The sequence below is a fragment of the Thioalkalivibrio sp. ALE12 genome, assembly GCF_000381105.1.
Taxonomy (GTDB): Bacteria; Pseudomonadota; Gammaproteobacteria; order Ectothiorhodospirales; family Ectothiorhodospiraceae; genus Thioalkalivibrio.
The window spans coordinates 1-50,061 of sequence record NZ_KB905915.1 but is presented as its reverse complement, the minus strand read 5'-3'; the positions used below and the strand labels follow the sequence as shown (position 1 = coordinate 50,061).

46 protein-coding genes, 1 tRNA gene, 1 other RNA gene and 1 pseudogene are annotated in these 50,061 nt (G+C 68.6%); 14 read left to right on the top strand and 35 right to left on the bottom strand.

Annotation, left to right across the window (positions count from 1 at the left end):
- Positions 1 to 326: 326 nt before the first annotated feature.
- The 7 genes from F614_RS14640 to F614_RS0112425 all read right to left on the bottom strand — a co-directional run bounded on the left by F614_RS14640 (position 327) and on the right by F614_RS0112425 (position 5,422).
- Positions 327 to 460, bottom strand: a non-coding RNA gene (locus F614_RS14640) — RtT sRNA.
- A 38-nt stretch (positions 461 to 498) separates the two neighbouring features.
- Positions 499 to 572, bottom strand: a tRNA-Gln gene (locus F614_RS0112450).
- A gap of 43 nt (positions 573 to 615) precedes the next feature.
- Positions 616 to 1,008 carry a 30S ribosomal protein S9 gene (gene rpsI / locus F614_RS0112445; RefSeq protein WP_018867174.1) on the bottom strand — a complete coding sequence of 131 codons (393 nt, stop codon included), beginning with the start codon at positions 1,006 to 1,008 and terminating at the stop codon, positions 616 to 618.
- Positions 1,009 to 1,039: 31 nt separating this feature from the next.
- Positions 1,040 to 1,468 (bottom strand): 50S ribosomal protein L13, encoded by a 429-nt coding sequence (rplM, locus tag F614_RS0112440; RefSeq protein WP_017940583.1) that lies wholly within the window; start codon positions 1,466 to 1,468, stop codon positions 1,040 to 1,042.
- A gap of 238 nt (positions 1,469 to 1,706) precedes the next feature.
- A complete protein-coding gene (locus tag F614_RS0112435) occupies positions 1,707 to 2,228 on the bottom strand; it encodes a DUF4168 domain-containing protein (protein ID WP_026329863.1) in 522 nt (173 codons plus the stop codon).
- 294 nt (positions 2,229 to 2,522) lie between these two features.
- Positions 2,523 to 3,950, bottom strand: a complete 1,428-nt coding sequence (locus tag F614_RS0112430; protein ID WP_018875842.1) for a sigma-54 dependent transcriptional regulator — start codon at positions 3,948 to 3,950, stop codon at positions 2,523 to 2,525.
- The gene (locus F614_RS0112425) at positions 3,947 to 5,422 is read right to left on the bottom strand and encodes an ATP-binding protein (RefSeq protein WP_019558990.1); all 1,476 of its coding nucleotides are present in this window, start codon (positions 5,420 to 5,422) and stop codon (positions 3,947 to 3,949) included. The genes F614_RS0112430 and F614_RS0112425 overlap by 4 nt, the downstream gene beginning before the upstream one ends.
- Before the next feature lie 382 nt (positions 5,423 to 5,804).
- On the opposite strand from F614_RS0112425, the gene F614_RS0112420 reads away from it, so the two are divergent.
- Positions 5,805 to 6,485, top strand: coding sequence for an MBL fold metallo-hydrolase (locus F614_RS0112420; protein WP_018875844.1), 681 nt, complete (start codon positions 5,805 to 5,807; stop codon positions 6,483 to 6,485).
- Positions 6,486 to 6,564: 79 nt separating this feature from the next.
- Here F614_RS0112420 and htpX read toward each other — a convergent pair whose 3' ends face one another.
- A complete protein-coding gene (gene htpX / locus F614_RS0112415) occupies positions 6,565 to 7,452 on the bottom strand; it encodes a protease HtpX (RefSeq protein ID WP_018867169.1) in 888 nt (295 codons plus the stop codon).
- Positions 7,453 to 7,563: 111 nt separating this feature from the next.
- Positions 7,564 to 9,825: a DNA topoisomerase IV subunit A gene (parC, locus tag F614_RS0112410; protein ID WP_019558989.1), complete on the bottom strand. Its 2,262-nt coding sequence runs from the start codon at positions 9,823 to 9,825 to the stop codon at positions 7,564 to 7,566.
- 143 nt (positions 9,826 to 9,968) lie between these two features.
- Between parC and cls the strand changes: the two genes are divergently transcribed.
- Both cls and F614_RS0112400 read left to right on the top strand, forming a co-directional pair.
- A complete protein-coding gene (gene cls, locus F614_RS0112405; RefSeq protein WP_019558988.1) occupies positions 9,969 to 11,390 on the top strand; it encodes a cardiolipin synthase in 1,422 nt (473 codons plus the stop codon).
- Positions 11,391 to 11,586: 196 nt separating this feature from the next.
- Entirely contained in the window at positions 11,587 to 14,463 is a 2,877-nt protein-coding gene (locus F614_RS0112400; RefSeq protein ID WP_019558987.1) for an EAL domain-containing protein, read from the top strand.
- A 7-nt stretch (positions 14,464 to 14,470) separates the two neighbouring features.
- On the opposite strand, the gene F614_RS0112395 is transcribed toward F614_RS0112400, so the two are convergent.
- On the bottom strand, positions 14,471 to 16,201 hold the full coding sequence (locus F614_RS0112395) for a diguanylate cyclase domain-containing protein (protein ID WP_018882742.1): 1,731 nt from the start codon (positions 16,199 to 16,201) through the stop codon (positions 14,471 to 14,473).
- Positions 16,202 to 16,359: 158 nt separating this feature from the next.
- Between F614_RS0112395 and F614_RS14025 the strand changes: the two genes are divergently transcribed.
- Entirely contained in the window at positions 16,360 to 16,887 is a 528-nt protein-coding gene (locus tag F614_RS14025) for a DUF3293 domain-containing protein (RefSeq protein WP_038032887.1), read from the top strand.
- Here F614_RS14025 and F614_RS0112385 read toward each other — a convergent pair.
- Positions 16,884 to 17,351, bottom strand: coding sequence for a CopD family protein (locus F614_RS0112385; protein WP_018875849.1), 468 nt, complete (start codon positions 17,349 to 17,351; stop codon positions 16,884 to 16,886). The two genes, F614_RS14025 and F614_RS0112385, sit on opposite strands and share 4 nt — an antisense overlap.
- A gap of 150 nt (positions 17,352 to 17,501) precedes the next feature.
- Here F614_RS0112385 and F614_RS0112380 point away from each other — a divergent pair, with 150 nt between their 5' ends.
- The gene (locus F614_RS0112380; protein WP_018878288.1) at positions 17,502 to 17,891 is read left to right on the top strand and encodes a RidA family protein; all 390 of its coding nucleotides are present in this window, start codon (positions 17,502 to 17,504) and stop codon (positions 17,889 to 17,891) included.
- Positions 17,863 to 19,977: an ATP-dependent DNA helicase RecG gene (recG, locus tag F614_RS0112375; protein WP_255349508.1), complete on the top strand. Its 2,115-nt coding sequence runs from the start codon at positions 17,863 to 17,865 to the stop codon at positions 19,975 to 19,977. The genes F614_RS0112380 and recG overlap by 29 nt, the downstream gene beginning before the upstream one ends.
- Before the next feature lie 189 nt (positions 19,978 to 20,166).
- On the opposite strand, the gene F614_RS0112370 is transcribed toward recG, so the two are convergent.
- The 3 genes from F614_RS0112370 to F614_RS0112360 form a co-directional block, all read right to left on the bottom strand.
- Positions 20,167 to 20,709 carry a DJ-1 family glyoxalase III gene (locus F614_RS0112370; protein ID WP_019558985.1) on the bottom strand — a complete coding sequence of 181 codons (543 nt, stop codon included), beginning with the start codon at positions 20,707 to 20,709 and terminating at the stop codon, positions 20,167 to 20,169.
- 31 nt (positions 20,710 to 20,740) lie between these two features.
- A complete protein-coding gene (locus tag F614_RS0112365) occupies positions 20,741 to 22,018 on the bottom strand; it encodes a S41 family peptidase (RefSeq protein ID WP_018867159.1) in 1,278 nt (425 codons plus the stop codon).
- Between the two features lie 120 nt (positions 22,019 to 22,138).
- Entirely contained in the window at positions 22,139 to 23,320 is a 1,182-nt protein-coding gene (locus tag F614_RS0112360; protein ID WP_019558984.1) for a murein hydrolase activator EnvC, read from the bottom strand.
- Positions 23,321 to 23,393: 73 nt separating this feature from the next.
- Between F614_RS0112360 and F614_RS0112355 the strand changes: the two genes are divergently transcribed.
- The 6 genes from F614_RS0112355 to F614_RS0112330 all read left to right on the top strand — a co-directional run bounded on the left by F614_RS0112355 (position 23,394) and on the right by F614_RS0112330 (position 26,844).
- Positions 23,394 to 23,729 carry a helix-turn-helix transcriptional regulator gene (locus F614_RS0112355; protein WP_018867157.1) on the top strand — a complete coding sequence of 112 codons (336 nt, stop codon included), beginning with the start codon at positions 23,394 to 23,396 and terminating at the stop codon, positions 23,727 to 23,729.
- A gap of 28 nt (positions 23,730 to 23,757) precedes the next feature.
- On the top strand, positions 23,758 to 24,186 hold the full coding sequence (locus F614_RS0112350) for a rhodanese-like domain-containing protein (RefSeq protein ID WP_018867156.1): 429 nt from the start codon (positions 23,758 to 23,760) through the stop codon (positions 24,184 to 24,186).
- Positions 24,186 to 24,476 (top strand): glutaredoxin 3, encoded by a 291-nt coding sequence (gene grxC, locus F614_RS0112345; protein ID WP_018881631.1) that lies wholly within the window; start codon positions 24,186 to 24,188, stop codon positions 24,474 to 24,476. Before F614_RS0112350 ends, grxC begins: the two co-directional genes overlap by 1 nt.
- Positions 24,477 to 24,582: 106 nt before the next feature.
- Positions 24,583 to 25,107 (top strand): protein-export chaperone SecB, encoded by a 525-nt coding sequence (gene secB / locus F614_RS0112340; protein WP_018867154.1) that lies wholly within the window; start codon positions 24,583 to 24,585, stop codon positions 25,105 to 25,107.
- A 66-nt stretch (positions 25,108 to 25,173) separates the two neighbouring features.
- On the top strand, positions 25,174 to 26,166 hold the full coding sequence (locus F614_RS0112335) for an NAD(P)H-dependent glycerol-3-phosphate dehydrogenase (RefSeq protein ID WP_019558983.1): 993 nt from the start codon (positions 25,174 to 25,176) through the stop codon (positions 26,164 to 26,166).
- Between the two features lie 99 nt (positions 26,167 to 26,265).
- Entirely contained in the window at positions 26,266 to 26,844 is a 579-nt protein-coding gene (locus F614_RS0112330; RefSeq protein ID WP_018867152.1) for a hypothetical protein, read from the top strand.
- A gap of 23 nt (positions 26,845 to 26,867) precedes the next feature.
- Here the strand turns inward: F614_RS0112330 and F614_RS0112325 are convergent, their stop codons facing one another.
- The 8 genes from F614_RS0112325 to rluD all read right to left on the bottom strand — a co-directional run bounded on the left by F614_RS0112325 (position 26,868) and on the right by rluD (position 36,813).
- Positions 26,868 to 27,152 carry a hypothetical protein gene (locus F614_RS0112325; protein ID WP_018867151.1) on the bottom strand — a complete coding sequence of 95 codons (285 nt, stop codon included), beginning with the start codon at positions 27,150 to 27,152 and terminating at the stop codon, positions 26,868 to 26,870.
- Between the two features lie 306 nt (positions 27,153 to 27,458).
- Complete coding sequence (locus F614_RS0112320; protein WP_019558982.1) at positions 27,459 to 29,114, bottom strand: BCCT family transporter; 1,656 nt, start codon at positions 29,112 to 29,114, stop codon at positions 27,459 to 27,461.
- A gap of 57 nt (positions 29,115 to 29,171) precedes the next feature.
- Positions 29,172 to 30,323: a putative zinc-binding metallopeptidase gene (locus F614_RS0112315; RefSeq protein WP_018880143.1), complete on the bottom strand. Its 1,152-nt coding sequence runs from the start codon at positions 30,321 to 30,323 to the stop codon at positions 29,172 to 29,174.
- Between the two features lie 106 nt (positions 30,324 to 30,429).
- Positions 30,430 to 31,740 carry a triacylglycerol lipase gene (locus F614_RS0112310; RefSeq protein WP_018882748.1) on the bottom strand — a complete coding sequence of 437 codons (1,311 nt, stop codon included), beginning with the start codon at positions 31,738 to 31,740 and terminating at the stop codon, positions 30,430 to 30,432.
- Positions 31,741 to 31,809: 69 nt separating this feature from the next.
- Positions 31,810 to 32,175 (bottom strand): 5-carboxymethyl-2-hydroxymuconate Delta-isomerase, encoded by a 366-nt coding sequence (locus F614_RS0112305; protein WP_017940398.1) that lies wholly within the window; start codon positions 32,173 to 32,175, stop codon positions 31,810 to 31,812.
- A 130-nt stretch (positions 32,176 to 32,305) separates the two neighbouring features.
- A complete protein-coding gene (clpB, locus tag F614_RS0112300) occupies positions 32,306 to 34,888 on the bottom strand; it encodes an ATP-dependent chaperone ClpB (protein ID WP_018875859.1) in 2,583 nt (860 codons plus the stop codon).
- A gap of 190 nt (positions 34,889 to 35,078) precedes the next feature.
- Positions 35,079 to 35,861: a peptidoglycan editing factor PgeF gene (pgeF, locus tag F614_RS0112295; protein WP_019558981.1), complete on the bottom strand. Its 783-nt coding sequence runs from the start codon at positions 35,859 to 35,861 to the stop codon at positions 35,079 to 35,081.
- Positions 35,854 to 36,813 (bottom strand): 23S rRNA pseudouridine(1911/1915/1917) synthase RluD, encoded by a 960-nt coding sequence (rluD, locus tag F614_RS0112290; protein WP_019558980.1) that lies wholly within the window; start codon positions 36,811 to 36,813, stop codon positions 35,854 to 35,856. The genes pgeF and rluD overlap by 8 nt, the downstream gene beginning before the upstream one ends.
- 79 nt (positions 36,814 to 36,892) lie before the next feature.
- Here rluD and F614_RS0112285 point away from each other — a divergent pair, with 79 nt between their 5' ends.
- Positions 36,893 to 37,735 carry an outer membrane protein assembly factor BamD gene (locus F614_RS0112285; RefSeq protein WP_019558979.1) on the top strand — a complete coding sequence of 281 codons (843 nt, stop codon included), beginning with the start codon at positions 36,893 to 36,895 and terminating at the stop codon, positions 37,733 to 37,735.
- A gap of 251 nt (positions 37,736 to 37,986) precedes the next feature.
- On the opposite strand, the gene F614_RS0112280 is transcribed toward F614_RS0112285, so the two are convergent.
- The 12 genes from F614_RS0112280 to F614_RS0112225 all read right to left on the bottom strand — a co-directional run bounded on the left by F614_RS0112280 (position 37,987) and on the right by F614_RS0112225 (position 48,486).
- A complete protein-coding gene (locus F614_RS0112280) occupies positions 37,987 to 38,325 on the bottom strand; it encodes a P-II family nitrogen regulator (protein ID WP_017940393.1) in 339 nt (112 codons plus the stop codon).
- 420 nt (positions 38,326 to 38,745) lie between these two features.
- Positions 38,746 to 40,440 (bottom strand): NAD+ synthase, encoded by a 1,695-nt coding sequence (locus tag F614_RS0112275; protein ID WP_019558978.1) that lies wholly within the window; start codon positions 40,438 to 40,440, stop codon positions 38,746 to 38,748.
- 7 nt (positions 40,441 to 40,447) lie between these two features.
- Entirely contained in the window at positions 40,448 to 41,317 is an 870-nt protein-coding gene (sucD, locus tag F614_RS0112270) for a succinate--CoA ligase subunit alpha (protein WP_019558977.1), read from the bottom strand.
- Entirely contained in the window at positions 41,314 to 42,474 is a 1,161-nt protein-coding gene (gene sucC / locus F614_RS0112265) for an ADP-forming succinate--CoA ligase subunit beta (protein WP_019558976.1), read from the bottom strand. Before sucC ends, sucD begins: the two co-directional genes overlap by 4 nt.
- A 70-nt stretch (positions 42,475 to 42,544) precedes the next feature.
- Complete coding sequence (panD, locus tag F614_RS0112260) at positions 42,545 to 42,925, bottom strand: aspartate 1-decarboxylase (RefSeq protein WP_026279269.1); 381 nt, start codon at positions 42,923 to 42,925, stop codon at positions 42,545 to 42,547.
- Between the two features lie 266 nt (positions 42,926 to 43,191).
- Positions 43,192 to 44,070: a pantoate--beta-alanine ligase gene (gene panC / locus F614_RS0112255; RefSeq protein ID WP_018867138.1), complete on the bottom strand. Its 879-nt coding sequence runs from the start codon at positions 44,068 to 44,070 to the stop codon at positions 43,192 to 43,194.
- A gap of 15 nt (positions 44,071 to 44,085) precedes the next feature.
- Positions 44,086 to 44,880 carry a 3-methyl-2-oxobutanoate hydroxymethyltransferase gene (gene panB, locus F614_RS0112250; protein WP_018881638.1) on the bottom strand — a complete coding sequence of 265 codons (795 nt, stop codon included), beginning with the start codon at positions 44,878 to 44,880 and terminating at the stop codon, positions 44,086 to 44,088.
- Positions 44,881 to 44,915: 35 nt separating this feature from the next.
- Entirely contained in the window at positions 44,916 to 45,566 is a 651-nt protein-coding gene (locus tag F614_RS0112245) for a deoxynucleoside kinase (protein ID WP_018867136.1), read from the bottom strand.
- On the bottom strand, positions 45,563 to 46,105 hold the full coding sequence (folK, locus tag F614_RS0112240; protein WP_018867135.1) for a 2-amino-4-hydroxy-6-hydroxymethyldihydropteridine diphosphokinase: 543 nt from the start codon (positions 46,103 to 46,105) through the stop codon (positions 45,563 to 45,565). The genes F614_RS0112245 and folK overlap by 4 nt, the downstream gene beginning before the upstream one ends.
- Positions 46,102 to 47,529 (bottom strand): polynucleotide adenylyltransferase PcnB, encoded by a 1,428-nt coding sequence (gene pcnB, locus F614_RS0112235; RefSeq protein WP_018867134.1) that lies wholly within the window; start codon positions 47,527 to 47,529, stop codon positions 46,102 to 46,104. The genes folK and pcnB overlap by 4 nt, the downstream gene beginning before the upstream one ends.
- 52 nt (positions 47,530 to 47,581) lie before the next feature.
- Positions 47,582 to 48,049, bottom strand: coding sequence for an NUDIX hydrolase (locus F614_RS0112230; RefSeq protein WP_017940404.1), 468 nt, complete (start codon positions 48,047 to 48,049; stop codon positions 47,582 to 47,584).
- Positions 48,046 to 48,486, bottom strand: a complete 441-nt coding sequence (locus tag F614_RS0112225) for an RNA-binding S4 domain-containing protein (RefSeq protein ID WP_017940403.1) — start codon at positions 48,484 to 48,486, stop codon at positions 48,046 to 48,048. Before F614_RS0112225 ends, F614_RS0112230 begins: the two co-directional genes overlap by 4 nt.
- A gap of 115 nt (positions 48,487 to 48,601) precedes the next feature.
- Between F614_RS0112225 and F614_RS0112220 the strand changes: the two genes are divergently transcribed.
- Entirely contained in the window at positions 48,602 to 49,291 is a 690-nt protein-coding gene (locus tag F614_RS0112220; protein WP_018867133.1) for a glutathione S-transferase family protein, read from the top strand.
- 291 nt (positions 49,292 to 49,582) lie between these two features.
- On the opposite strand, the pseudogene F614_RS15100 reads toward F614_RS0112220, so the two are convergent.
- Positions 49,583 to 49,787, bottom strand: a pseudogene (locus F614_RS15100) (hypothetical protein).
- Between the last annotated feature and the right edge of the window lie 274 nt (positions 49,788 to 50,061).

The following is a 50,061-nucleotide window of genomic DNA, read 5'->3' as shown; positions in this document are numbered from 1 at the left end:
TGCAGTGCTCCGCTGCGCTTCGCCGAACCTTCCAGGTTCGAACCCTGGACTCGCTCAAATATCCATAGAAAAGGGCCCCACGAAGGGGCTTCACCTGAAGGAGTGACCATTCTGAAGCAAATGACGGTGAGCCCCATCGAGGGGCACACCGCCATGGCTGGGGGACCAGGATGATTCGGCGGCTACGCCGCCTCACCCCTTCGGGGCTGCACGCGCGGCGCGCGTGCAGTGCTCCGCTGCGCTTCGCCGAACCTTCCAGGTTCGAACCCTGGGCTCGCTCATATATCCATAGAAAAAGGCCCCACGAGGGGGCCCTTTTCTATGGATGGCTGGGGGACCAGGATTACTCGGCGCTACGCGCCTCGCCCTTCGGGCCAGCGCCGCAAGCGGCGCTGTTCGGCTCGGCTGCGCCTCGCCGTCGAACCTTGCAGGTTCTCATCCTGGAAACTTCCATCTATCCATGAAAAAAGGCCCCACAAGGGGGCCTTCTTCCATGGATGGCTGGGGGACCAGGATTCGAACCTGGGTTGACGGAGTCAGAGTCCGTAGTCCTACCGCTAGACGATCCCCCAGTAAACCGGATCGCGTGCGTCCCGCAGAAACTCGAGGCGAATTTTAACGCTTCGAGTACTGGGTTGCACGACGGGCCTTGCGCAGGCCGATCTTCTTCCGCTCCACCTCGCGGGCATCGCGGGTCAGGTGACCACCACGACGCAGCGGCGAGCGCAGCTCTTCGTTGTACTGCACCAGGGCGCGGGCAATGCCCAGGCGGATCGCACCGGCCTGGCCGTTACCACCACCGCCCTCGACGGTTGCGATCACGTCGAAGTTTTCGGTGGACTCGGTCGCCTCCAGCGGCTGGCGCACGACCATGCGCGAGGTCTGGCGGCCGAAGAACTCGTCCAGCGGCTTCTGGTTAACCGTGATGTTGCCCGTACCCGGGCGCAGGAAGACGCGCGCAGCGGCGGTCTTGCGGCGGCCGGTGCCGTAATACTGATTGGTAGCCATTCGGATCGATTCCCTTGCTGATTCTGGCGGCTCAGACTTCGAGCGGCTGCGGCTGCTGGGCCGTATGCCGGTGTTCGGTGCCGGCGTAGACCTTGAGCTTCTTGAACATGGCCCGGCCAAGCGGGTTGCGCGGCAGCATGCCCTTCACGGCAAGCTCCAGCACCTTCTCCGGATGACGCTCGATCATCTGGGTGAAGTTGGCTTCCTTGATGCCACCCGGATAACCGGTGTGGTGGAAGTACTTCTTGTCCATGGCCTTGTTGCCGGAGACGCGAATCTTCTCCGCGTTGATCACGACGATGTAGTCGCCGGTATCGACATGCGGCGTGTACACGGGCTTGTGCTTCCCGCGCAGACGGCGTGCGATCTCCGTGGCGAGTCGGCCGAGGGTCTTGCCGTCGGCGTCGACGAGAAACCAGTCGCGTTCGACTTCGGCCGGCTTGGCGCTGATGGTACTCATGATGTTCGATGCTCCGAGGTCGGGGCGATTCAGAAAGCGCGCAAGAATAACGCTTCCCTTCACCCGATTCAAGCAAAAGGGACAATTCGCGAGACGTGCCGTGCTCGACGTCCACCGGAGGCGACGTGGCGGGCCGGGGCCTGCGCGAACGCCCTCCGCACATAATAAAGGGGCCGCCCCGAAGGCCGGCCCCCCTTGCAGGCCCCGGGCGCAAGGCCCGGGGCGGCACACAACCCGTTTACAGCTGGGCTTCGGCGCGCTCCTGCACTTCCTGCATCAGCTCGGGGTCGTTCTGCAGGGCCATGGCGACTTCGTTGTATTCCTCGACGCTCATGCCCGTGTCTTCCACAGCGCTGACCATTTCGTCCTGCGCTTCCTGCTGCATGGACTGCGCCTCGGTCTCGTCCTCGGCGTTCTGCAGGCGGTCAGCGAAGTCCTCGCGCACTTCCTGCACCGCGACGAAGGCGGTCACGAAGGTGTCGATGTCCTCTTCGCTCAGGTCCACCTCGGGGGCTTCCTGCATCGGGGCTCCGCCCTGGGCCGCGCCACCCTGGGCGCCACCCTGCGGCGGCTGGCCGCCCTGGGCACCGCCGCCGGCGCCGGCACCGCCTTCCTGGGCCGGGGGCTGGCCACCCTGGGCGCCGCCCATGTCGCCACCGCCGGCGCCGCCTTCGGCACCACCATACTGCGCGGAGGCCGCGCCACCGACGGCAAACAGGGAAGTCAGGGCCATCGCGAGGATCGTCTTGCGCATATTCATCATGTTGCTCCTTTTCCTTTGGTTCGATCGGATCTCGCGGCCGACCGGGACCCGCTCGAGGCGCCCCCGGTCCAGCCGCGCCGCAACCGTGTGAGGAGGAATGAGCCCGTGCGGGCTGCGCTTCTCCGATTGCTGACTGAGGAGGAGCAGGCATCGTGCCAACAATGGCAACCGGGGAGACATTCTATAGGAATCAGATGGTTAGGACTGAATCAGCTGACAGGGCGTCCGCCGACGGCGGGATTGTGAATGGGTCATAATGACACATGGGTCAGCTCGACCCGGGTCAGGATGTCACGACGGGTCGGATTCACCGAGCTTGCGGTAGAGCGTCTTGCGTCCGATGCCGAGGATACGCGCGGCCCGCTGCTTGTTGCCGTCCACGTGCTCCAGGACCCGCTGAATGTAGTCGCGCTCGCGCTCTTCCAGCGTCGGCCATTGGGTGTCGTCGCCGACTCCCGCTACGGGTAACACCTCTGCGCCGGCACCACCGGCGGCCACACCCGCATCTTCGCCGCCGATCGCGAACACGCGTTCCGGCAGGTCCCGGGTCTCGATCACCTCGCCCGTGGCCAGGGTGGCGGCGCGCTCGATGAGGCTGGCCAGTTCGCGTACGTTCCCGGGGAAGGGGTAGCGCACCAGCGCGCGCAGGGCCTCCGGGCTCAGACGCCGCTCGGGCAGGCCTCGGGCCAGGGCTTGCTGGCGCAGGAACTGCAGGGCCAGGTACTCGACATCGTCACCGCGTTCTCGCAGCGGCGGGATCTCGATGCGGAAGGTCTCCAGGCGATAGTAGAGATCCTCGCGGAAACGGCCGTCGGCCATGTGCGCCTGCAGGTCCTGGTGGGTGGCCGCGACGATACGCACATCCGTCTCGATCTCCTCGTTGGCGCCCACCGGGCGCACCCGTCCGTCCTGCAGCAGGCGCAGCAGCTTGCTTTGCATCGCCACCGGCATCTCGGCGATCTCGTCCAGGAACAGGGTTCCCCCATGTGCCTCGGTGAACAGTCCTCGACGGGCACCCTTCGCCCCACTGAAGGCACCCGCTACATGCCCCAGCAGCTCCGACTCCAGCAGGGCCTCGGGGATGCCGGCGCAGTTGAGCGCGACGAACGGCCCGTGCGCCCGGTCACTTTCCGCGTGCAGCGCCCGCGCCACGAGTTCCTTGCCGGTCCCGGACTCGCCGGTAATCAGGACGCTGCCGTCGGCGGCCGCGATCCGCCGGATCAGGTCGAACATCTGCAGCATGGCCGGACTGTGTCCCTGCATGCCATGAAACCCGTCGGCCCGGGCGAGCACCTCGCGATAGCGCCGCACCTCGTCCTTCAGGCGACGCGCCTCGGTTACCCGGTCCGCAGCCAGGCGCAGATGATCGAGGTCCACCGGCTTGGTCAGAAAGTCGTCCGCCCCCGCCTTCAGTGCGGCCACGGCCTGGTCGATGGTCCCGAAGCCCGTCAGCATGATGAACCCCGGCGCCGGCACCCGGGCGCGCGCGTCCTCGAGCACCTGAAACCCGTCGGCGCCCGGCAGACGCAGGTCACTGACCACCAGACTGAAGGCCTGCTGTGCCAGTGCCCGCGCGGCGTCCTCGGCGCTGCCTACCGCGGTGACCGCGTAGCCGGCCTCGGCCAGCTCCTCGTGCAGCAATTCGCGATGTCCGCGGTCGTCTTCGACGACAAGGACCGATTCCGGGGGCGCGGCGGGTGTTTGTGGCGCGGCGCTCATAGGCGCGTCTCCTGCGGTTCGTCAGTGGCCAGCGGCAGATGCACGACAAAGCGGGTCTCCCCGGGCACGCTGCGATCCAGCGCGACCGTGCCGCGATGATCTTCCAGTGCCACCTGGACAACAGCCAGCCCCAGTCCGGTTCCCTCGCCCGTGGGTTTGGTGGTGAAGAAGGGCTCGAACAGGCGCGCCGCCTGTTCGTCGTCGATCCCGCGCCCGGCGGTCGGACCGTCATCGGCCACCACCAAGGTTACCCGGTCGGCCTCCGCCCGCCAGTGGACCCGCACCTCACCGGCGGCCGCCTGGGCCGCGTTCTCCAGCAGGTTCTCCAGCGCCTGTCCGAGGCGCAGACGATCGGCCGCGACGACCAGCGCCTCCCCGTCCACCTGGAACCGGATCGCGTCGGGCGCGTGCCGCGCGCGCACCCGCTCGACCAGGTCGCCGACCAGTTGCGCGAGGTCCAGGGGGCGTTCCTGCAGGGGATTGCGACGGGCAAAGTCCAGCAACTGCCGCACGATGGTCTCCACCCGCTCGAGTTCGGCCTGCAACGCCTCCATCTCCTTGCGCGCAGGATCCGCCTCCGGCAGGCGGCGAATGGCCCGCTGCACCCGCCCGGCGATAATCCCGAGCGGTGTCCCCAGCTCATGCGCCACACCGGCCGCGAGCTGGCCGATCGCCGCCAGCTTCTCCGAGTGCCGCAGCTTTTCCTCGAGCCGCACCTGCTCGTGGCGCTGCGCCTCCAGTTCCGCCTCCGAGGCCTCGCGGCGCTCCATCATGCGGTTCATCGAGACCGCCAGCCCGCGCAGTTCGGCCGGCCCGTCCTCCGGCGCCCGCAGGCCGCGCTGGCCATCGCCGATCGCGCGCATCGCGGCCATCAGGCGCGACACATGCCGGCCGACGGCCCGGTGGTAGCCGAACAGTACGACCAGCAGGAACAGCGCACTGACCGCCAGCATCAGCAACCCGCCCTGCCACTGCAGCTGCGTGACGAAGGCCCGGAACGGGGTCACATCGCGGGTCACCTGCAGCAGGCCCACGATCCGCCCGGCCGGATCCGACAACGGCAGGAAGAAGGAGAAGGTCTCGCGCCCCTGGTGCTCGCCGAAGGCCCCGAGACTGCCGGTCTCGCTGATGACCCGGGCCTCACCGCGGCGTTGCAGGGTCGGGCTGGGCGGCCCACTGGCCGCGACCATGCGGCCCTCGGCGTCGTAGACGTAGACCCCGAACACCTCCTCGATCTGGAACAGCGAATCCAGCGACTGCTGCACCCCGGGCACGTCGTCCTGCAGCATAGCGCTCGACACCGGGAGCCGGATCGAACGCGCTACCAGTTCGATATCCTCCTGCATGCGGTTTTCCATCTGGACCTGGAATTCGCGCAGGCCGAGCGCCACCACCGCGGCCATCAGCAGCAGCAGCGGCAGCAGCACGAAGGACAACACCGCGGTGCGCAGGCTGTTCAGGCTTCGGATCATGGGCGTTGGGTCATCATCGACGGGCCATCCGCGGCACGGGCCGGACTCAATGGTAGACACGCCCGGCAACAGGAGGCGAATAACAGGCAAAAAAAAGCGCGGGTCAAAGCCCGCGCCAAGAAAACCACCAAAGGAGGATGGAGGAGTCCACTAACCACTGACAGGGGGGACAGCGATTAGCGTATGCAAATCTTCTAATATGGCGATGTTCTTGTCAACCGGTGAAATACGCAGGGGGTCGTCCTTCACCGTTTCGTCATATCACGTACCCTTGAAGACCTGCATACCCCGTAAGACGCACGTCCGCCCGATCTATTCCCGGGCATGAAAACCACCCGCCGGGGATGCACCAAAAATCGACTTCGTTCACGGATCCCGCATCATGCTTCGTCACCTGAGCCACCCCGTCACCTCGCTTGCCCAGAACGCCACGCTGATCTGGTGCGATGCCACCGGGGCCGCGGCCTGGGTCGACCCCGGCGCGGATGCCGCGACCCTCGAACAGATCGCCCGCGAGCACGGCGTGCACCTGGAGAAGATCCTCCTGACCCACGGCCACCTGGACCATGTCGGGGCCACCGCCGAACTGGCCGCCCGTGCCAATGTGCCGGTGATCGGGCCGCATCGCGACGACGCCTTCTGGCTGGACCAGCTCCCGGCGCAGGCGCAGATCTTCGGCTTCCCCGAGACCGCGCCACTGGTGCCCGACCAGTGGCTGGAGGATGGCGACACCATCGCGCTGGGCCAGACCACACTCCGGGTGCTCCACTGCCCCGGCCATACCCCGGGGCACGTGGTCTTCCACGACTCCGAGAGCGGCCTGGCCCTGGTCGGCGACGTGCTGTTCCACGGGGCAATCGGCCGCAGCGACTTCCCGCGCGGCAACGGGCGCGAGCTGATCGCCTCGATCACCGACAAGCTCTGGCCGCTGGGCGACGAGACCCGGTTCGTGCCCGGCCACGGCCCCGAGTCCACCTTTGGCGAGGAACGCCGCAGCAACCCCTTCGTCGGCGACGCGGCCCTTGCCGCCGGCGGACAGCCCGGCCGCGGCCGCTACTACTGAGCCCCGCGAAGCAGCATCTCTCAAATGAAACGGGCCGCCCCTAGGGGCGGCCCGTGTACGCACGGCGCCAGGCGTCTTCTCAGCCGTTGGCGCGCAGCGCGGCGATGCGCTGTTCGATCGGCGGGTGGCTCATGAACAGCTTCTTCAGGCCCTGGGCCATGCCGCCACGGATCCCGAAGGCCGCCATCTGGTCCGGCATGTCCACCGGCCGGCCGGAGGCCCGGGCCAGCGACTCCAGCGCGCCGATCATCTTCTCGCGCCCGGCAAAGCGGGCCCCCGCCTCGTCGGCGCGGAACTCGCGCTGACGCGAGAACCAGAACACGATGATGGAGGCCAGGATCGCGAGGATGATCTCGGTCACGATGGCGGTAATCCAGAAGGCCGGTCCGTGACCCGACTCGTTCTTGAAGATCACCCGATCGACGAAGTGGCCGATCACGCGCGACAGGAAGATCACAAAGGTGTTCACCACGCCCTGGATCAGTGCCAGGGTCACCATGTCGCCGTTCGCCACGTGGCCGACCTCGTGCCCCAGCACGGCCTCGACCTCACCCTGCCCCATGTTCTGCATCAGTCCGGTGCTTACGGCCACCAGGGCGTTGTTCTTGCTCATCCCGGTGGCAAAGGCGTTCGGGTCGGGCGAGTCGTAGATGCCCACCTCGGGCATGCCGATACCGGCCTGTTTGGCCTGGCGCTGCACCGTCTCCAGCAACCACTGCTCGGTGGCGTTGCGCGGCTTGTCGATCACGTGGACCTTCATCGTCTTCTTCGCCATCCACTTGGAGATGGCCAGCGAGATGAAGGACCCGCCGAATCCGAACACGGCGGCGAAGATCAGCAAAGCGGTCAGGTCGAGATCGACCCCCTGTTCATCGAGGATGCTCTCCACACCCAGGATACGCAGGGTGATGCTGAGCACGATCAGGATGGCGAAGTTGGTCGCCAGAAACAGCAGAACACGTTTCATGAAGTTTTCCTGTACTCCATCAATCCATTTACGGGGATGTCGCAATCATCGGGGCGCGCCGCGCGAATTCAAGCGCCACCCCGATCAGTGACCACCGGAGCGCGCCGGGGTTCAGGCCGGGCGCACTTCCAGGCGGTCCGCGTTCTGGTAGCCACGCGGCAGCTGGCGACCGCGCCGGGCGCGCTCGCCCACGTACTCCGCCCACTCGCCCGGGGCCAGTGCCTTGAAGCGCTTGCCGGCGTGCACGACCAGGGTGTCCTGCGGCCCCAGTACGGCCACGTCAAGTACCCGTTCGGAACCGTCCTTGAGGGCCGCGGCGGGGATGCCGATCAGCTTGTTGCCCTTGCCGCGCGCCAGCTCCGGCAGCTCGGTGGCCGGGAACAGCAGCAGATAGCCGCGGGTGGTGACCACCGCGATGTGATCCTCGTGCGGGTTGCGTACCGAGGCCGGCTGCAGCACGGTAGCCCCGTCGGGCACCGTGAGCACGTTCTTGCCGGCCTTCTGCCGGCCCAGCAGATCGCCCAGCTTCGCGACGAAGCCGTACCCGTGATCCGAGCCCAGCAGCCAGCGGTCTTCCTCCGCGCCCGTTGCCAGGCCGACAAAGCGCGCGCCCTCCGGCGGGTTCACGCGGCCGGACAGCGGCTCGCCCTGCCCGCGCGCGGACGGCAGGGTGTGCGCGGGGATGGTATAGGTGCGGCCGGTGGAGTCGATGAACGCGACCGGCTGGTTGCTGCGCCCGGTGACCGCGGCCTGGAAGGCATCCCCGGCCTTGTAGCTCAGCCCCTGGGCATCCACGTCGTGGCCCTTGGCCGCGCGTGCCCAGCCCTTCTCCGACAGCACAATGGTCAGCGGCTCGGTGGGCACCAGCGCGGACTCGTCCAGTGCCTGCGCGGCGGCGCGCTGAACCAGCGGCGAGCGACGTTCGTCGCCATAGTCCACGGCGTCCTTCTCGATCTCGCGGCGGACCTGGGTGCGCAGGCGACGCTCGGACCCCAGGGTCTTCTCCAGCTGGTCGCGCTCCTTGGCCAGTTCGTCCTGCTCGCCGCGGATCTTCATCTCCTCGAGCTTGGCCAGATGACGCAGCTTCAGCTCCAGGATCGCCTCGGCCTGGATATCGGACAGGCCAAAGCGGCTCATCAGTTCCGGCTTGGGCTGGTCGTACTCGCGGATGATCGCGATCACCTCGTCGATATTGAGATAGGCGATCAGCAGGCCTTCCAGCACATGCAGCCGCGCCTGCACCTTCTCCAGGCGCCACTGCAGACGCCGGCGCACGGTCTCGATGCGGAAGCTCAGCCATTCACTCAGCAGCCCGGCCAGATCGCGCACCTGCGGACGACCGTCCAGGCCGATCACGTTCATGTTCACGCGGTAGGTCTTTTCCAGATCCGTGGTCGCGAACAGGTGGGCCATCAGCGCCTCGACATCCACTCGGTTCGAGCGCGGGGTGATCACCAGACGGGTCGGGTGCTCGTGGTCGGACTCGTCGCGCAGGTCCTCGACCATCGGCAGCTTCTTCGCGCGGATCTGGCTGGCGATCTGTTCCAGCAGCTTGGCCCCGGAGACCTGGTGCGGCAGCGCGGTGACCACGATGTCGTCGCCTTCGCGTTCATAGCGTGCCCGCGCGCGGATCGAGCCCTGGCCGGTCTCGTAGACCTTTCGCAGCTCCGCGGGCGGGGAAATGATCTCGGCCTCGGTGGGAAAGTCCGGCGCCGGCAGGTGCTCGCACAGCTCCGCGACAGTCGCCTTCGGGTGCTCCAGCAGGTGCACGCAGGCCGCAGCCACCTCGCGCAGGTTGTGCGGCGGGATGTCGGTAGCCATGCCCACGGCGATCCCGGAGCCGCCGTTCAGCAGCACGTTCGGCAGCCGGGCCGGCAGCACCTTCGGCTCGTCCAGCGCGCCGTCGAAGTTCGGCACCCAGTCCACCGTGCCCTGCCCCAGCTCCGAGAGCAGCAGCTGCGCATAGCGCGACAGCCGCGACTCGGTGTAGCGCATCGCGGCGAAGGACTTGGGATCGTCCGGCGAGCCCCAGTTGCCCTGCCCGTCGACGAACGGGTAGCGGTAGGAGAAGGGCTGCGCCATCAGCACCATCGCCTCGTAGCACGCCGAGTCGCCATGCGGATGGAATTTGCCGAGCACATCACCCACGGTGCGCGCGGACTTCTTGTACTTGGCCGTGGCCGAGAGCCCCAGCTCGCTCATGGCGTAGATGATGCGGCGCTGCACGGGCTTGAGCCCGTCGCCGATGTGCGGCAGCGCACGGTCCAGGATCACGTACATGGAGTAGTCCAGGTACGCCTTCTCGGTGAAGTCCTTCAGCGGCAGCTGCTCGCCGCTGTTGGCGAACAGGCTGGGGGTCTCGATATCGCTCATCGGCGCTCTCGCGAATGATGGGTGGCGCGGGCTTTTACCCCGGACCGGGCCCGCGTACTGTAGCGGGCACGCGCCCGCCATTCCACGGGGTCACGGGAAAACCGCCGAACCGGGGAGCGGAGAAGCCCCGGAGGAGTCCGTTCGTGCTGGATACAGGCTGGATCGCCAGTATCGCTGCCATCGCCGTGTTTGCCCTCGCGGCGATCAGCGTGGTGCACGCCCTGCTGCAGCGCCGCGACACCGGGACCATCATCGCCTGGGTCGGGCTGATCGTGCTGCTGCCGCTGGGCGGCTCGGTCCTGTACTGGCTGTTCGGGGTCAACCGCATCCGCCGGCGCGCCCACGCCCTGCGCGAGGGCTATCTGATCGCCGACCCGAGCGCCGGGGGCGCCACCCTGAGCGAGCCGCCGGAACGCTGGCAACGCCTGCTGCACTCCGGCGACCGACTGAGCCCTTTCCGCCTGGTCGGCGGCAACGCGATCGAACCGCTGTTCGACGGCGACCGCACCTATGCCCGCATGCTGGACGCCATCGACAGCGCCCGTCACAGCATCACCCTGGCCACCTACATCTTCGACTACGACCGGGTCGGGGAACGCTTCGTGGACCGCCTGCAGCAGGCCCAGGACCGGGGCGTGCAGGTGCGCGTGCTGATCGACGCCATCGGCGCCCGCTACAGCCGCCGCAACACCCTGCGCCGGCTGCGCCGAGCGGGGATCCCGGCCACCACCTTCATGCCGGTGCACCTGCCACGCAGTCTGGCCGCCTTCAACCTGCGCAACCACCGCAAGATGCTGGTGATCGACGGCCGCCGGGCCTTCACCGGGGGCATGAACATCCGCCGCGGCCACAGCCACGCCGATCCGGGCCCCCACCCGATACACGACCTCCACTTCGAGTTGCGCGGCCCCGCCTGCACGCAACTACAGCGGGTGTTCACGGAGGACTGGCAATTCGCCACCGGGGAACGTCTGGACGGCCCGCGCTGGTTCCCGGATACCGTTGCCCCGGCCGGGGCCCGTGCCTGTCGCGGCCTGCCGGACGGCCCGGACGAGGACTTCGAGGTCCTGAACTTCACGCTGCAATCGGCCCTGGCCGAGGCCCGCGAGCAGGTCACCATCATCACCCCGTATTTCCTGCCGGACGTGGCGCTGACCGGCGCGCTCAAGGCCGCCGCCCTGCGGGGCGTCCGGGTCGACATCCTGATCCCGGCCCGGAGCAACCTGCGGCTGGTGGAATGGGCCAGCCGCCCGCAACAGGGCGAGCTGCTGGAGCGCGGCTGCCGCCTGTGGCTCACCCCGCCGCCCTTCAACCACGCCAAGCTGATGCTGGTGGATCGCGAGTGGGCCCTGGTCGGCTCCGCCAACTGGGATCCGCGCAGCCTGCGCCTGAATTTCGAGTTCAATCTGGAATGCCTGGATGCCGGCCTGGGCGGCGAACTGGCCACCTGGGCCGACGCCCTGCGCGCGCAGTCGCACCCCCTGACCCTCGACGAGGTCCGCGCCCGTCCGCTCCCCGCGCAGCTACGCGACGGGGCCGCCCGCCTCCTCACTCCCTACCTGTAACGCGGGGCGACACTCCCCGGCCGGCGTGCAGACAGCGTTAGCCGGCCCCCATGCGCCGCCCCCCCGAACCGGGGCGGCGGCCTGCGGTCTTTTGTACTGTAGGCGATGTCACGCGAATACCCGACGGGGCCCGATTCGCTTCGCCGCAGGGGAGTAAAGGGATGTTACGACGCGCGGAAACCGCAAAGGGACATCGATGAACGGGGTCCTGGTGCCGTCGCTCTATCTGGCCGCCGGCCTGGCCGCCTACGCCAGCCTGAGCCACCTGCTGCACAGCCGCCAGAGCGCGCGGCGCACCGAGCACCGCCTGTTCGCCACGATGTGCGCCCTGATGGTGGTGGTCGCCATCGGCTCGGCCCAGACCTACCAGGCCGACAGCATCGCGGCCTACATCCGCGCCCTTACCCTCAACATCTACCTGCTTGCCCCGTTCTACGTCCTGTTCGCCGCCTTCGTCGCGGCCCATACGCGGACGCCCGCACGCGGCCTGATGACCGGACTGCTGGTACTGCTGGGCATCACCTGGGTGGTCAACACGCTGCAGCCCTACAGCATGCAGTACCGCCACATCGAGGAGCTGCGCATCCTCGAGCTGCCCTGGGGCGAGAACGTGGCCCTGGCCGTGGGCACGATCAGTCCCTGGTTCGGCTTCGGCGTCCTCGCGGTCTTTCTGGTGTTCGGCTTCGCGCTGGTCACGTTGATCCGGCATTACCGCCGCCACCGTCAGGCCACCACCCTGCTCCTGCTGGGCGGGATCGGGGTCTTCGTGCTGTTCACCATCCAGGGCGTGCTCGCCCGTGCCGGCGCGCTGGAGATGCCGCAGCTCGCACCGTTCGGCTACGTGGTGATGGTGGTGATGATGAGTCTGGTACTGAACCGCGAGACCGGCGAACGCCTGCGCGACTCCGAGAGTCGCTTCCGCGCGCTGGTCGAGCAGTCCCCCATCGGCATCCAGGTGCTCACGCCGGAAGGCGAGATCCGCCAGACCAATGCCGCCTGGGAACGCATGCATGGCAGTGACGCCTCCCGCCCGGGCGGGAACGTCCTCGAGCGCCCGGATGCGATCGACCAGAAGCTCCTGGAGCCGCTCGCGGATGCCGTGCGCGGGCACTACCGCGAGATCGGCCCGCTGGCCTACACCCCGCCGACGCCTGCCAACACCGGGAGCGAGGCAGGCCCTTCCGGCCCGCCCGGGGAACGCTGGCTCCGGGGCTGTATCTACCCGTTGCAGGATGCGCAGGGCGAGGTACAGGACGTCATCGTGATGCAGGAGGACGTGACCGCCGCGCACCGCAGCGAGGATGCCCTGCGCCTGATCGCCGAGGGCCTGCAGGCACGCTCGCGCGAGGAGTTCTTCCAGCAGCTGGTGCTCAAGCTGAGCAACCTGTTCGATGCCGACTATGCCCTGATTGGCACGGAAGCCCCGGACCAGTCCGGTGTGGTCGAGACCGTCGCCCTGTGCGCCCACGGGCGTATCGTCGAGAACTTTCGCTATGACCTGGCCGAGACCCCCTGCGAACGCGTGCTGGAGATCGGCACCTGTATCTATCCCTGCGATGTTCAACAACGCTTCCCGCGCGACGAGATGCTGGTGGAGATGGATGCCGAGAGCTACCTCGGCGCCCCGCTGCTGGACAGCCAGGGGACGCTGCTCGGGCACATCGCGATGGTTAACCGCCATCCGGTCGAGGATGTCGACAAGGCGATGGAGATCCTCGGGATCATGGCCGACCGCGCGGGCGCCGAGCTGGAACGCCTGCATACCGAGGAGCACATCCACGCGCTGGCCTACCACGACGCCCTGACCGGGCTGGCCAACCGGACCCGCCTGCATGACGACCTGACCCGGCATATCGAGGAGGCCGTCGCCGGCGACCTGCACGGCGGGCTGATCCTGATCGACCTGGATCACTTCAAGACCATCAACGATGCCCTCGGTCACGCGGTGGGCGACACCGTACTGGGGGCGGTTGCCGACCGACTGCGCAGCCATGCCCCGGAGGATGCGCTGATCGTCCGCCTGGGGGGCGACGAGTTCGCCGTGGTGCTGCCCCCCCGCGAAGGGGCCCGCGAGGCGCTCGAGTCCGACCTGCACGCCATCGCCGAGCGCATCCTCGAGGCCCTGCAGCGACCCATCGTGATCGGCGAGCGCACCTTCGGGGTCGGGGCCAGCCTCGGCTGCGTGTGCTACCCGGATGCCGGCGAGAGCTCGGCCGATGCCCTGCGCCACGCCGATATCGCCCTGTACCAGGCCAAGCGCGCCGGACGCGGCGGCGTACAGTTCTACCGCCACGCCCTGCAGGACGAGGCCCATACCCGCCTGCAGGTCGAGGACGGCCTGCGCCAGGCAGTGGCGCGCGGCCAGCTGGACCTGCACTACCAGCCCCAGCTCGATGCCGCCGAACGCCTGATCGGCGCCGAGGCCCTGCTGCGCTGGCGGCACCCGGAGCTGGGCGCGGTTGCGCCGGACCTGTTCATCCCGGTTGCGGAGGAGACCGGCCTGATCCATGGCATCGGCAACTGGGTCCTGGACCATGCCCTGGAACGCCTGTCGCAGTGGCAGCAGGCGGGGCTGCGCCCGCCGCGCCTGGCCCTGAACCTGTCGCCCTGGCAACTCTCGCGCCCCGATTTCGTCGACCAGTTCCAGGCCCGCCTGCGCCACCACGGGGTCGACGCCAGCGCCGTGACCCTGGAGGTCACGGAATCCGGACTGCTGCGCGACCTGCCGGATGCGATCGCCAAGCTGGGCGCGCTGCAGACCCTCGGCGTGCGCATCGCGCTGGACGATTTCGGCACCGGGTACTCGTCGCTGGCCTATCTGCGCGATCTGCCGGTGGACGAACTGAAGATCGACAAGTCCTTCGTGCAGGGGCTGCTGGCCGGTGGCGACCGGACCCTGATCGAGAACATCGTGGACATCGCCCGCAACATGGAGCTGGACGTGATCGCCGAGGGCGTGGAACACGCCGAGCAGCGGGACCAGCTACTGGCGCTGGGCTGCACGCGCTTTCAGGGGTTCCTGTTCAGCGAGCCCCTCGCCGAGGAGGCCTTCGCCGCCCGGCTGCGGCAATAGCACCGGTTCAGTCGCGAGCGGACGGGTCCTCCAGCCCGCACCCCAGGGCGCCCCGCCGGCGCAGCGCCAGATCGGTTGCGCGCACCGCCGCCTCGGGACACTCGTGGTAGAGCACGATACGGCTGCCACCCTCTTCCTTGGCCAGATACATGGCGCGGTCGGCACGCTGCAGCAGGGTCTCCGCGTCGTCGCCGTCCCCGGGATAGAGCGCCGCCCCCATGCTGAGGCCCACGTACACCGCTTCGCGGTTCACCTCCACCGGTTCCTCGAAGCGCTCGATCAGCTTGAGGCCGACACCGGTGACGGCATCGGGATCACGGATATTCTCCAGCAGCAACACGAACTCGTCGCCACCCACGCGGGCGACCACATCACTCTCCCGCACCCCCTCGCGCAGGCGCCGCGCCACGGTCACCAGCATCACGTCCCCGGCGTCATGCCCCAGGCGGTCATTGATCGGCTTGAAGCCGTCGAGATCGCAGACCACCAGGGCCAGCCCGGTGCCGGTCCGCTGGGCCCGGCGCAGGGCCTGCTGCAGATGCTCCTGCAACAGGCTGCGGTTGGGCAGGCCGGTCAGAGAGTCGTGGTGGGCCTGATGCCACAGGCGCTCCTCCGAGGCCTTGTCGCGGGTGATGTCGCGCACCATGCCCAGCACCTGCACGGCCCGCCCCTCGGCATCACGGTCGATCTCGCCCTCCACCCGGACATGGCGGACCCCGCCGTCCCGGCGCACGACCCGGTGATCCACCCGGTAGAAATTCTCGCGGTCCAGGGCCTCGTTGGTCGCGCGCCGCACGCGGGTGCGATCATCCGGGTGGATGGCGCGCATGTACGCCTCGAAGCCGGCACTCTCGGTGCGCGGATCGAGACCGAACAGTTCGAAGACATGCGACGACCAGTTCATGCGCTGACCCCGGATATCCCAGTCCCAGTAGCCGGCCCCGGCGATCCGCTGCGCCTCTTCCAGGCGCTCGGTGGTCTCCTGCAACGCCGCGGTGCGCCGGGCCACGGCGGCCTCCAGCCCGGCCTGCGTCTCGCGCAGACGGGCCTCGACCTGCTGGCGGCTCTCCAGCTCCTGGCGCAGCGCGGCATGATCGCGCCAGATCCGCCGGCGCACGCGCACCCACATCAGCAGCATGATCAGGACCGTGATGCCGGTGGCGATCAGCGTGATCTGCTGCGCCTGCTCGTGACGCCGGGCCATGGCGGCCACCGCCTCCTCGTTGTCATGCTCGAAGGCCTGCAGGATGGCTTCCATCTGTTCCAGGACTTCCTCCTGCACCGGCATCGCCTCGGCATACAGGAGGGCCAGCGCCTCGTTGCGCCCACCCGCGAGGGCGACGTCCACGAGTTCGGACAGGATCGGAGCCCCGGTCGCGGTCAGCTCGCGCAGCTCCGCCAGCAACGCGGCATCGCGCGGGGTCCGGGCCAGCAGCTCGGCACCCGCTCGGGCCTCCAGAAAACGTTCGGCCAGTTCGCGAAACTCCCGCTGGTAGCGGTCCTGCAGGGCCGGATCCTCGGCGCTGATGACCAGCGAGGCGCGCAGCATGCGCTCGCGTACCAGGCTGCGCATGCGGTGCACGCGATCCACCTTCTGCACGTATTCCTCGGTCAGGGCCTGGACGTCGTACTGCAGTTGCTGCACGCGCAGCCAGCTGGCCATGGCGACTACCGCGACCAGCAACAGCACCACGACAAAGGCACTGGTCAGACCGGGGACGACAGGACGCGAGGGCATGGCTGCTCAAGCCACCAAGGATACGGGCCACGCCCCATACGCACGCAGGCCGGTTGCCGGCGAAACCCCGCAAACCGCTGTCGCATCCTTGACGCGCATCCCGTTCCCCCTGTTTGATCGATCGCATCTGCACGATCCAGCCGCGAGGGTGCCGCGAGATGTCCACCAATACAAGCGCTGACGCTGCCGACCCCGCCCCGGGGCGCGCGGAATGCGCCCCAACCAGATCGCGACGGGCTGAACTGGAACAGGCCTACCGCAAGGCGCGGTACTGCGTGGAGACCGCGGACGGTTCATGGGTGCTGCGCATCGACCGGGCGGCCGATGAGGTGGCGGCCTGGATGGCGGGGCATGGCACCCACCGCCTCGTCGTGCTGACCGCCTGCAACCCGGGCAGCCAGCCGCTCACCGAGGAAGAAAACCAGCAACGCCAGCAGCGGTTGGAGCGAGCCGTGACGGAACAGGGCCTGCGCGCCTGGCCGGCCTGCAACCGCGATCCCCTGGGCCACTGGCCGGACGAGCCGGGCCTGGCGATCGCGGACCTGCCCGAACACCTGCTCGCGCGCTGGCTGGAGACATTCGGCCAGAACGCCGCCGTGCTGCTGGAGCCGCCCGAACCGCCACGACTGGTCTGGAGGGCCGGACGGACCGGCCGTCCTGTGCCCCCGCCAGGGGATGCAGATTAGAGCGGCAGGCGCCCGCCCGAGGCGACCACGATCGTCGCCAGGCCGATCAGGGTATTGATCCCGACCAGGATGCGGATCTGCCCCAGGCGGCGCAGGCCTTCCTGGGCGTCATCCGCGGCAATGGCCTGGCGCATGCGGCGAAACGGCGCGAAGAACACATGGGCGAAGATCGCCATCATGATCAGACCCAGCAGCAGCATGGTATGCACGCTGGGGTGGACGTCGCCCATGCCGCCGAACACGCCGAAGATCATGTAGAAGCCGGTCGCCAGGATCACCAGCACCGAGGCCCAGACCCACGGGAAGAAACGGGCGAACACGCCCTCCCAGAGCTTCAGCCGGGGCATGCCCTCGAGCTGCTGCCCCGCCACCGGGCGCAGGAACATGTAGGCGAAGAACATGCCGCCCACCCAGATCACCACCGCCAGTACATGCAGCACATTCGCCAGTGCGTATCCCGTCATTGCCTGCTTCCTCTGTGTCGTTGTCCGTGTGCCGCGCAGTGTATCCGTCCGCGCCCCGGTCTGCCGAGTCCGCGGACACCCCACACGAGCGTCCGGATCAGTAGAATGGCGCCATCCGCGACAATCTATCCGGCCGAACAAGGAGCCCGCATGTCCCGCGAGATCATCCAGACCGATAACGCCCCGGCCGCCATTGGCCCCTATTCCCAGGCCGTGCGCGCCGGCGACACCCTGTACCTGTCGGGCCAGATCCCGCTGGATCCGGCCACCATGGAACTGGTGAGCGGCGGCATCGAGGACCAGATCCGCCAGGTATTCGCCAATCTCCAGGCCGTCCTGGAGGCCGCGGGCGCGAGCACCGCGGACATCGCCAAGCTGAACATCTTCCTGACCGACCTGACCCACTTCCCGCTGGTCAACGAAATCATGGGCGAGGTCTTCGGCGAGCCCTACCCGGCACGCGCCGCGATCGGCGTGGCCGCCCTGCCCAAGGGCGCCCAGGTGGAGATGGATGCCATCGCCTGGTGCCCGCGCGGCTGAGCACCCGACGCGAGCCCCTGCGGTGGACCTGCAGGCCCCGCTGACCACCCTGAAGGGTGTCGGCCCGGCGGTGGCCGAGCGCCTGGAACGCCTGGGCCTGACACAGGCCGGGGACCTGCTGTTCCACCTGCCCCTGCGCTTCGAGGACCGCACCCGGCTGACCCCAATTGCCGCGCTGCGCCCGGGCCTGGCCGCGCTGTTCGAGGGCCGCGTCACCCATGCCGAGGTGGTGCACCGCCGCCGGCGCATGCTGGTGGTCACCCTGGCCGACGACCAGGCACAGATCCTGCTGCGCTTCTTCCACTTCGGCGCCAACCAGCAACGGCGCCTGGCCCCCGGCACGCGCATCCGCGCCTTCGGCGAGCCGCGCGGCCTGCCCGGGGCGCTGGAATGCGTGCATCCGGAGCTCCAGACCGTGGGGGATACCCCGCCCGCGCTGGAATCGCACCTGACCCCGATCTACCCGACCACCGAGGGCATCTCGCAGAAGCTGCTGCGCCAGCTGGTGACGCACGCCCTGCCGGGCATGCAGGCCCTGCCCGATCTGCTGCCGGAGCTGTCCCGCCAGGGCCTGCCCGGGCTGCACGCCGCGCTGGAACAGCTGCACCATCCCCCGGCGCGAGCCGATGCCCTGGGCGAACTGGATACCGCGGAGAACCGCAGCCCGGCGCGCACCCGCCTGGCGCTGGAGGAGCTGTGCGCCCACCAGCTCGCACGCATGCAGCAAAGCCGGACCCCACAGGACGCGCGCGGCGCCCCGGTCATCCAGCCGCCCGGGGCGCTGTGGCAGCAACTGCGCGAACAGCTTCCGTTCGCGCCGACCGGCGCGCAGGAACGCGTGACCGCCGAGATCTTCGCCGACCTGGCGCGACCGCAACCGATGAACCGGCTGGTGCAGGGGGATGTGGGCTCGGGCAAGACCCTGGTGGCAGTCGCGGCCGCACTGGCCGCGGTGGAGGCCGGCTTCCAGGTCGCCTTCATGGCCCCCACGGAGCTGCTGGCGCGCCAGCACGGGCGCAACCTCGCCCAGTGGCTGGAACCGCTGGGGATTGCGATCGCCTGGCTGGGCGGACGCCAGACCGCGAGCGAACGCGGCCAGCTGCTCGCCGAGCTGGCCGCGGGCCAGCGGCAGGTCGCCATCGGGACCCACGCCCTGTTCCAGGAGGAGGTCCGCTTTCACCACCTGGGGCTTGCGATCATCGACGAGCAGCACCGCTTCGGCGTCCACCAGCGCATGGCCCTGGGCGACAAGGGCAACGGGTACATGCCGCACCAGCTGATCATGACCGCCACGCCCATCCCGCGCACCCTGGCCATGGCCCTGTATGCGGAACTCGCCAGTTCGGTGATCGACGAGCGCCCGCCCGGGCGCACGCCGGTACGCACCGCGCTGATCAGCCACGAGCGCCGCGACGAGGTCATCGAGCGCATCCGCGCCGCCTGCGGCTCCGGCACCCAGGCCTACTGGGTCTGCCCGCTGGTGGAGGAGTCGGAACAACTGGAGGCGGAATCCGCCGAGACCACCGCCGAACGCCTGCGCGAGGCGCTGCCGGAACTGACCATCGGCCTGGCCCACGGACGCATGAAGGGCCCCGAGCGCGACGCGGTGATGGAGCGCTTTCGCGCGGGGGCAATCGACCTGCTGGTCGCCACCACGGTCATCGAGGTCGGCGTGGACGTACCCAACGCGAGCCTGATGATCATCGAGAACGCCGAGCGCATGGGGCTCTCGCAGCTGCACCAGCTGCGCGGCCGGGTCGGGCGCGGCAATACCGCCTCCGCCTGCGTACTGCTCTACCGCCCGCCACTGGGCGAGACCGCGCGCGAGCGCCTGGAGGCGATGCGCCGCACCGACGACGGCTTCGAGATCGCCGAGGTGGACCTGAAACTGCGGGGGCCGGGAGAACTGCTGGGCACGCGCCAGACCGGCGATCGCAGCTTCCGCGTCGCCGACTGGACCCGCGACCAGGACCTGCTGGACGAGGCCACCACACTGGCCGCACGAATCGAGAACGACCCAGCCCGCGCCGGCGCCCTGATCGAACGCTGGCTGGGCAGCGCCACCCGCTACGCCACTGTGGGGTAACCGAAAGGCGATCGCACTACGCAGGCACCAAGGGAAAAAGCGTCAACAGGAAGACGGGAAGGTTTGAAGGGGTTCAGGGCATTGCGATTACCACCGCATCATTCAACAAGAATTTCTTCCTGTCTTCCCACCTTCCTGTAAATCGCTCTTGACCTTTCTTGTGCCTTGGCGCGCCTCGGGGTAGAGGATTCAGGGGCGCAGCAACGGGCCCTCGACGTCGTCGCGGGCGTCGCGGCCGGCGAGCTGCTCGATCAGGGTCAGGGCGAAGTCCATCGCGGCGCCCGGGCCGCGGCCGGTGATCAGGCGGCCATCCACTTCCACCGGGGCGCCGGTGGACGGGATGCCGGCATCGTCCAGCGCGCCGGTGAAGGCCGTCACGCGCCGGCCTTCCAGCAGGCCGGCCTCGGCCAGCGCCTTGGGTCCGGCGCAAACCGCCGCCAGGTAGCCGTCGCGCTCGGCCTGCGCCCGCAGGAGCCCCTGCACCCGGGCATCGTCGCGAAGGTGATTGGCCCCCGGCAGGCCACCCGGCAGGACGATCAGGTCAAAGGCCGCATCCAGCACCTGGTCCAGGGTGGTATCCGGCTGGATGACCGTCCCCCGCGAGCAGGTCACCGGCCCGGGCTCCAGCCCGGCCACGGTGACCTCGAATTGCGCGCGGCGCAGCAGGTCGATGATGGTGACTGCCTCCAGTTCCTCGGCCCCGGCAGCCAGGGGCACCAGTACGTTCGGCATCGGTTCTCCGTCGATCGCGACCCCGCCGCGCTCAGCGGCGGTTGTAGAAGTTCAGGCCCTTCAGCAGGTTCAGCGCCTCGCTCAGGCCGTAGTCGCGCTCGGCCAGGGCCTCGCCATTGTCCTCGTCATCCGCGTCCACCGACTCCGGCAGACCGTCCCGGCCCATGCGGGCGCCGCCGTTCTCGCTGTCACTGCGCTGCACCACCAGTTGCTGCAGGCGGATGTCCGGCTCGATGCCGTCCTCGTTAATCGCGCGACCCTCGGGCGTGAAGTAGCGCGCGGTGGTCAGCTTGATCCCGGTGTTCTGGGTCAGCGGCAGGATGGTCTGTACCGAGCCCTTGCCGAAGGTGTTCTGGCCCATGACGACGGCCCGCTTGTGGTCCTGAAGCGCGCCCGCCACGATCTCCGAAGCCGAGGCCGAACCGCGATTGACAAGCACCACCATCGGCGCGCCCTTGAGCACGTCGCCCGGCGAGGCCTGGTAACGGAACTGCGAGTCCTCCAGACGGCCCTCGGTGTAGACGATGAGGCCGTCCTCGAGGAACGCGTCCGAGACTCCCACGGCCCCGTTCAGGATGCCGCCCGGGTTGTTGCGCAGGTCCAGCACCAGACCCTTCAGCTCGCCCTGCTCCTGCAGGTCCTCGACCGCCCGCACGAGATCGCGCGCGGTGCGCTGCTGGAAGTTGCTGATGCGCACATAGCCAAATCCGTCCTCCAGGATCTCGGAGCGCACGCTCTGCACCTGGATCACATCCCGGGTGATGGTGATCTCCATCGGCCGGTCCTCGCCATCGCGCAGCACGGTCAGGGTGATATCCGACCCTTTCTCGCCGCGCATCTTGGCGACCGCGTCGGACAGCGACATGCCCTTCACCGACTCGCCGTCCAGGCGAATGATCAGATCACCGGCCTCGATCCCGGCACGGCTGGCGGGGGTGTCGTCGATCGGCGCGATGACCTTGACGAACCCGTCTTCCATGCCCACCTCGATCCCCAGGCCACCGAACTCACCGGAGGTGCCGACCTGCATGTCCTCGAAGTCCTGTTCGTCCAGGTAGGCCGAGTGCTGGTCCAGACCGGACAGCATCCCCTGGATCGCGTTGTCCAGCAGGTCCTTGTCGTCGACCTCGGTGACGTAATTGCGCTTGATGCGCATGTACACGTCGGTGAAGCGCTGCAGATCCTCCACCGGCAGGGCGGATTGCGCGCCATTGTCGCGGTCGGCGTAGACGGCCACCGAGACACTCAGCATGACCCCGACGACCAGTCCGACGATCAGGGCGTATCCGGTGCGACAAGACTTGCTCATTACCTTTCCTCGTTACGTGAGGTGATCAGTGTGAGGATGGTAGCACCGGCAATGTGATGGGCGCCTGAATGCAGGCGCTCCATCCGCCTTTTGCCGGACCCCGGTCTCACTTCTCTCTGTCTACTGAGAGGGCCACCAGCCCTCGGGGTTCAATGGTCCGCCGTTATGCCGGATCTCGAAGTAGAGTCCGGGCGCGATCGCCTCGCTACCCGCGCCGGCCACGGCCAGCTGCTCGCCAGCGCCCACCGTTGCGCCTTCTGCCACCAGGATCTCCTCCACATTGGAGTACAGCGTCAGGTAGCGCTCGCCGTGATCCACGATCACCAGGAACCCGTAGCCCTGCATCCAGTCGGCGTAGACCACCTGCCCGTAGTGCACCGCACGCACCGCCGCGCCGTTCTCGACCTCCAGCACCGTGCCGCGCCAGCGCGAGCGCAGGCGACTGCCACGGGAATCATTGAAGCTGCGGATTACCCGGCCGTCGGCCGGCCGCGGGAGTTCGCCCTGCAGCTCGGCGAAGGCCACGTCGGGTTGCGCGGGGGCGGAGTCCCCGGGGGCCTCGGCGCGCGCCGCGCTGCGCGCCTCGACCTCCTCGATCACCGCCTCCAGGGTCTCCGCGTTGCGCTGCAGGCGTTCCAGCTCCAGTGCCTCGTCCTCGATGGCCGCCTCCAGTTCCGCCATGGCCTGGCGCTGGCGCGCCTCCTCGCGTTCCAGATCCGCGACCGCGGCGCGCGCCTGTTCCTCCTGTTCCGCCAGGACCGCACGTTCCCGCGCCAGGGCCTCGCGCTCCGCCTCCAGCCCCTCGATCCGGTCACGCAACGACTCCAGCGCCTGCTCCCGGGCCTCGCGGATACGCACGGCGAACGCCACATGGTGGCGATCGCCCCCTCCCTGCCCGTTCAGGCGCCCGACGTGGCGTTCGCGCTGCCACTGGTCGCGCACCAGCCGGGCCGCCGCGCGGCGTTCCGTCTCCAGGTGCTCCCGGGCCTCTTCCACCCGCGCCTCCTGGTCGGCGACGACCGCCTCCTGGCGCGAACGCTCCTGCGCCAGCTCGCGCAACTCGCGGCGCGAGTCCTCGGTCCCGCGCGCGGCATCCGCCAGCAGGGCCTCCAGTTCCTGCAAGGCCGCGTAGCGCTCCTCCTGGGTGCGTTCCAGGTCCTGGATCGCCTCGCGGGTCTCGCGCAGTTCGGCCTCGGGTTCCAGCGCCAGGGCCCCCGGGGCCAGCAGCAGACCGGCCAGTACCGCGCACCAGAACGGGGCACGGAGGCCATATGGATGACTCAGGATTGCGCAGATTCGCATATCGGGGTACGTTTAGGTTCTTATATTCTGACCCGGTTGCGAGGATTTCCCTCGCTCGCAAGAGAGGTATGCCGTGAGCCACGAAACGGTTGAAGACGATCTGTCCGTCGAAGACGGCCTGATGTCCCAGGACGAGGATATCGAACGGGCCTCGCGCTCGCTCAAGGCCATGTCCCACCCGCTGCGCCTGAAGATCCTCTGCATTCTCGGCGATCGCGAAATCAGCGTACAGGAAATCGTCGACCAGGTCGGGACCTCGCAGAGCAACATTTCGCAGCACCTGGGCATCCTGCGCGACAAGGGCATCCTCGCCACGCGCAAGGATGCCAACCGGGTCTACTACCGCGTGGGGGACTCCCGGACCCTGCGCCTGATCGGTATGATGCAGGACGTTTTCTGCAGTTCCTGACAATCACCCCTCCGATCCGGTCTCCCGAATGCTTGAACGCCTGCCCGAATTTCTCGCCAATCACCCGATCCTGACCGGCGCCCTGCTGGCGGTGATCGGGATGATCCTGTTCGTCGAACTCCGACGCCTGAACCGCAAGTACCGCTCCCTGTCGCCGGCCGAGGCGGTGCGCGTGATCAACCAGGACGACGCCCTGGTGCTGGACGTACGCGAGGACAGCGAGGTCGCGGCCGGCCGCATCGGAGGCGCCAAGCACATCCCGCTGGGCAGCCTGAAAAAGCGCATGGGCGACATCGAGAAGTACAAGGACAAGCCCGTGGTGGTCTACTGCCGCAGCGGCAACCGTTCCGCCAGCGCCGCGCAGCAGCTAACAGCGGCCGGGTTCGAGGACGTGGTCAACCTGCAGGGCGGCATCCAGGCCTGGCAATCGGCCAACATGCCCATCAAGAAGAAGTAATGCAGTTCGAGGTCTACTCCAGCGGGCGCTGCCCGTTCTGCCTGCTGGCCCGGCGCCTGCTCAACCAGCGTGGCTATCCGTTCGCGGAATACGCCGTCGACCGCGAACCGGGCCTGCGTGCCGAGATGGAGCAACGCGCCGACGGCCGCACCTCGGTCCCGCAGATCTTCCTCGGCGAGACCCACATCGGCGGCTTCGACGAACTGCAGGCGATGGACAGCAGTGGCGAGCTGGCGCGCCTGGCCGCCGCGGCAGGGGTCGAGCCGACAGCCGCCGGCAGTCCCGGATAACCGGCAGCGCCCGCACCACCGGGCAGCGCTTCCGGCCACCGCACCCGCAAGGCGCGCGCACCCCCTTACAATGCCCCGATTCAAGACGACTGCGAGATAGAACACCATGGCTGAAGAGAACTCCCCCAACAGCGGCAACGGCGCGGCCCAGGGCGAACAGAACGACCGCCCCGATTTCTCCATTCAGAAGGTCTTCATCAAGGACCTCTCGTTCGAGGCGCCGGACTCCCCCGAGGTGTTCATGCGCGAGTGGAAGGGCGAGACCAACATCCAGCTGAACACCAACGCACGCCCGATCGACGAGGCCGCCGGGGCCTTCGAAGTGGAACTGGGCCTGACCGTGACCACCGAGTCCGACGGCAAGACCGCCTACCTGGTGGAGATCAAGCAGGCGGGCGTCTTCATCGTGCGCAACTTCCCCGAGGACCAGCGCAATCACCTGCTGGGCGCCTACTGCCCCAACGTGCTGTTCCCGTTCGCCCGCGAAACCGTCGCCGACCTGGTCCTGAAGGGCGGCTTCCCGCAGCTGCTGCTGCAGCCGGTGAATTTCGAGTCGCTGTACGCCCAGCACCTCCAGGAGCAGAAGCAGCAGGCCGGCGGCGAGCAGACCGCGCCCAGCCAGCAGGCCTGACGCCAGGCCCCCGAAGGACCTGGCGTACCGACGCGAGCGCGTACATGAAGCATGGGGTTTCCTAGGATGCGCATCGCGGTCCTCGGCGGCGGCTGCTGGGGCACGGCGCTGGCCCTGCATGCGGCGCGGCTGCATGCCGACGTGGCCCTGTGGGTACGCGGCGATGACACCGCCGCGCGCCTGCAGGCCGAGCGCGAGAATGCCCGCTACCTCCCCGGCCACCGCTTCCCGGACAACCTCCGCGTCAGCGCCGACCCCGCGATCGTCGACGGCCGCGATCTGGTCCTGATCGCCGTCCCCTCCGGCGCCTTCCGCGCGACCCTGCGCTGGCTGGCCCCGCGGGTGGCGCGCGGACAGGTGGTGGCCTGGGCCACCAAGGGCCTGGAGACCGCCACCGGCGCCTGGCTGCACGAGATCGCCGAGCAGGAACTGGGTCCGGAACACCCGCCCGCCCTGATCTCGGGCCCCTCCTTCGCCGCCGAGGTCGCGCAGGAGCAACCGACCGCGCTGTCCGTGGCCTCCACCGACGAAGGCCATATGGATCGCCTGGTGGAGGCGCTGCACGGGCGTTCCCTGCGTCTGTACCGCAACACCGACGTCATCGGCGTGGAGCTCGGCGGGGCCCTGAAGAACGTGCTGGCGGTGGCCACGGGCATCGCCGATGGCGCCGGGTTCGGCGCCAATGCCCGCGCCGCCCTGATGACCCGGGGGCTGGCCGAGATCCAGCGCTTCGGCGCCGCGGTGGGCGCCCGCCCTGCCACCCTTACCGGCCTCTCCGGGCTGGGTGACATGATCCTCACCTGCACCGACAACCAGTCGCGCAACCGCCGCCTGGGGCGGATGCTGGGCGAGGGGGTGGACCTCGAGACCGCCCGCGCACGGGTCGGCCAGTCGGTGGAGGGCGTGGAGACGGCCCGGGTCGCCGTGGTGCGGGCCGAGGCACTGGAGGTGGAGATGCCGATCTGCGCCGAGGTACACGCCGTGCTCTACCAGGGCCGCCCGGTGCGCGACACCGTGCGCCGCCTGCTGGAACGCGACCCCACGCGCGAAGAGGGCTGACGCAGCGCCGGTAAAACCCTCGCGCGGCACCCGCACAATCGCCCCGCGCCCCGGGTTGCGGCTACCGTGGCGCTACACGTGAACGCAACGGAGGCAGGGATGAGCAAGGCCTGGAAGGAACTGGACCTGGAGGGCGGCGGCCTGCAGTCCATCAATGCCAAGCTCGCCAGCGAGATGCGCACCCGGCCCGCGGCCTACGCCGCGTGGGTCCTGTTCCCGCTGGGCCTGCACCGCTTCTACCTGCGCGAACCGCTGGGCGGCGCCGGCTTCCTGGCGCTCACCGCGATCACCCTGGCCCTGGCCTTTTTCGTACCCGCCCTCTGGTGGCTGCTACCCTTGGGCGCCGGTGTGCTGTGGGCGCTGGTGGACCTGTGGTGGATCGACCGCCGGGTCACCGACTACAACAAGGAACTGCGCAAGCAGGTCTTCCTGCGCAAGGGACACAAGCCGCCGCAGGACTACCGCGGCCGCTACACCAGCGACGAGGATGCCCGCCGCGAACTGCAGGAGTATCAGCGCATCAAGGACGCCGAAAAGCCGGGCCAGTCCGGCCAGGCCGGCGCCAGCGACCGTGACCGCGACGTGGGCGGCAAGCGGCGCATGCCCAGCTTCAACGAGCAGGAAGCCATGCTGCGCCAGATGCGCAAGGACCGGGGCGAAGGCGGCGACAACGGCTGACGCCGGCGCGCCGCCAGCCCGGATCAGTTGTCGCCGGGGCGCCACACGCCGCTGGCTTCCTGCGGCGGCGGCGCGGCCTGCTTGCGACTCTCCACGTCCACGAACACCGACTCGGTGAACTGCGACAGCTGCTTCAGGTATTCCTTGCGCTCGTTCACCGACTCCGGCATCTGCGCGACCATGAACCCGGTAATGGCGCTCAGGTACTGGACGGCCACGATGGGCTGTTGCGCCTTCGGATCCACCTCGGTCAGAACCTCCTGGACCTTCTGGATCAGCTCGCCGGACAACTGCAGGGTATCGCTCATGGGGCTTCTCTCGCGGTTCGGTTGACGATGGGCGCACAGGCTACGGCAAGCCCCGCCCACCCGAAAGTGGGCGCAGGATGCGCGGGCCTTTCCTGCGGCTCACCACCAAGCGCCCGAAAAACCAAAGAGCATTCACAGGAAGAAGGGAAGCTCGGAAGGATCTATTTGGATTTAGGTGCATTGGATGCATAGCCCTGAACACCCACCGCGAAGCGCAAGGGGTTTCCAACCATTCATTCTTCCTGTCTTCCCAACTTCCTGTTAATCGCTCTTTACGGTTTTTGCCGTGATGGAAGACCGGGGCCGTCAGGGAACCCGGCGGTCGTCCTCGTCGCGGGCCTCGGGGGCGTCGTCGTCCACGTCGAAGTCCTCGTGGACGCGGTCCGGCGGGATCGTCCACGGCTCGCTGGGCGCGACCGTGTGCTCGCCCGGACGCGGCGCGTAGCGCTCGTCCTCCAGACCGCGCATCAGCCCGACCACCATCATCAGCATCACCAGCGAGAACGGCAGCGCCGCCAGGATGACCGCGTTCTGCAGGACCTCCAGCCCGCCGGCCAGCAGCAGGACCCCGGTCACCAGCCCGATCATCGCCCCCCACAGGATCAGGTGGATCGCCCGGTGCTCGGTGGATCCATGGGCCAGCAGGGTATTGATGACCACGATCCCGGCATTGGCGGAGGTCAGCAGGTAGGTCGCAATCAGGATCGTGATCAGAATCGCCCCCGTCTTCGCAATCAGCCAGGGCTCCAGGGTCTCCATGGTGGCGAAGGTCGCCATGGTCAGGTCCTCGGACACGCGCTCGGCGATATTGGCGATGCCCTCGACCTCGGCATGCAAAGCGGTGCCACCCAGCAGCGCGAGCCAGAAGAAGGTGATCAGGGTCGGCACCAGCAGTACGCCCATCACGAACTCGCGCAGCGTGCGGCCGCGCGAGATGCGCGCGATGAACAGCCCGACGAACGGCGCCCAGGCCAGCCACCAGCCCCAGTAGAAGACCGTCCAGTCGGCATGCCACTCGTCCATATGGTGGGCGTGGGTGTACAGCGAGAGCCCCAGCAGGTTCTGCAGGTAGCTGCCGCTGGACTGCACGACCAGGGCCAGCAGGTACTGGGTCGGCCCCGCCACCAGCAGCAGCCCCAGCAGCGCGACACTGAGCCAGAGGTTGGCCTGGCTGACCCGCTGCACCCCGGCCTGCATCCCGGTCACCACGGACACGATCGCAATCACGGTCAGCAGCGCGGTCAGCATCAGTAGTCCGCGGTCCCCCTCCAGGGAGATCCCAACGGTGTGCGCGAGTCCGGACTCCAGTTGCTGGATCCCCAGGCCCAGCGTCGTCGCGATCCCGAAGACGGTGGCGATGATCGCCAACAGGTCGACCAGGTCCCCCGGCCAGGTGTGACTGTACTTGCCGATCAGCGGGTGCAGGGCCGAGCGCAGGGCCAGCGGCTGGCCCTTTCGGAACCCGAAGTAGGCCAGGATCAGGGCCAGCAGGGCGAACACGCCCCAGGCATTCAGACCCCAGTGGAAATAGGTCAGGACCATGGACATGTCCGCGGCCGCGGCCCGGTCGCCATTCTCGATCAGGAACGGGTTCCCGCCGTAGTGCGACAGCGGCTCGGCCACCGCCCAGAACAACAGCCCCACGCCCATGCCCGCGGCGAACAGCATCGACAGCCACGACAGGGTGGTGAACTCGGGAACCTCGTCGTCACGCCCCAGGCGCACGTTCTTGTAGCGCCCGACCCCGAGCCAGACCACCATCACCAGGAAGAAGGCCATGACGACCACGTAGTACCACTCCAGAAGCGGCGTCACGAAGGTACGCGCATCGCCCACCACCGCACCCAGCTGCTCGGTGCGATACACCCCCAGCAGGGCGATGATGACCACCAGGATCAGCGCCAGCGGCGCGACGCGCGGATTCAGCCCCTTGAATGGGCCACGGGTGGCAACGTTGTACATCGGGCGTCCTTTCGCATGAGTGGCGGGCGCGCCGGACCGCGCGCCCCCGGCGTGCGCTCAGGTACCGGTGGCACCCGCCAGCGCGGCACGACAATCCGTGCGGAAATCCTGAATGACCTGATGCACGAACGCCAGCTTGGCGATGGCGGCGGCCGTCAACACGAAGGGATAGACATGCGGATGCCCCATACTGCGGTTGAGGCTGTTGAGGGCGCTGACCAGTGGCAGCCAGTGTTCCATCAGTCCATCGAAATCGGCCGCGGCATAGGCGTCGAAGGCCGGTGCATCGCCCTGCGCACCCAGCCGTGCTGACGGGCCGGCACCGGGCACGATATCCATGTTGTAGGCGGACGCGGTATCCAGGGTATCCACGATGTGCAGGTAGTGGGCCCAGGTCTCGGCCCAATCCTCCCAGGGATGCGAACTGGCGTAGGCGGAGACGAACGAGGCCTGCCATTCGGCGGGCGGCCCGTCGGCATAATGGCGGCGCAGGGCTTCGTCATAGTCCGCGCGCTCGTCGCCGAAGCGCTCGCGGAAGGCGGCGTGCCAGGGGGTATCGCGGATCAGGCGGTCCCAGTAGTAGTGGGCGGACTCGTGGCGGAAATGGCCGAGGATCGTGCGATAGGGTTCGGCCATCGCCTCGCGCATGCGCTCGCGAACCGCCGGGTCGGCCTCGGCGATATTCAGGGTAATGAGCCCGTTCGCATGGCCGGTGACCACGCCACCGCCCTCGCGGAACTCGGGGGCCGTATCGGCCAGGAAGTCGAATGCGATCCCCTTGGGATCATCACGTCGCGGCACCACCGGCAGGCCCAGACGCAACAACCCGTAGACCAGGCGCCGCTTCTCCGTCTCCAGGCGCTCCCACAGACGTGCATTGCCGGGGACACTCAGGTCGGGGATGGTCCGGTTCAGGCGGCAGGCCCGGCAGAACGGGTCGGCGTCGCCGTGCGGCACCATCCAGTTGCAGACCGCGTCCACCGCATAGTGGCGACACTGGCGGTACAGTGCCCCGTCCGGCTCGTCCGCCACCCGCCACAATCCGCCAGGCACCGGGTGCCCGCGGGCATCCGTGGCCTCTCCCGCCGGCGCCAGGGCAGACACCTCCAGACGATCCGGGAGAAACCCCAGCCGGTGGCCACAGCGTGTGCAGTAGGTGTTATCGAAATACACCCCCTGCCCACAGAACTCGCACTCGAACAACTGCATCGCGTTCCCCGTTAAACCGCCGCCCGCTCGAAGTGCGGCCGGGTGGCCCCAGACTACGCCGATCCCGCTGCCCCGTCGCGGTGCAGAGGCCGCCGCGGCGCAGCCATTACCGATCCTCCACCCGGGACAGGAGTTCCTCGACCCGCTCCAGCGCCAGCGGATGCGACAGGATGCCGGCATGCGTGGTCGCCACGCCGAAGACCGAGGCCGCCTCGCGCTGGGCCGGCGGGTGCAGCATGCTGGCCAGCGTCACCACCCCGTCCGCGGTCGCGCGCGCACCCCCTTCGCCGCGCTGGTAGCCGAACACCAGATGCAACTCGCCTGCCCCCGCGCCCGGATGCGGGAACAGGCCTTCCAGGTAGTCGCTGCCCGGGGCCATGTCGCGCCAGACCGGGATCACGACCGGCGAGCGATCCACCCCCTGCTGCGCCCGCTCGTGCCCGGCCCAGGGCGTGGACAGGGTGATCATAACCGGCACCGGTGCCGCCGCCTCGCGCCGAGCTCGCTCGTTCAGGAACCCCCGCGCCACCAGCCCGCCCATGCTGTGCGCCACCACCGGTAGCGACTCGACCCCGTGACGCACTTCCAGCTCCTCCACCACCTGTGCCAGGTGCGCGGCCGCCGACTGCAGTGGCAACCCGGAGGCGTAGTAGTAGAACCACGGCTGATAACGCTCGCGGTCCAGAACCTCCAGCAGCCCGGCAAAGTCCCGCGGCGAGCCGTTCATCCCGTGCACGAACAGCACCGGCGTCCGCGTCGGGTCATGGGGCTCGAGGAAGTACACCCCCGCGTAACCGTCCATCACGAAGTCCAGGGGTCGCCACTGGCTGCCGCGGGCCACCTCGGACGCAAAACGCGGGTCGTCCAGGTGGGTTATCGCGCCGAAGGCGGTCACCCGTCCCAGGCTCAGCGGAAGGTCGCTGGCGCCCTCGGCACCCACCAGGCCGCGTGTGGCCGGCAGCGCAACCGGGTGGGCCAGGCGATGGTCCCCGTTCACGCGGATCTCGATCCCGGTCAGCCGCCCGCCGGGGCCACAGTCCAGCGGATCGCCGCCGGCCACATACTGCACCGGGGCACCGGCGGGATGGGCCCGGTCACCCTCCTCGTCGCGGAAGGCCAGCACACGATAGCGACCCGGCTCCAGCCCGAAGAACCAGCTCCCGCCCTGGGCGCTGACCACATGGTCCACCGGCTCGGGCACCCCGGCGCCACCGACCGACTCGCGGAATACCGCCACGATATAGGGCCCCGTCCGACCCGCCTCGGACGCCGTCGCGTCCGGTCCCACCGTGCCGCTGATCACACAGGCCCCGCCCATGCGCGCGAGCTGTTCGCGCGCATCCAGCAGCGAACACCCCGCCAGCACGAACCCCAGCGCCAGGACCGCAACCACCCGTACCACCGCCATCACGAACATCCCGTTCCGTCTTTCCTCCCCCCGAGTGTAGCGGTCCGGAACGCCCGGCTCGCCACGCACACCGGCATTTCAATCCGGGCGGTCCCGGTCTCCGTCCTGCGGATCGTGCCGCGCGTAGCTCGCCGCCTCCATCTCGGTCACCTCGACGGTGATTACCGCCTCCCCGATCCGGTCCTGCAGGGCCCGCAGGACGGCCTCGCTCAGCGCCTGGCGCTGCGCCAGCGAACGGCCGGACTTGAGACGCACCTCGACATGCACGAAAGGCCGCACCTCGCCCCCGACCCGATACTGCGACACCGGGTGGGCGCGGACCTTGATATGCGACGCCGGGAACAGCCCCGAAGCGCAGGCCGCCGCGTGCAGGGCGTCCAGCCAGGCAGCCACCTCCGGCCCCGCAGCCAGGTCCTGTGAATATTCGACCCGCAAATGCGGCATGCCCACCCCCCTCGGCGCGCGCGGCGCGCGTCCCGTTGCGCCAGGCCCGCGATTGTGTCGCAGCGCGGACCCGGCATGAAAAAGGCCCGCACCGGGCGGGCCTTGTCGATGTCGCAGGATACCGGACGGATCAGGCCGCGGCCGCCGCCCGGGTGAAGGCCAGCTGCTCGCCGGCCATGTCCACCTCGATGGTATCTCCGGGGCCGAACTCGCCGGCCAGAAGCGACTGCGCCAGCGGGTTCTCCAGCTGGGTCTGGATCGCCCGCTTGAGCGGGCGCGCCCCGTAGACCGGGTCGAAGCCCGCGGCCCCCAGGTGATCCAGCGCGGCGTCGGTGATGGTCAGGCCCAGGTCGCGCTCTTCCAGCCGCTTGCGCAGGTACTGCAGCTGGATATCGGCGATCGCGCGGATCTGTTCGCGCTCCAGCGGATGGAACACCACCACGTCGTCCACACGGTTGATGAACTCGGGACGGAAGTGCTGCCCGACGATCTCCATCACCGCGCCCTTCATCGCCGCGTAGTTCTCCTCGCCGGCCATCTCCTGGATCTGCTGCGAGCCCAGGTTGGAGGTCATCACGATCACCGTATTGCGGAAGTCCACGGTGCGGCCATGCCCGTCGGTCAGGCGGCCGTCATCCAGCACCTGCAGCAGCACGTTGAAGACATCCGGGTGCGCCTTCTCGACCTCGTCGAGCAGGATCACGGAGTACGGCTTGCGGCGCACGGCCTCGGTCAGGTAGCCGCCCTCCTCGTAGCCGACGTAGCCCGGGGGCGCCCCGATCAGCCGCGCCACGGAGTGCTTCTCCATGAACTCGGACATGTCGATGCGCACCATCGCCTCTTCGGTGTCGAACAGGAACCCGGCCAGCGCCTTGGTCAGCTCGGTCTTGCCCACGCCGGTCGGGCCAAGGAACAGGAACGAGCCGTTCGGGCGGTTCGGGTCGGACAGGCCCGCCCGCGAGCGGCGGATAGCGTTGGCCACCGCGCGCACCGCCTCGGACTGACCAACCACGCGGTCACCAATGGCCTCTTCCATGCGCAGCAGCTTGTCCTTCTCGCCCTCCAGCATCTTGGAGACCGGGATGCCGGTCCAGCGCGAGACGACCTCGGCGATCTCCTCGTCGGTGACCTTGTTGCGCAGCAGCTGGGTCTCCTGGCTCTCCATCTCGTGAGCCATGGCGAGGGACTTCTCCAGGTCCGGGATACGCCCGTACTGCAGTTCGGACATACGCGACAGATCCCCGGCGCGGCGGGCCGTCTCCAGCTCGGTACGGGCGCGCTCGAGCTCTTCCTTCAACTGGGCCGCCCCGGAGACCGAGGCCTTCTCGGACTTCCACACCTCTTCCAGGTCGGAGTACTCGCGCTCCAGGCGTTCGATCTCCTCCTCCAGCGTGCCCAGGCGCTTCTTCGAGGCGTCGTCGGACTCCTTCTTCAGGGCCTCGCGCTCGATCTTCAGTTGGATCAGGCGCCGCTCCAGCCGGTCCATGGACTCGGGCTTGGAGTCGATCTCCATGCGGATGCGCGAGCTGGCCTCGTCGATCAGGTCAATCGCCTTGTCCGGCAGCTGCCGGTCGGTGATGTAGCGCTGCGACAGCTGTGCGGCGGCGACGATCGCCGGGTCGGTGATCTCGATCCCGTGATGGACCTCGTAGCGCTCCTTCAGCCCGCGCAGGATGGCGATGGTGTCTTCCTGCGTGGGCTCGTCCACCAGCACCTTCTGGAAGCGGCGCTCCAGCGCGGCGTCCTTCTCGATGTTCTGGCGGTATTCGTCCAGCGTGGTCGCGCCGATGCAGTGCAGCTCGCCGCGCGCCAGGGCCGGCTTGAGCATGTTGCCGGCGTCCATCGCGCCCTCGGCCTTGCCCGCGCCCACCAGGGTGTGGATCTCGTCGATGAACAGGATCACGCGACCCTCTTCCTGCGAGAGCTCCTTGAGCACAGACTTCAGGCGCTCCTCGAAATCGCCGCGGTACTTGGCCCCGGCCAGCAGCGCCCCCAGGTCCAGCGCCAGCACGCGCTTGTCCTTGAGCCCCTCCGGCACCTCGCCGTTGACGATACGCTGGGCCAGGCCCTCGACGATCGCGGTCTTGCCCACACCCGGCTCGCCGATCAGCACCGGGTTGTTCTTGGTGCGCCGCTGCAGCACCTGGACCGAGCGGCGGATCTCCTCGTCACGGCCGATCACCGGGTCCAGCTTGCCCTGCTCGGCGCGCTCGGTGAGGTCGATGGTGTACTTGTCCAGGGCCTGGCGGTTCTCCTCGGCGTTCGGGTCGTCCACCTGGGCCCCGCCGCGCATGTCCTCCACGGCCTTCTCCAGGGAGTCCTTGTTGGCGCCAGCGTTGCGCAGCATCTCGCCGACACCGGCCTTCTCGTCGATCGCCGCGAGCAGGAACAGCTCGCTGGGGATGTACTGGTCCTTGCGCTCCTGGGCGAGCTTGTCGCAGACGTTCAGCATGCGCCCCAGGTCATTGGAGACATGCACCTCGCCCGCGGCGCCTTCCACCTTCGGCAGGCGGTCCAGCGCCTCGCCCAAAGCGGAGCGCAACTGGCGCACGTTGGCACCGGCGCGGTCGAGCACATGACGGATCGTGCCCCCCTCCTGGTCCAGCAAGGCCAGCAGCAGGTGGGACGGCTCGATGAACTGATGGTCGCGGCCAACCGCGAGCGACTGTGCGTCCGCGATGGCGGACTGGAATTTGGTGGTCAGGCGATCCATTCGCATTGGGAAACCCCTCGGTCGAATCTTGTTGAACTGACACCAACGTTGGGGACAATCCCCCCGGCTTCAAGGATAGACGCGCGGAAACCGCTGCGCGGGGCCAGAGCCGAGGCTCGCCGCGAAACCAGCGTCGGGGTGCATCCAGCGACTGCCACGGCCCCTGGCAGGGCCTCGCAGTGACAGGTGGCTATCGCGCGGGGTCGGGGGCGAACCACACGAGCGTGCCCATGCGGCCGGTCGCTCCGTCGCGACGATAGGAATAGAAGGTCTCCGCCTCGGTGAAGGTGCAGCGGCCCCCGCCGGCGACCTGCGCCACACCGGCCCGCTGCAGCCGCTGGCGCGCCAGCCGGTAGAGATCCGCCAGCAGGCGCCCCCCGGCACCGGGCCGAAACGCGGCATCGGCCTCCGGATCCTGCGCCCGAAAGGCCTCGCGCACCTCGGGCCCGACCTCGAAGGCGACGGGTCCGATGGCAGCCCCCATCCAAGCCTGGATTGGCACACCTGGCCGCAGGCCATTCAGCGCCGTGATCGTGGCCTCCAGCACCCCATCGGCCAGCCCACGCCAACCGGCGTGGGCCACCCCGACCGCCGCGCCGTCCACTGTCGCCAGCACCACGGGCAGACAATCGGCGGTCTGCACGGCGCAGATCGCCCCCGGCCGGTCGCTGACCACCGCATCGGCCTCGGGCGTATCGCCCGCCTTCAACGCCGCCTGCAGGGCATCGGCGGTGATCACGGTCGTCCCATGGACCTGGCGCGGCCAGGCGATGGGCGCGGCGCACCCCAGGGACTGTTCCAGTCGGCGCCGGTTTTCCGCCACGTGATCCGGGGCATCGCCAGTATGCAGGGCCAGATTCAGCGCGGCCCAGGGCCCGGTACTGACGCCACCCGTCCGGGTCGTCTGCAGCGCGTGCACCCCGGCCGGGAGTTCCCCGGGCCCGGGTTTCAACAGCGGCAGGGCCTCAGACATCCCCGTCCTCCCGGGCATCGGCGCGCAGGGCCGCGAGCAGGGCCTCGAAATCCTCCGGCAGCGGGGCCTCGAAGGCGCAGGGCTCGCCCGTCTCCGGATGCTCGAACTCCAGGCGGGCCGCATGCAGGGCCTGGCGCTTGAAGGCCGCGACCGTCGCCTTCGCCGCGTCGCCCATGCCCTTCACCGGGCGCGGACGGCCGCCGTAGGTCAGATCCCCCACGATCGGGTGGCGGATATGTGCCATATGCACACGGATCTGGTGCGTGCGCCCGGTCTCCAGACGTACGTTCAGCAGGGTGTGCGCGGGAAAGCGCTCCGCCACACGGTAATGCGTGACTGCGGGCTTGCCGGCCGCGGTCACGGCCTGGCGCTTGCGATCAACCGGATGACGCCCGATCGGCTCGTCGATGGTGGCCCCGCTGATCACTCGGCCCTGGACCAGGGCGCGGTACTCGCGGTGTACGCTGCGCGCCTGCAATTGGCGCACCAGGGCGGTCTGGGCCTCGGGCGTACGCGCGACCACCATCAGGCCGGTGGTGTCCTTGTCCAGGCGGTGGACCACCCCGGCGCGCGGCAGCTGCGCCAGCTCCGGGGCGTGGTGCAGCAGGGCATTGACCAGCGTGCCGTCGCGATGCCCGGCCGCCGGGTGGGCCACCAGCCCGGCGGGCTTGTTGACCACCAGCACCGCGGCGTCCTCGTAGACGATGTCCAGCGCAATGGCCTCGGGCCGGGCCTCCAGCACCGGCGCCTCGGGCGCCGTCAGCTCGACCCGCTCGCCCCCGCGCACCGGCGTGCGCGGGCGGGGCGAGCCACCATCCACCCGCAGCGCGCCCTCCTTCAGCCACTGGGTCAGCTGGCTGCGCGAGTACTCCGGGAACAGCCGCGCCAGCGCGGCATCCAGGCGCTGTCCCGCCGCTTCTTCCGGCAGACAGGCCTCCCGCGGTTCACTCATTGCGCGGCCTCCCGCTCGTCGCCACCGGGGCTTGATGTTGTAGAATCCCTGCACTTCGGTTCATCTGTGAGGCCTCGCCGTGATTTCTGTCCCGCACCTGTCGCGCCTGCTCGTCGTTCTGATCGTGGCGCTCGTGGTCGCCGGCTGTGCCGGGCGCGAAGACCCCACGCTCGGCTGGTCCGCCAGCCAGCTCTACGGCGAGGCCAAGAACGCCCTGAACGAGGGCAACTACGACCAGGCCGTCGAATACTACGAAAAACTCGAGGCGCGCTATCCCTTCGGGCGCTATGCCCAGCAGGCGCAGATCGAGATCCCCTACGCCTACTACAAGGCCGGCGAGCCGGAACCCGCCCTGGCCGCGGTGGACCGCTTCGTGCAGCTGAACCCGCGCCATCCGAACCTGGATTATGCGTACTACCTGCGCGGGCTGATCAACTTCAACCGCCAGCAGGGCTTCCTCGCCAACCTGTTCCCGCGTGACCCCGCCGAGATGGACCCGGAGCCCTTCGACCAGGCCTTCCAGGACTTCGACCGCCTGATCCGCGAGTTCCCCGACAGCCGCTACGCCCCGGACGCCTACCAGCGCATGATCTACATCCGCAATGCGCTGGCCGCCTACGAACTGCGGGTGGCCGAGTTCTACATGGAACGCACCGCCTGGGTCGCAGCCGCGCAGCGCGCCCGCAACGTCATCTCCACCTACCCCGGCGCCGAGGTGATGCCCAAGGCCCTGGCCGTGCTGCATCGCGCCTACACCGAGCTCGGCCTGGACGATCACGCCGAGAACACCATGACCGTGCTGGAGCTGAACTATCCGGACGTGGCCGTGGCCGTGCGCGCGGGCGAGCCGGTGGAACTGGAACGCGAGGAACGCCGCGGCCTGTGGCGCGTGATGGACCGCATCCCCTTCCTCACCAACTGAGCCCCCGGGCACTCGTTCAGTCCGCTACGGCACCGAGGGAAAAGCGTCTACAGGATGGTGGGAAGACTGGAAGGTTGAACGGGTTTGGCCGCCACGGATATTGCGTACGTTCGGGGCTGCGACAGACACCAGCCAACCCCACACCCCAATCACGCTTCCCCTCTTCCAGCCTTCCTGTTACCCGCCCTTGACCTTCTTCGTGCCTTCGTGCGCTTCGTGGTAGATCCATCAAGCGCCGGAGGATCCGTCGTTCAGAGGGCCTCGCTGCCCTCTTCGCCGGTGCGGATACGGACCACGCGCGACATGTCGGACACGAAGATCTTGCCGTCCCCGATCTTGCCGGTGCGCGAGGCCTTCACGATCGCATCGATGCAGGGGTCGACCCGGTCGTCGTCCACCACCAGTTCCAGCTTCACCTTGGGCAGGAAATCGACCACGTATTCCGCGCCCCGGTAGAGCTCGGTGTGGCCCTTCTGGCGCCCGAAGCCCTGGACCTCGGTCGCGGTCATCCCGGCGATACCCATCTCGGTCAGGGCCTCGCGGACATCTTCCAGCTTGAACGGCTTGATGATCGCCTCGATCTTCTTCATGCGAATCCCTTTGGTTGTGCCCGCTGCGCAGGCGCTTGTCTCACCCCTGAAAGTGTATCAAACCCCCGGCCCCGCGCTGTGGTCCTCGCCTGCTCGCGACGTTCGACGCTGCTCTGGATTCACCACGAAGCACACGAAGGCACGAAGAAGGGCCAGGTCAAGGGCGTTTAACAGGAAGACGGGAAGGCTGGAAGAGGGCCTGTGGTTGATCGGGGAAGTCCTTTCCGGTCCGCAATATGCCGCCGTTTCGGATACGTCGGACGGAGCGAGGCACCGAGTCAGTATTGTCGGGGCCCTAAGACCGCAGCCCGGGACACCCCATTCAGAACCTTCGGTACTTCCTGTCTTCCTGTGAACCGTCCTTGACCTTCTTCGTGCCTTCGTGTGCTTCGTGGTGAACTCTGCGCGCGTCGGAGCGGATCAGTCCGGGCGGTAGCCGGAGGTGATCGGGTAGCGCCGGTCGCGGCCAAAGGCGCGCGGGCTGACCCGTATCCCGGGCGCGGCCTGGCGGCGCTTGTACTCGGCGATGAACACCATGCGGGCGATGCGCTCCACCGTGGGGCGGTCAAAACCCTGCGCGACGATGTCGGCGACGGACCGTTCCTGCTCGACAAAGGCCTCGAGGATCGCGTCCAGCACCTCGTAGGGCGGCAGCGAGTCGGCATCCTGCTGATCCGGCGCCAGCTCCGCGCTGGGCGGACGTTCGATCACCCGTTCCGGGATCGCCGGCCCGCGCGTGTTGCGCCAGCGCGCCAGGCGATACACCCACTGCTTGGAGACATCCTTCAGCGGCGCGAAACCGCCATTCATGTCGCCGTACAGCGTGGAGTAGCCCACCGCCATCTCGGATTTGTTGCCCGTGGCCAGCAACAGCTTGCCGCTGCGGTTGGACAGCGCCATCAGGAGCACGCCCCGGGCGCGCGCCTGCAGGTTCTGCTCGGTTACGTCCCCCGCCCCGGCCGGATACGCGGACAGGGCATCTCCCAGCCCCGCCATGAAACTCTCGACCATCGGTTCGATCGCGATCTCGTGATACTCCAGCCCCAGCAGCCGGGCCTGTGCCTCGGCGTCCTCGATGCTGATCGAGGCGGTATAGCGATAGGGCATCATCACGGCCGTGACCGCCGCCGGGCCCAGGGCGTCGGTGGCCAGCGCCGCGGTCAGCCCGGAGTCGATCCCGCCGGACAGGCCCAGCAGCACCCCGGGAAAGCCGTTCTTGGTCACGTAGTCTCGGATGCCGATCATCAGCGCCTGGTAGAGGTCGCGGGCATCGGCCTCGTCCGGTTCCGGACCGGGGTCGGTCAGGGTCGGCCGGATGCCGCAGGCGGACAGGTGCAGGTGCTCGTCGCGGGGGTGCAGGACCGGACCCTGCGCCCCGCGGCGCGCCTCTACCTGCCCCTGGCCGGTCGCCCAGGCCGGCAGCACGGCCCGCGCCCCGTTGACCGGATCCTGCACGAAGGAGCGCCCGTCGAAGACCAGCTCGTCCTGGCCGCCTACCTGGTTCACGTAGACGACCGGGCAGCCGGTCTCGGCGACGCGCTGGCCCACCACGCGCAGGCGTTCCTCTGCCTTGCCGCGGTGGTAGGGCGACGCGTTGAGATTCAGCAGGAGCTCGGCCCCGGCGGCCCGCGCCGCGGTCGCCGGACCCGGCTGCCAGATGTCCTCGCAGACCGTCAGTCCGACCCGCCAGCCGTCCAGTTCGACCACGCAGGCCTCGGTGCCGGCGACGAAGTAGCGCTCTTCGTCGAACACCGAGTAATTGGGCAGGACCTGCTTGGCATAGCGCGCGATGCAGGCCCCGTCGCGCAGCCAGAGCGCCGCGTTGATCAGGCCCGCCTCCCCGTGCACCGGGGCGCCCAGGATCACATCGATACCCCGCGCCGCCTCGGTGATCGCGGTCACCACGCGCTCCACGCCCAGCAGAAACGCCGGACGCAGCAGCAGGTCCTCCGGCGGGTAGCCGGTGACCGCCAGTTCGGGGAACACCACTGCGCGGGCGCCGCCGGCGCGGGCCTGTTCGATCGCCTCGAGGATGCGGTGGCGGTTGTCCTCCAGACCGCCCACCACCGGGTTGATCTGGGCCAGGGCCAGACGCAGGGGCGAATCGGCGCTCATCCGCGGATCAGACCAGTGCGGACTGCATCGCGGCGCCCAGTTCCGCCGGGCTCTCGGCCACGCTCGCACCGGCCTCGCGCAGGGCGGTCATCTTCTGCGCCGCGGTGCCCTGACCACCGGCGATGATCGCCCCGGCATGGCCCATGCGCCGGCCCGGCGGTGCGGTGGCGCCGGCAATATAGGCGGCCACCGGCTTGTCGAATTCGTCCGCGATAAAACGCGCGGCGCGCTCCTCGGCGTCGCCGCCGATCTCGCCCACCATCAGCACGCCGTCGGTCTCCGGATCCTCGCGGAACAGGCGCAGGCAGTCGACGAAGTCCAGGCCCTGGATCGGGTCGCCGCCGATGCCCACGCAGGTGCTCTGGCCCAGGCCAAGGTCGGAGGTCTGCTTGACCGCCTCGTAGGTCAGGGTGCCCGAGCGCGAGATGATGCCGATGCGCCCGCGACGGTGGATATAGCCGGGCATGATCCCGACCTTGCAGGCATCCGGGGTAATGATGCCCGGGCAGTTGGGGCCAATCAGGCGCGTCGGGCTGCCGGCCAGCACCTGCTTGACCCGCACCATGTCCTGTACCGGGATGCCCTCGGTGATGCAGACCGCCAGCTCGATCCCGGCGTCCGCCGCCTCGCAGATCGCGTCCGCGGCGAAGGGGGCCGGCACGTAAATCATGCTGACGGTCGCGCCGGTGGTCGCCACCGCGTCGGCCACGGTATCGAACACCGGCCGATCCAGATGGGTCTGCCCGCCCTTGCCGGGGGTTACGCCCCCGACCAGGCGGGTGCCGTAGGCGATGGCCTGTTCCGAATGGAAACTGCCCTGCTTGCCGGTGAAGCCCTGACAGATCACTTTGGTTTCGCGGTCGACGAGAATGCTCATGCCACGGCCTCCACTGCGGCCCGCGCTGCCGCGTCCAGATCAGCGGCCGGGATCACGTCCAGCCCCGAGTTCGCCAGCGCACTGCGGCCCTGCTCGGCGTTGGTGCCCTCCAGGCGCACCACCACCGGCACCTGGACCTGTACCTCGCGGATCGCGGCGATGATGCCCTCGGCGATCAGGTCGCAGCGCACGATGCCGCCGAAGATATTCACCAGCACCGCCTTCACCGAGGCATCGGACAGGATCAGCTTGAACGCCGCGGTCACCCGCTCCACCGTCGTGCCGCCACCGACATCCAGGAAGTTGGCGGGTTCGCCGCCGTGGTGCTGGATCAGGTCCATGGTCGCCATCGCCAGGCCGGCACCGTTGACCATGCAGCCGATGGAGCCATCCAGGCGGATGTAATTGAGGTCGTGCTCGTGCGCCTGTTCCTCGGCCGGGTCGCGCTGGCGCGCGTCGCGCTCTTCGAACAGCGCCTTCTGGCGGTAGGCCGCGGAGTCGTCGATGGTCAGCTTGGCGTCGACCGCCAGCAGCCGGTCATCGCCGGTCAGCACCAGCGGGTTGATCTCGAGCAACTGGGCATCGAGCTGCTGGAACAGGGCATGCGCGTTGGTCACCAGCTGCGCCATTGCCTTCGCGGCGGCGCCGGCCAGGCCCAGACTCGAGGCCACCCGGCGGCCATGAAACGGCATTACCCCCGTGGCCGGATGGATCGGCAGGGTCACGACCGCCTCGGGGCGCTCGGCCGCCAGCGTCTCGATATCCATGCCGCCCTCGGCGGAGACCACCAGCGCCAGGCGCTCGCGCGCGCGGTCCACCAGCATGGCGAAGTAGAATTCGCGGGCAATATCCACCGCCGGCTCCAGCAGCAGCTGGTCCACCGGCAGCCCCTCGGGGCCGCTCTGGCCGGTGACCAGGCGCGAACCCAGCAGGTTCTCCGCGGCCACGCGCGCCGCCTCAAGGGAATCCGCCATCACCACGCCGCCGGCCTTCCCACGACCGCCGGAGTGGACCTGGGCCTTGACCAGCACGCGCTCGGCACCCAGCGCCTGCCAGGCGCCGGGTAGTGCATCGATCGCGGTGATCACCTGACCGTCGGGAACGGGGATGCCGGCGTCGCGAAAGCGCGCCTTGGCCTGAAATTCGTGGAGATTCATGGGCGTCGAGGATAGCGGCGCGCCCCCGGCCCGACAACTGCGGGCGGGCCGTGCGCGGAGGAGAGGGAAATCAGGCGGCCTGGACCGGGATGCCGTGACCGGTGCGAATGATCCGGTTGCTGGCGTCGAGATAGACCAGGTCGGGGGTGAATTCGCGGGCCTCGGCGGCCTCCATCTGAGCATAGGCGCAGATGATCACGCGATGGCCCACCGCCGCCTTGTGCGCGGCCGCGCCATTGACCGAGATGATGCCGGAACCGGCCTCGCCCTCGATCGCGTAGGTCGTGAAGCGCTCGCCATTGTCGATGTTGTAGATCTGGATCTGCTCGAACGGCAGGATGCCGGCCGCCTCCAGCAGGCGGGTATCGATCGCGCAGGAGCCTTCGTACTCCAGCTCGCAATGCGTGACCCGGCCCTGATGCAGCTTGCCTTTCAGCATAGTGACAACCATACGGCGAATTCCCGGCTTGTACCTCGGAAGGGCGGAAAATTATCCGCGATCCCGGCGACCACGGCAAACCCGCCCGTTCGGGTCAATGTTTTTTCACCACGAAGCCCACGAAGGCACGAAGAAATTCAAGGGCCATTCACAGGAAGGCTGGAAGACAGGAAGGGATTCTTGATTGGCGGTGCGTAGACGATCAAGGGCCATCCGGCCCTCTTCAAATCTTCCCGTCTTCCTGTGAACGTTCTTTGCTTCGTGGTTGCCAAAAAGGATCAGGCCGGGCGGGTGCGGACGTTGTCGATCAGGCGCACGTCGTCCAGCCAGGCGGCGGACAGGACCACGAGGTCCTGCTCCGCCAGCGGTACGCCCGAGGCCGGCTCCAGCAGGTCCTCGGCGCGGCGGATGGAAAGGTACTCCGGATCGAAACCGGCCTCGCGCAGTCGTTCGCAGGCCCGTCCCTCGACCTCGGGGATGCGGTCGGCGTCGAACACAGTGGCGGTACGGCAGACCATCGCGACCTCGTCCAGCACCCGCTTGAGCTCGGGGGCTACCGCACGGGCGGCCTCCGACAGCTGATGGTTGCGCGAGCTGAAGGCCAGACCGTCCGCCTCGCGCACCGTGGGGATGGCCTCCACCCGGGTCGGGATGTCCAGCCCCTGCACCATGCGCTCGATCAGCTTGAACTGCTGGAAGTCCTTCTCGCCGAACAGGGCCAGGTCCGGGCGCACCAGGTTGAACAGCTTGGTCACCACGGTGGCCACCCCGTCGAAGTGCCCCGGTCGGTAGTCCCCCTCGAGGATTTCCGACAGCCCCGGCACGACCACGCGCACCGGGGGCATGCCGTCATCGGGATACATGTCCTCGTTGCTGGGGCAGAACAGCGCATCCACGCCGGCATCGGTCGCCAGACGGGCATCCTCCTCCAGGGTGCGCGGGTAACGCTCCAGGTCCTCGGCGCGATCAAACTGCAACGGATTCACGAAGATCGAAACCACCACCCGCTGGGCGCGCGCCCGCGCATGCCGGATCAGGGTCAGGTGCCCCTCGTGCAGGTTGCCCATGGTGGGCACCAGCGCCACGGTGCCGCGCCCCTTGCGCGACCACTCTCGATGCATGGCCACCAGCTGTGGCCGATCACGCAGGATTCTCATGCTCGGGCTTCCGTGTCAGGTAAAGGTATGGACGCCGGATTGCGGGAACGCCCGGGTCCGCACGGCGTCGCAGTAGGCGCGTACCGCGCCTTCCAGGGAGCCCCCCTCGGCGAGGAAATCCCGCGCGAAGCGCGGCGGCTCGGGGGTCAGGCCAAGCACATCCGACAGCACCAGCACCTGGCCGTCACAGCGCGGACTGGCACCGATGCCGATCACCGGCACCCCGGCGCTGCGCACGATGGCATCGGCCAGACTCTCCGGGATGCCCTCCAGCAGCAGGGCCTGCGCCCCCGCACTCTCCAGGCGCGCGGCCAGGGATTCCATCTCGGCCGCCGCCTTCGGGTCGCGCCCCTGCACGCGGTGGCCACCGAAGCGATGAACGGCTTGCGGCGTCAGCCCAAGGTGGGCGCAGACCGGGATCCCGGCGGACACCAGGCGTTCCACGATCGGCACCTCCACCGCCCCGCACTCGACCTTGACCATGTGCGCCCCGGCCCGCAGCAGTGCCCCGGACTGGGCCAGGGCGGTGGCGACATCGACATCGCCCAGAAACGGGATATCCGCCATGATCAGGGCGTTCTCGCTGCCGCGCGCCACGTTGGCGACGTGATAGACCATGTCGTCCAGCGTCACCGGCAGGGTGGTCGTGTGGCCCTGCACCACCATGCCGAGCGAATCACCGACCAGGATCACGTCGACCCCGCAGCGGTCCAGCAGCCCGGCGAAGGCCGCGTCGTAGGCAGTGAGGCAGGCGATCGGCTCGCCGGCCTGCTTGCGCCGGGCCAGGGTGTTCACGGTAATCGGCCGCATGTTCATGCCTCCCGGGCAGTCCGGCTTGCCACCCTCTAGAGCGAGATGGGCAACGGGTTGAAGTAGTGCCGCCCGCCCTGGATCGGCTCCAGAAACTGCACCAGCTGGTCGAAATCGGCCGGGTTGTTCACCCAGTCGATCTCGGTGGCGTTCACAATCACGAGCGCCGGTCCTTCGAAATGATAGAAGAATTCCGCGTAGGCGGCGTTCAGCCGTTCCAGGTAACCGGCCTCGATGTGACGTTCGTACGGTCGTGCCCGGCGGCGGATGCGCTCCTGCAGCACGTCCACCGGGGCCTGCAGGTAGATCACCAGATCCGGCCGCGGCAGGCCACCGCGCAGGTGCCGGAACATCTCGCGATAGATCTCCAGCTCGTCGGGGTGCAGGTTCAGCTCGGCGAACAGCGGGTCCTTGTCCATCAGATAGTCGGACACGTGCCGCTGCTCGAACAGCCCCTTCTGCGCCACTGGCGTCAGCTGGCGCACGCGCTGCACCAGGAAGTGCAGCTGGGTCGCCAGGGCGTGCTTGTCCGGCTCCTGGTAGAAGCGGTCGAGGAACGGATTCTCGTCCGGCGCCTCGAAGATGCCCTCGGCCTGAAGGTGCTCGGCCAGGCGTTTCGCCAGGCTGGACTTGCCAACCCCGATCGGTCCCTCGACCGCGATGAAATCGAAATCGCCCAGACTCATCGGCGCCCCTCCGCCGCCGCGACGTTCGCCTCCGGCTCCGCGATCGGGATCAGGCCCGCGCCGTCGAATCGCCGCGCCAGCCCCTCCAGCGGGCCCGCACCCGGGATCTGCAGACCAGGCGCCAGCTCCAGCAACGGCAGGACCACGAAATCACGCTCGGCGATGCCGGCATGCGGCACCTGCAGGCCCGGCAGATCCAACGACTGTTCACCGAACAGCAACAGGTCCAGATCCAGCAGCCGCGGCCCCCAGCGGCTGCCGTCGCGCTTGCGGCCGCAGGCGCACTCGATGGCCTGCAGACCCGCCAGCAGGTCCAGCGGCTCCAGACGGGTGTGCAGCCGGGCCACTGCGTTCACGTAGTCGGGCTGGTCCTGCGGACCCATCGGCGGGTTACGGAACAATCGGGAACGCCCGGTCAGGCGCGTCTGCGGCAGTTCCTGCGCCAGACGCTCAAACGCCTCACGCACCTGTGCCTCGGGCTCGCCCAGGTTGGCCCCGATCCCGATGAAGGCCTGCACGCCGTGATCGGCCGTGCTCACTCGCCACCCCCGGCATCCGGCTTCGGGGCCAGTCCAGTGTTATCGCCACCCCCCTTGCGACCCCGGCGCCGACGGCGGCCACCGCGGCGCGACTTGCCCTTGGTACCCGACTTGCCGTCACCTTTGGGCCCCTTCGGGGCTCCGGCCATGGCCTTCTGGCCGGCCTCGTCCTGCTCCTGGATCTCGGTCCACCAGCGGCACAGCTCGGGGTCGGCATCGCCGGCACGGGCGCGCAGACAGAGGAAGTCGTAGCCGGCGCGAAAACGCGGATGGGTCAGCAGGCGCAGCGCGCGACCGCCCCGATGGCGCTCCAGGCGCGCCTGCAGTTCCCAGATCTCGCGCACAATCAGGCTGAAGCGCTTGGGGATGGAGACCGTCTTCACCTGCCGATCGAGCACCTCGGCCATCGCCTGTTGCCAGGCCGGGATCTCCTGCTCGCCGTCGTCGATCCGTTGCGCCGCGGCCACCTGCACCGGCGCCCACAGGATCGCGGCATAGAGGAAGGCCGGGTTCACGCCCAGCCCCTCGTTGATGCGCTTGTCGGTGTTCAGCAACGACTCGACCAGGAACTGGCGCCGCTCGGGACCGACATCCGGATCGGCAAAGCAGTCCGCCGCCTCGGGGAACATCGCCTCGAACAGGCCAAAGCGCTCGAGTTCGTCCAGGCAGGTCACCGCCGCACCGCTGTGGAACAGCTTGATCACCTCGTCGAACAGCCGCGCGGGCGCCACGGTCTGCATCAGCGAGGCCAGCTCATGGATGCCGGCCTCGACCTCCGGTGCGATGGTTAGCCCCAGCTTGGCGGAGAAACGCACCGCCCGCAGCATGCGCACCGGGTCTTCGCGCAGCCGGGTCTCGACGTCGTCGCCGATCAGGCGCAGCACGCCCGCGCGCAGATCCTCGACCCCGCCGGTGTAATCCAGCACCGAGAAGTCCTCGATGTCGTAGTACAGGGCGTTGACGCTGAAGTCGCGGCGGATCGCGTCCTGCTCGATGGTGCCGTAGCGGTTGTCCCGCAGGATGCGGCCTTCCTCGCTCAGGGCCACCTGGCCTTCGTCCCCGGACTCGTCGTCATGCGGGGCGCGAAAGGTCGCCACCTCGATCATCTCGCGCCCGAACAGCACATGCGCCAGGCGGAAGCGGCGCCCGATCAGGCGACAGTTGCGGAACAGCCCGCGCACCTGCTCGGGCGTCGCGTCGGTGGCGACGTCGAAATCCTTCGGTTCGCGGCCCAGCAGCAGGTCACGCACGCCGCCGCCCACCAGACAGGCACGGTAACCCGCGTCGCGCAGGCGATAGAGCACCTTCAGGGCGTTGTCGTCGATCGCCGCGCGCGAGATCCCGTGATCCGCGCGCTCGTAGACACGCGGTTCCGGCAGCTCGCTGTCGGGTCGAGTCGGGGTTGCGGGGTCAGCCTTTGTCACGCGATACCGTAGCGGTGGTCGAAAGCGCCGTATGGTAACAGCTTGGCCGGCTTCATCCCGCTTTTCGCACCGGGCGCGGCGCGGCGGTTTCACCGGTCAGACGCCAGCGGCGGTAGTCATCGAGGATGCGCCGGTGATCGAACACCAGGACCGGATCCGGATCCTCCGGGTCCAGCCAGGCGCAGTCGGTGGCATCGTCGGCGGCCTTCGCCTCGCCCCGGCCACGGGCGATATAGACCGCGCTGACGGTATGCCCGCGCGGATCGCGCTCCGGGTCGGAATATACGCCCAGCAACACCTCCAGCTCGACCTCCAGCCCGGTCTCCTCGCGCGCCTCGCGCACCGCGGCATGCTCGGCGGACTCGCCAACGTCGACGAAGCCCCCGGGGAGCGCCCAGCCATGCGGGGGGTTGCGCCGCTCGATCACCAGCACCCGACCGGGCTGGGCCGGATGACGGATCACCAGATCAACCGCCACACGCGGGGTCACCGGAGGGCCACTGCCTTCGAGGGATGTCACTCGGATTCGCTCCTGTCGCTGTCATCCTGGCGAATAAAACGGCGAATCTTGCGCCGCTCGCGCTTGTCCGGCCGGCGGCTGGGCGCACTGTCCGCCACCGCGCGCTCGGCCCGGCGGCGCTCGCTTTCCGCCTCGCGCCGGGCCTGGCTCTCCGGGGTCTCCTCGTACAGAGCCTGTGCCTCGCGGGCCGGCCGGCGCTGCTCGTTCAGCCCCACCACGTCCAGCTCCCAGACCTGCGGGCCCCGATGGATCGTCAGGCGGTCACCGGGATGCACGCGCCGCGCCGGCTTGCAGCGCTCGCCGTTCACGTGGACCTTGCCGCCGCCAACCGCTTCGCTGGCCAGCCCGCGCGTCTTGTAGAAACGCGCGGCCCACAGCCACTTGTCGATCCGCAGCCCGGCGCTGGGCGCCTCGTGGTGGCCGCTACCCCTGGCCAAGGCTTCCCCGGGCCTGCGCGAGGGGGGACAATGCGCAACCTTTCCAGGCCAGGCACCGACGTTCCGCGGTCATCCGGACCGTGACCTGCCCCGACCCAGGACGCCAAGGACCCTCATGAATCTGCCGCATCTGCACCTGATCAGTTTCGCCATCTGTCCGTTTGTCCAGCGTAGCGTGATCACGCTGAAATACAAGCAGGCCCCGTTCGAACTGAGCCTGATCGATCTGGCCGACCCGCCGGAGTGGTTCCGCGCGCGCTCGCCGCTCGGCAAGGTGCCGGTGCTGATCGTCGACGACGACACCGTGCTGTTCGAGTCGGCGGTGATCAACGAGTATATCGATGCCATCACCCCGCCCGCCCTGATGCCGGTGGACCCCCTGGAACAGGCCCGCACCCGGGCGTGGATCGAGTACCTCTCGGAACAGACCTTCGCCCAGTATCACTGGATGACGGCCGCCACCGAGGACGCCTTCGAGCTCGCGCGCCATACGGCCGCGCGCGGGCTGGAGCGCCTGGAACAACAGATGACGCGGGATGATCGCCTGGCCACCCCGGATTTCTCGCTGATCGACGCGACCCTGGCACCGATCCTGATGCGCTATGCGCTGCTTGCGGACCCGGACAGCCCCTGGGAGGCGGAGGCGTTTCCACGGCTGGCGCAGCGCTGGGAGCGGCTGCGCGAGATGCCGGCCGTGCGGGACTCGGTCCCGGCCGACTTTGCGGCCCAGCTGGCCGACTATCTGCGCAAGCAGGAAGGCTACGCGCCGGCGCATTTCGCGGCGCAGCTCGACGCCTCCGCCTGACCCGGGCTTTTCCCGACCACCCACCCCTGGGGTCGCGCCCGGTTCGGCATCGGACATGCTGGCTGCCTACGGTCTACCACCTGCCTCGTTGAGGCTGGTCCTGGTTCGTCCTCAGTGTTTACGGTGCCTCCGGTCCGCCGCCTGCCAGGCGCTGACTCGCCAGCGCGCCCCGAGGTACTTTCTTGCTTGCCCAAGAAAGTACCCAAAGAAGGGCACCCGGATTTCGCCCGGGAACCTCGCTCCGGACGTGCTGGGCCGGCGGCGCTGAACTCGCTGCGCCTTCGGCTCCGCTCAGACATCCAGCGCCTTCTCCCGGCCCATCACGCCCTCCACGAGGGGCTCCATACGGGAGAGGAAAGTCAAGACAGAAGGTATTCCAGCCCCACGACACCACAACAGCCCTGCCGCCTGAAAGCCCCCGGCGCCCGCTCGCGGGCGCGGCACGCAACGGCCGAAGGCCGAGCGTGCCCAAGATGTCCGAAGACCTCGCCTTCATCCACTGGCAAGACCGTCGGGATGGCCGTTGTCTTGACCTTGAACCCCCGTTGTCGTCGCGCCGAGCGGAGAGGGTTTTCGCGGGATCAGAGGCGCTGGATGTCTGAGCGGAGCCGAAGGCGTAGCGAGTTCAGCGCCGCCCGCGAAAAGCCTCGGAGCGAGGGAAACCCCGGCCCGCACAGCGGGCCGGGGTCGCGGCAGTCGGGCGTGTTTCTTGGGTACTTCTTTGCACGAGCAAAGAAGTACCTCGCGGCGCGCTGGCGAGTCAGCGCCAG

Bases quoted from the DNA above. Each gene is read 5' to 3' on its own strand.
- F614_RS0112385 (WP_018875849.1), bottom strand. From the start codon at position 17,351: ATGACGGGATACGCACTGGCGAATGTGCTGCATGTACTGGCGGTGGTG.
- secB (WP_018867154.1), top strand. From the start codon at position 24,583: ATGGCTGAAGAGAACTCCCCCAACAGCGGCAACGGCGCGGCCCAGGGC.
- grxC (WP_018881631.1), top strand. From the start codon at position 24,186: ATGCAGTTCGAGGTCTACTCCAGCGGGCGCTGCCCGTTCTGCCTGCTG.
- F614_RS0112370 (WP_019558985.1), bottom strand. From the start codon at position 20,709: ATGCCGAACGTACTGGTGCCCCTGGCTGCCGGGGCCGAGGAACTGGAG.
- panB (WP_018881638.1), bottom strand. From the start codon at position 44,880: ATGCGGCCGATTACCGTGAACACCCTGGCCCGGCGCAAGCAGGCCGGC.
- F614_RS0112315 (WP_018880143.1), bottom strand. From the start codon at position 30,323: ATGCAGTTGTTCGAGTGCGAGTTCTGTGGGCAGGGGGTGTATTTCGAT.
- F614_RS0112325 (WP_018867151.1), bottom strand. From the start codon at position 27,152: ATGAGCGATACCCTGCAGTTGTCCGGCGAGCTGATCCAGAAGGTCCAG.
- parC (WP_019558989.1), bottom strand. From the start codon at position 9,825: ATGAGCGATATCGAGACCCCCAGCCTGTTCGCCAACAGCGGCGAGCAG.
- F614_RS0112380 (WP_018878288.1), top strand. From the start codon at position 17,502: ATGTCCCGCGAGATCATCCAGACCGATAACGCCCCGGCCGCCATTGGC.
- sucC (WP_019558976.1), bottom strand. From the start codon at position 42,474: ATGAATCTCCACGAATTTCAGGCCAAGGCGCGCTTTCGCGACGCCGGC.
- pgeF (WP_019558981.1), bottom strand. From the start codon at position 35,861: ATGTCTGAGGCCCTGCCGCTGTTGAAACCCGGGCCCGGGGAACTCCCG.
- F614_RS0112430 (WP_018875842.1), bottom strand. From the start codon at position 3,950: ATGAGCGCCGCGCCACAAACACCCGCCGCGCCCCCGGAATCGGTCCTT.
- sucD (WP_019558977.1), bottom strand. From the start codon at position 41,317: ATGAGCATTCTCGTCGACCGCGAAACCAAAGTGATCTGTCAGGGCTTC.
- F614_RS0112220 (WP_018867133.1), top strand. From the start codon at position 48,602: ATGAATCTGCCGCATCTGCACCTGATCAGTTTCGCCATCTGTCCGTTT.
- F614_RS0112365 (WP_018867159.1), bottom strand. From the start codon at position 22,018: ATGAGCAAGTCTTGTCGCACCGGATACGCCCTGATCGTCGGACTGGTC.
- F614_RS0112425 (WP_019558990.1), bottom strand. From the start codon at position 5,422: ATGATCCGAAGCCTGAACAGCCTGCGCACCGCGGTGTTGTCCTTCGTG.
- recG (WP_255349508.1), top strand. From the start codon at position 17,863: ATGCCATCGCCTGGTGCCCGCGCGGCTGAGCACCCGACGCGAGCCCCT.
- F614_RS0112400 (WP_019558987.1), top strand. From the start codon at position 11,587: ATGAACGGGGTCCTGGTGCCGTCGCTCTATCTGGCCGCCGGCCTGGCC.
- rpsI (WP_018867174.1), bottom strand. From the start codon at position 1,008: ATGGCTACCAATCAGTATTACGGCACCGGCCGCCGCAAGACCGCCGCT.
- htpX (WP_018867169.1), bottom strand. From the start codon at position 7,452: ATGAAACGTGTTCTGCTGTTTCTGGCGACCAACTTCGCCATCCTGATC.
- F614_RS0112305 (WP_017940398.1), bottom strand. From the start codon at position 32,175: ATGCCGCATTTGCGGGTCGAATATTCACAGGACCTGGCTGCGGGGCCG.
- F614_RS14025 (WP_038032887.1), top strand. From the start codon at position 16,360: ATGTCCACCAATACAAGCGCTGACGCTGCCGACCCCGCCCCGGGGCGC.
- F614_RS0112320 (WP_019558982.1), bottom strand. From the start codon at position 29,114: ATGTACAACGTTGCCACCCGTGGCCCATTCAAGGGGCTGAATCCGCGC.
- rluD (WP_019558980.1), bottom strand. From the start codon at position 36,813: ATGAGTGAACCGCGGGAGGCCTGTCTGCCGGAAGAAGCGGCGGGACAG.
- F614_RS0112275 (WP_019558978.1), bottom strand. From the start codon at position 40,440: ATGAGCGCCGATTCGCCCCTGCGTCTGGCCCTGGCCCAGATCAACCCG.
- panD (WP_026279269.1), bottom strand. From the start codon at position 42,925: ATGGTTGTCACTATGCTGAAAGGCAAGCTGCATCAGGGCCGGGTCACG.
- F614_RS0112280 (WP_017940393.1), bottom strand. From the start codon at position 38,325: ATGAAGAAGATCGAGGCGATCATCAAGCCGTTCAAGCTGGAAGATGTC.
- F614_RS0112350 (WP_018867156.1), top strand. From the start codon at position 23,758: ATGCTTGAACGCCTGCCCGAATTTCTCGCCAATCACCCGATCCTGACC.
- F614_RS0112420 (WP_018875844.1), top strand. From the start codon at position 5,805: ATGCTTCGTCACCTGAGCCACCCCGTCACCTCGCTTGCCCAGAACGCC.
- F614_RS0112395 (WP_018882742.1), bottom strand. From the start codon at position 16,201: ATGCCCTCGCGTCCTGTCGTCCCCGGTCTGACCAGTGCCTTTGTCGTG.
- panC (WP_018867138.1), bottom strand. From the start codon at position 44,070: ATGAGAATCCTGCGTGATCGGCCACAGCTGGTGGCCATGCATCGAGAG.
- F614_RS0112245 (WP_018867136.1), bottom strand. From the start codon at position 45,566: ATGAGTCTGGGCGATTTCGATTTCATCGCGGTCGAGGGACCGATCGGG.
- clpB (WP_018875859.1), bottom strand. From the start codon at position 34,888: ATGGATCGCCTGACCACCAAATTCCAGTCCGCCATCGCGGACGCACAG.
- F614_RS0112435 (WP_026329863.1), bottom strand. From the start codon at position 2,228: ATGAATATGCGCAAGACGATCCTCGCGATGGCCCTGACTTCCCTGTTT.
- F614_RS0112360 (WP_019558984.1), bottom strand. From the start codon at position 23,320: ATGCGAATCTGCGCAATCCTGAGTCATCCATATGGCCTCCGTGCCCCG.
- F614_RS0112330 (WP_018867152.1), top strand. From the start codon at position 26,266: ATGAGCAAGGCCTGGAAGGAACTGGACCTGGAGGGCGGCGGCCTGCAG.
- F614_RS0112335 (WP_019558983.1), top strand. From the start codon at position 25,174: ATGCGCATCGCGGTCCTCGGCGGCGGCTGCTGGGGCACGGCGCTGGCC.
- rplM (WP_017940583.1), bottom strand. From the start codon at position 1,468: ATGAGTACCATCAGCGCCAAGCCGGCCGAAGTCGAACGCGACTGGTTT.
- F614_RS0112310 (WP_018882748.1), bottom strand. From the start codon at position 31,740: ATGTTCGTGATGGCGGTGGTACGGGTGGTTGCGGTCCTGGCGCTGGGG.